The 57671-nt window shown below is 38.2% G+C and carries 69 protein-coding genes (1 of these 69 only partly in view); 9 read left to right on the top strand and 60 right to left on the bottom strand.

From position 1 onward, the window contains the following. The 3 genes from ligD (QSJ81_RS18820) to ligD (QSJ81_RS18810) form a co-directional block, all read left to right on the top strand. Nucleotide 1 carries a 1-nt sliver of a non-homologous end-joining DNA ligase gene (gene ligD, locus QSJ81_RS18820; RefSeq protein ID WP_285718871.1) on the top strand. It extends 980 nt beyond the left edge of the window, so only 1 of the gene's 981 nt is visible here; its start codon lies beyond the left edge, outside the window; the stop codon is cut by the window's left edge — 1 of its three bases falls inside, at nucleotide 1. A gap of 61 nt (nucleotides 2-62) precedes the next feature. Next, on the top strand, nucleotides 63-881 hold the full coding sequence (gene ku, locus QSJ81_RS18815) for a non-homologous end joining protein Ku (RefSeq protein WP_285718870.1): 819 nt from the start codon (nucleotides 63-65) through the stop codon (nucleotides 879-881). Continuing rightward, on the top strand, nucleotides 874-1794 hold the full coding sequence (gene ligD, locus QSJ81_RS18810; protein WP_285718869.1) for a non-homologous end-joining DNA ligase: 921 nt from the start codon (nucleotides 874-876) through the stop codon (nucleotides 1792-1794). Before ku (QSJ81_RS18815) ends, ligD (QSJ81_RS18810) begins: the two co-directional genes overlap by 8 nt. Nucleotides 1795-1842: 48 nt before the next feature. Here ligD (QSJ81_RS18810) and pckA read toward each other — a convergent pair whose 3' ends face one another. The 5 genes from pckA to QSJ81_RS18785 form a co-directional block, all read right to left on the bottom strand. After that, nucleotides 1843-3399, bottom strand: a complete 1557-nt coding sequence (gene pckA / locus QSJ81_RS18805) for a phosphoenolpyruvate carboxykinase (ATP) (protein WP_285718887.1) — start codon at nucleotides 3397-3399, stop codon at nucleotides 1843-1845. Nucleotides 3400-3619: 220 nt separating this feature from the next. Beyond that, a complete protein-coding gene (gene thrC / locus QSJ81_RS18800; protein ID WP_285718868.1) occupies nucleotides 3620-5125 on the bottom strand; it encodes a threonine synthase in 1506 nt (501 codons plus the stop codon). A gap of 55 nt (nucleotides 5126-5180) precedes the next feature. Next, the gene (locus QSJ81_RS18795) at nucleotides 5181-5834 is read right to left on the bottom strand and encodes a B3/B4 domain-containing protein (RefSeq protein ID WP_285718867.1); all 654 of its coding nucleotides are present in this window, start codon (nucleotides 5832-5834) and stop codon (nucleotides 5181-5183) included. A 34-nt stretch (nucleotides 5835-5868) separates the two neighbouring features. Beyond that, nucleotides 5869-6348 (bottom strand): Cys-tRNA(Pro) deacylase, encoded by a 480-nt coding sequence (gene ybaK / locus QSJ81_RS18790; RefSeq protein WP_285718866.1) that lies wholly within the window; start codon nucleotides 6346-6348, stop codon nucleotides 5869-5871. A gap of 212 nt (nucleotides 6349-6560) precedes the next feature. Continuing rightward, a complete protein-coding gene (locus QSJ81_RS18785; protein WP_038671439.1) occupies nucleotides 6561-6821 on the bottom strand; it encodes a CPF_0552 family protein in 261 nt (86 codons plus the stop codon). Nucleotides 6822-7098: 277 nt separating this feature from the next. On the opposite strand from QSJ81_RS18785, the gene nadE reads away from it, so the two are divergent. Then, on the top strand, nucleotides 7099-9006 hold the full coding sequence (nadE, locus tag QSJ81_RS18780; RefSeq protein WP_285718865.1) for an NAD(+) synthase: 1908 nt from the start codon (nucleotides 7099-7101) through the stop codon (nucleotides 9004-9006). 82 nt (nucleotides 9007-9088) lie between these two features. On the opposite strand, the gene QSJ81_RS18775 is transcribed toward nadE, so the two are convergent. Together QSJ81_RS18775 and QSJ81_RS18770 are read right to left on the bottom strand one after the other, a co-directional pair. Continuing rightward, a complete protein-coding gene (locus QSJ81_RS18775) occupies nucleotides 9089-9445 on the bottom strand; it encodes a hypothetical protein (RefSeq protein ID WP_285718864.1) in 357 nt (118 codons plus the stop codon). A 64-nt stretch (nucleotides 9446-9509) separates the two neighbouring features. After that, nucleotides 9510-11042, bottom strand: a complete 1533-nt coding sequence (locus tag QSJ81_RS18770) for a hypothetical protein (RefSeq protein ID WP_285718863.1) — start codon at nucleotides 11040-11042, stop codon at nucleotides 9510-9512. A gap of 212 nt (nucleotides 11043-11254) precedes the next feature. Here QSJ81_RS18770 and QSJ81_RS18765 point away from each other — a divergent pair, with 212 nt between their 5' ends. Next, nucleotides 11255-11770 (top strand): hypothetical protein, encoded by a 516-nt coding sequence (locus tag QSJ81_RS18765; protein ID WP_285718862.1) that lies wholly within the window; start codon nucleotides 11255-11257, stop codon nucleotides 11768-11770. 55 nt (nucleotides 11771-11825) lie between these two features. On the opposite strand, the gene QSJ81_RS18760 is transcribed toward QSJ81_RS18765, so the two are convergent. Continuing rightward, nucleotides 11826-12176: an ASCH domain-containing protein gene (locus QSJ81_RS18760; RefSeq protein WP_285718861.1), complete on the bottom strand. Its 351-nt coding sequence runs from the start codon at nucleotides 12174-12176 to the stop codon at nucleotides 11826-11828. A 448-nt stretch (nucleotides 12177-12624) separates the two neighbouring features. Between QSJ81_RS18760 and QSJ81_RS18755 the strand changes: the two genes are divergently transcribed. Then, on the top strand, nucleotides 12625-13419 hold the full coding sequence (locus tag QSJ81_RS18755) for a DUF2971 domain-containing protein (protein WP_285718860.1): 795 nt from the start codon (nucleotides 12625-12627) through the stop codon (nucleotides 13417-13419). An 82-nt stretch (nucleotides 13420-13501) separates the two neighbouring features. On the opposite strand, the gene QSJ81_RS18750 is transcribed toward QSJ81_RS18755, so the two are convergent. The 4 genes from QSJ81_RS18750 to QSJ81_RS25750 form a co-directional block, all read right to left on the bottom strand. Continuing rightward, entirely contained in the window at nucleotides 13502-13849 is a 348-nt protein-coding gene (locus QSJ81_RS18750) for a hypothetical protein (RefSeq protein WP_285718859.1), read from the bottom strand. A gap of 367 nt (nucleotides 13850-14216) precedes the next feature. After that, entirely contained in the window at nucleotides 14217-14414 is a 198-nt protein-coding gene (locus QSJ81_RS18745; protein WP_285718858.1) for an aspartyl-phosphate phosphatase Spo0E family protein, read from the bottom strand. 222 nt (nucleotides 14415-14636) lie between these two features. Next, nucleotides 14637-14846: a hypothetical protein gene (locus QSJ81_RS18740; protein WP_285718857.1), complete on the bottom strand. Its 210-nt coding sequence runs from the start codon at nucleotides 14844-14846 to the stop codon at nucleotides 14637-14639. Between the two features lie 359 nt (nucleotides 14847-15205). Further along, nucleotides 15206-15397 carry a helix-turn-helix domain-containing protein gene (locus QSJ81_RS25750; RefSeq protein WP_352230916.1) on the bottom strand — a complete coding sequence of 64 codons (192 nt, stop codon included), beginning with the start codon at nucleotides 15395-15397 and terminating at the stop codon, nucleotides 15206-15208. Between the two features lie 183 nt (nucleotides 15398-15580). On the opposite strand from QSJ81_RS25750, the gene QSJ81_RS18735 reads away from it, so the two are divergent. The 3 genes from QSJ81_RS18735 to ku (QSJ81_RS18725) all read left to right on the top strand — a co-directional run bounded on the left by QSJ81_RS18735 (nucleotide 15581) and on the right by ku (QSJ81_RS18725) (nucleotide 17616). Next, complete coding sequence (locus tag QSJ81_RS18735) at nucleotides 15581-15763, top strand: ribbon-helix-helix domain-containing protein (RefSeq protein WP_285718856.1); 183 nt, start codon at nucleotides 15581-15583, stop codon at nucleotides 15761-15763. Between the two features lie 161 nt (nucleotides 15764-15924). Further along, nucleotides 15925-16593: a hypothetical protein gene (locus tag QSJ81_RS18730; protein ID WP_285718855.1), complete on the top strand. Its 669-nt coding sequence runs from the start codon at nucleotides 15925-15927 to the stop codon at nucleotides 16591-16593. A gap of 201 nt (nucleotides 16594-16794) precedes the next feature. Next, on the top strand, nucleotides 16795-17616 hold the full coding sequence (ku, locus tag QSJ81_RS18725) for a non-homologous end joining protein Ku (RefSeq protein WP_285718854.1): 822 nt from the start codon (nucleotides 16795-16797) through the stop codon (nucleotides 17614-17616). Between the two features lie 31 nt (nucleotides 17617-17647). Here the strand turns inward: ku (QSJ81_RS18725) and QSJ81_RS18720 are convergent, their stop codons facing one another. From QSJ81_RS18720 to QSJ81_RS18485, 48 genes are all read right to left on the bottom strand, one after another. Next, entirely contained in the window at nucleotides 17648-17887 is a 240-nt protein-coding gene (locus tag QSJ81_RS18720) for a hypothetical protein (RefSeq protein ID WP_285718853.1), read from the bottom strand. 141 nt (nucleotides 17888-18028) lie between these two features. After that, nucleotides 18029-18733 carry a hypothetical protein gene (locus tag QSJ81_RS18715; RefSeq protein ID WP_285718852.1) on the bottom strand — a complete coding sequence of 235 codons (705 nt, stop codon included), beginning with the start codon at nucleotides 18731-18733 and terminating at the stop codon, nucleotides 18029-18031. 184 nt (nucleotides 18734-18917) lie between these two features. Further along, nucleotides 18918-19553: a hypothetical protein gene (locus QSJ81_RS18710; protein ID WP_285718851.1), complete on the bottom strand. Its 636-nt coding sequence runs from the start codon at nucleotides 19551-19553 to the stop codon at nucleotides 18918-18920. Between the two features lies 1 nt (nucleotide 19554). After that, nucleotides 19555-20142 (bottom strand): peptidoglycan recognition protein family protein, encoded by a 588-nt coding sequence (locus QSJ81_RS18705; RefSeq protein WP_285718850.1) that lies wholly within the window; start codon nucleotides 20140-20142, stop codon nucleotides 19555-19557. After that, nucleotides 20087-20488 (bottom strand): hypothetical protein, encoded by a 402-nt coding sequence (locus QSJ81_RS18700; protein WP_285718849.1) that lies wholly within the window; start codon nucleotides 20486-20488, stop codon nucleotides 20087-20089. The genes QSJ81_RS18705 and QSJ81_RS18700 overlap by 56 nt, the downstream gene beginning before the upstream one ends. Before the next feature lie 2 nt (nucleotides 20489-20490). Next, nucleotides 20491-20739, bottom strand: a complete 249-nt coding sequence (locus QSJ81_RS18695; protein ID WP_285718848.1) for a hypothetical protein — start codon at nucleotides 20737-20739, stop codon at nucleotides 20491-20493. A 118-nt stretch (nucleotides 20740-20857) separates the two neighbouring features. Further along, nucleotides 20858-21229 (bottom strand): hypothetical protein, encoded by a 372-nt coding sequence (locus QSJ81_RS18690; protein ID WP_285718847.1) that lies wholly within the window; start codon nucleotides 21227-21229, stop codon nucleotides 20858-20860. Between the two features lie 16 nt (nucleotides 21230-21245). Next, complete coding sequence (locus QSJ81_RS18685) at nucleotides 21246-23666, bottom strand: discoidin domain-containing protein (RefSeq protein ID WP_285718886.1); 2421 nt, start codon at nucleotides 23664-23666, stop codon at nucleotides 21246-21248. 20 nt (nucleotides 23667-23686) lie between these two features. Further along, entirely contained in the window at nucleotides 23687-24361 is a 675-nt protein-coding gene (locus QSJ81_RS18680) for a UCP028438 family phage-derived protein (RefSeq protein WP_285718846.1), read from the bottom strand. Further along, nucleotides 24358-25419: a baseplate J/gp47 family protein gene (locus QSJ81_RS18675; RefSeq protein ID WP_285718845.1), complete on the bottom strand. Its 1062-nt coding sequence runs from the start codon at nucleotides 25417-25419 to the stop codon at nucleotides 24358-24360. The genes QSJ81_RS18680 and QSJ81_RS18675 overlap by 4 nt, the downstream gene beginning before the upstream one ends. Beyond that, the gene (locus QSJ81_RS18670; RefSeq protein WP_285718844.1) at nucleotides 25412-25849 is read right to left on the bottom strand and encodes a GPW/gp25 family protein; all 438 of its coding nucleotides are present in this window, start codon (nucleotides 25847-25849) and stop codon (nucleotides 25412-25414) included. Before QSJ81_RS18670 ends, QSJ81_RS18675 begins: the two co-directional genes overlap by 8 nt. Then, a complete protein-coding gene (locus QSJ81_RS18665; protein ID WP_285718843.1) occupies nucleotides 25846-26166 on the bottom strand; it encodes a PAAR domain-containing protein in 321 nt (106 codons plus the stop codon). Before QSJ81_RS18665 ends, QSJ81_RS18670 begins: the two co-directional genes overlap by 4 nt. A gap of 9 nt (nucleotides 26167-26175) precedes the next feature. Next, a complete protein-coding gene (locus tag QSJ81_RS18660; RefSeq protein ID WP_285718842.1) occupies nucleotides 26176-26577 on the bottom strand; it encodes a phage baseplate assembly protein V in 402 nt (133 codons plus the stop codon). An 8-nt stretch (nucleotides 26578-26585) separates the two neighbouring features. After that, nucleotides 26586-27668 carry a phage late control D family protein gene (locus tag QSJ81_RS18655; RefSeq protein WP_285718841.1) on the bottom strand — a complete coding sequence of 361 codons (1083 nt, stop codon included), beginning with the start codon at nucleotides 27666-27668 and terminating at the stop codon, nucleotides 26586-26588. 4 nt (nucleotides 27669-27672) lie between these two features. Then, complete coding sequence (locus QSJ81_RS18650) at nucleotides 27673-28713, bottom strand: hypothetical protein (protein WP_285718840.1); 1041 nt, start codon at nucleotides 28711-28713, stop codon at nucleotides 27673-27675. Nucleotides 28714-28725: 12 nt separating this feature from the next. Then, nucleotides 28726-30834 (bottom strand): phage tail tape measure protein, encoded by a 2109-nt coding sequence (locus QSJ81_RS18645; RefSeq protein WP_285718839.1) that lies wholly within the window; start codon nucleotides 30832-30834, stop codon nucleotides 28726-28728. A gap of 127 nt (nucleotides 30835-30961) precedes the next feature. Continuing rightward, the gene (locus QSJ81_RS18640) at nucleotides 30962-31369 is read right to left on the bottom strand and encodes a hypothetical protein (protein ID WP_285718838.1); all 408 of its coding nucleotides are present in this window, start codon (nucleotides 31367-31369) and stop codon (nucleotides 30962-30964) included. Nucleotides 31370-31421: 52 nt separating this feature from the next. After that, complete coding sequence (locus QSJ81_RS18635; protein WP_285718837.1) at nucleotides 31422-31892, bottom strand: hypothetical protein; 471 nt, start codon at nucleotides 31890-31892, stop codon at nucleotides 31422-31424. Nucleotides 31893-31909: 17 nt separating this feature from the next. After that, nucleotides 31910-33328, bottom strand: a complete 1419-nt coding sequence (locus QSJ81_RS18630) for a hypothetical protein (protein ID WP_352230913.1) — start codon at nucleotides 33326-33328, stop codon at nucleotides 31910-31912. A gap of 15 nt (nucleotides 33329-33343) precedes the next feature. Next, nucleotides 33344-34066 (bottom strand): hypothetical protein, encoded by a 723-nt coding sequence (locus tag QSJ81_RS18625; RefSeq protein WP_285718836.1) that lies wholly within the window; start codon nucleotides 34064-34066, stop codon nucleotides 33344-33346. Next, nucleotides 34063-34665 carry a phage virion morphogenesis family protein gene (locus QSJ81_RS18620; RefSeq protein WP_285718835.1) on the bottom strand — a complete coding sequence of 201 codons (603 nt, stop codon included), beginning with the start codon at nucleotides 34663-34665 and terminating at the stop codon, nucleotides 34063-34065. Before QSJ81_RS18620 ends, QSJ81_RS18625 begins: the two co-directional genes overlap by 4 nt. Continuing rightward, nucleotides 34656-35093: a phage protein Gp36 family protein gene (locus QSJ81_RS18615; RefSeq protein ID WP_285718834.1), complete on the bottom strand. Its 438-nt coding sequence runs from the start codon at nucleotides 35091-35093 to the stop codon at nucleotides 34656-34658. Before QSJ81_RS18615 ends, QSJ81_RS18620 begins: the two co-directional genes overlap by 10 nt. Nucleotides 35094-35105: 12 nt before the next feature. Further along, entirely contained in the window at nucleotides 35106-35267 is a 162-nt protein-coding gene (locus tag QSJ81_RS18610) for a hypothetical protein (protein WP_285718833.1), read from the bottom strand. Between the two features lie 25 nt (nucleotides 35268-35292). Continuing rightward, nucleotides 35293-36303, bottom strand: coding sequence for a major capsid protein (locus QSJ81_RS18605; protein ID WP_285718832.1), 1011 nt, complete (start codon nucleotides 36301-36303; stop codon nucleotides 35293-35295). 27 nt (nucleotides 36304-36330) lie between these two features. Continuing rightward, entirely contained in the window at nucleotides 36331-36699 is a 369-nt protein-coding gene (locus tag QSJ81_RS18600; protein WP_285718831.1) for a head decoration protein, read from the bottom strand. Between the two features lie 57 nt (nucleotides 36700-36756). Further along, complete coding sequence (locus QSJ81_RS18595) at nucleotides 36757-37749, bottom strand: phage protease (protein WP_285718830.1); 993 nt, start codon at nucleotides 37747-37749, stop codon at nucleotides 36757-36759. A 32-nt stretch (nucleotides 37750-37781) separates the two neighbouring features. Beyond that, on the bottom strand, nucleotides 37782-37979 hold the full coding sequence (locus QSJ81_RS18590; protein WP_285718829.1) for a hypothetical protein: 198 nt from the start codon (nucleotides 37977-37979) through the stop codon (nucleotides 37782-37784). Between the two features lie 94 nt (nucleotides 37980-38073). Next, a complete protein-coding gene (locus tag QSJ81_RS18585; protein ID WP_285718828.1) occupies nucleotides 38074-38295 on the bottom strand; it encodes a hypothetical protein in 222 nt (73 codons plus the stop codon). A 5-nt stretch (nucleotides 38296-38300) separates the two neighbouring features. Then, entirely contained in the window at nucleotides 38301-39680 is a 1380-nt protein-coding gene (locus tag QSJ81_RS18580) for a minor capsid protein (RefSeq protein WP_285718827.1), read from the bottom strand. A 2-nt stretch (nucleotides 39681-39682) separates the two neighbouring features. Then, nucleotides 39683-40990: a phage portal protein family protein gene (locus QSJ81_RS18575; RefSeq protein WP_285718826.1), complete on the bottom strand. Its 1308-nt coding sequence runs from the start codon at nucleotides 40988-40990 to the stop codon at nucleotides 39683-39685. A 12-nt stretch (nucleotides 40991-41002) separates the two neighbouring features. Beyond that, complete coding sequence (locus tag QSJ81_RS18570; protein ID WP_285718825.1) at nucleotides 41003-42532, bottom strand: terminase large subunit domain-containing protein; 1530 nt, start codon at nucleotides 42530-42532, stop codon at nucleotides 41003-41005. Then, nucleotides 42525-43217: a hypothetical protein gene (locus tag QSJ81_RS18565; protein ID WP_285718824.1), complete on the bottom strand. Its 693-nt coding sequence runs from the start codon at nucleotides 43215-43217 to the stop codon at nucleotides 42525-42527. Before QSJ81_RS18565 ends, QSJ81_RS18570 begins: the two co-directional genes overlap by 8 nt. 74 nt (nucleotides 43218-43291) lie before the next feature. Continuing rightward, entirely contained in the window at nucleotides 43292-44149 is an 858-nt protein-coding gene (locus tag QSJ81_RS18560; RefSeq protein WP_285718823.1) for a tyrosine-type recombinase/integrase, read from the bottom strand. Nucleotides 44150-44586: 437 nt separating this feature from the next. Continuing rightward, entirely contained in the window at nucleotides 44587-44883 is a 297-nt protein-coding gene (locus QSJ81_RS18555; protein WP_285718822.1) for a hypothetical protein, read from the bottom strand. Between the two features lie 192 nt (nucleotides 44884-45075). Beyond that, entirely contained in the window at nucleotides 45076-45648 is a 573-nt protein-coding gene (locus tag QSJ81_RS18550) for a DUF1492 domain-containing protein (protein WP_285718821.1), read from the bottom strand. Next, on the bottom strand, nucleotides 45641-47017 hold the full coding sequence (locus QSJ81_RS18545) for an SNF2-related protein (RefSeq protein ID WP_285718820.1): 1377 nt from the start codon (nucleotides 47015-47017) through the stop codon (nucleotides 45641-45643). The genes QSJ81_RS18550 and QSJ81_RS18545 overlap by 8 nt, the downstream gene beginning before the upstream one ends. Continuing rightward, the gene (locus QSJ81_RS18540; protein ID WP_285718819.1) at nucleotides 47014-47289 is read right to left on the bottom strand and encodes a PDDEXK family nuclease; all 276 of its coding nucleotides are present in this window, start codon (nucleotides 47287-47289) and stop codon (nucleotides 47014-47016) included. Before QSJ81_RS18540 ends, QSJ81_RS18545 begins: the two co-directional genes overlap by 4 nt. A gap of 323 nt (nucleotides 47290-47612) precedes the next feature. Then, complete coding sequence (locus QSJ81_RS18535; protein WP_285718818.1) at nucleotides 47613-50036, bottom strand: virulence-associated E family protein; 2424 nt, start codon at nucleotides 50034-50036, stop codon at nucleotides 47613-47615. 21 nt (nucleotides 50037-50057) lie between these two features. After that, complete coding sequence (locus QSJ81_RS18530) at nucleotides 50058-50402, bottom strand: hypothetical protein (protein WP_285718817.1); 345 nt, start codon at nucleotides 50400-50402, stop codon at nucleotides 50058-50060. Between the two features lie 2 nt (nucleotides 50403-50404). After that, nucleotides 50405-50656: a DUF3310 domain-containing protein gene (locus tag QSJ81_RS18525; protein WP_285718816.1), complete on the bottom strand. Its 252-nt coding sequence runs from the start codon at nucleotides 50654-50656 to the stop codon at nucleotides 50405-50407. A gap of 22 nt (nucleotides 50657-50678) precedes the next feature. Then, nucleotides 50679-52289 (bottom strand): PcfJ domain-containing protein, encoded by a 1611-nt coding sequence (locus QSJ81_RS18520; protein ID WP_285718815.1) that lies wholly within the window; start codon nucleotides 52287-52289, stop codon nucleotides 50679-50681. 11 nt (nucleotides 52290-52300) lie between these two features. Next, a complete protein-coding gene (locus tag QSJ81_RS18515; RefSeq protein ID WP_285718814.1) occupies nucleotides 52301-52690 on the bottom strand; it encodes a hypothetical protein in 390 nt (129 codons plus the stop codon). Nucleotides 52691-52702: 12 nt separating this feature from the next. After that, the gene (locus QSJ81_RS18510) at nucleotides 52703-53221 is read right to left on the bottom strand and encodes a hypothetical protein (RefSeq protein ID WP_285718813.1); all 519 of its coding nucleotides are present in this window, start codon (nucleotides 53219-53221) and stop codon (nucleotides 52703-52705) included. A gap of 13 nt (nucleotides 53222-53234) precedes the next feature. Beyond that, nucleotides 53235-55193 carry a DNA polymerase gene (locus tag QSJ81_RS18505; protein ID WP_285718812.1) on the bottom strand — a complete coding sequence of 653 codons (1959 nt, stop codon included), beginning with the start codon at nucleotides 55191-55193 and terminating at the stop codon, nucleotides 53235-53237. 1 nt (nucleotide 55194) lies between these two features. Beyond that, nucleotides 55195-55428 carry a hypothetical protein gene (locus QSJ81_RS18500; RefSeq protein WP_285718811.1) on the bottom strand — a complete coding sequence of 78 codons (234 nt, stop codon included), beginning with the start codon at nucleotides 55426-55428 and terminating at the stop codon, nucleotides 55195-55197. A 2-nt stretch (nucleotides 55429-55430) separates the two neighbouring features. After that, a complete protein-coding gene (locus tag QSJ81_RS18495) occupies nucleotides 55431-55985 on the bottom strand; it encodes a DUF2815 family protein (RefSeq protein WP_285718810.1) in 555 nt (184 codons plus the stop codon). Between the two features lie 29 nt (nucleotides 55986-56014). Further along, nucleotides 56015-57199 (bottom strand): DUF2800 domain-containing protein, encoded by a 1185-nt coding sequence (locus QSJ81_RS18490; RefSeq protein ID WP_285718809.1) that lies wholly within the window; start codon nucleotides 57197-57199, stop codon nucleotides 56015-56017. Then, nucleotides 57199-57630, bottom strand: coding sequence for a hypothetical protein (locus QSJ81_RS18485; RefSeq protein WP_285718808.1), 432 nt, complete (start codon nucleotides 57628-57630; stop codon nucleotides 57199-57201). Before QSJ81_RS18485 ends, QSJ81_RS18490 begins: the two co-directional genes overlap by 1 nt. Nucleotides 57631-57671 lie beyond the last annotated feature (41 nt).

The raw sequence follows: 57671 nt of genomic DNA, 5'->3' as shown, positions 1-57671 counted from the left end.
AATTTTCAATATTAACTACTTCACTTTTAAGTAATGTAGTCTATAAAAAGGAGAATCATGATATGCCTAGACCAGTATGGAGCGGTTCGATCAGCTTTGGATTAGTCAATATACCTATCAAATTATATAATGCTGTAAAAAAGAAAACATTACATTTTCACCAGCTTCGGAAAAGTGATGGGTGCCGTATCCGGTTAAAACGAGTTTGTGCTAACGATGGCAGTGAAGTGCCAAATGAAGAAATTGTCAAAGGCTACGAGATTTCACCGGAACAGTATGTAGTTTTATCATCTGAAGAAATTGAAAACGTCTATCCGAAAAGCTCACGGCGCATTCAAATTGATGATTTTGTCCGTTTAGAAGAAATTGACCCTATTTATTTCGAGCACTCCTATTATCTGACACCTGATAAAGGAATGGAAAAGGCCTACTCTCTGTTACTATTTGCCATGAAGAAATCACAAAAAACGGCAATCGCTAATTTTGTATTACGTAATAAACAATATATTGCAGCAATACGCCCTACAGAGAATGCAATCACACTGTCAACTATGTTTTTCTCTGATGAAATAATACCGCAAAAAGAGTTAGAAGACCTACCAAGTATCGAGAATGAGCCGGATCAGCGAGAATTAACTATCGCCCTGCAATTAATTGAGTCTCTCTCCAGTAACTTTGCACCAGAAAAATACCATAATGAATACAGAGAAAAAATGTTATCGATGATTGAACGCAAAGCAGAAGGACAAGTAATCACACAGCAGCCCGCAGCCGAACAGGGTGGTAAAGTAGTTGATTTAATGGCAGCACTCGAGGCAAGCCTTGCAGCCTTAAAAAAGAAAACTCCAGCTAAAACTAGGAGGAAAAAAGCTCATGCCTAACAACACCCTAGTTCAAATTGATAATGTACAACTAACCCTCTCAAACCTAGAGAAAATCTTTTATACATCAACCAACTTTACAAAGGCACAGGTAATTGATTACTATAGTCGCATTGCCCCCTTTCTCTTGCCTCACCTGATAGGTCGTCCTTTAACGTTAAAACGGTATCCAAACGGTGCAGAAGCGAAGTTTTTCTATCAAAAACAGTGCCCTGCATTCCGCCCAAATTGGGTAGCTACAGTCCCCGTGTGGAGTGAAGGCAAGAACAAAAATATTGACTTTTGCGTAGTCCAAGACTTAGCCTCTCTTATTTGGGCTGTTAATTTGGCAGCCATTGAACTCCACACGTCCCTGTCACTGGCTGAAGACACTTTGCGTCCTACGCTACTTGTCTTCGATCTTGATCCAGGTCATCCAGCTACTATTGTACAATGCGCTGAGGTTGCCCTTATACTAAAGAAAGTCTTGGAAGATAATAATCTTCAGAGCTTCCCAAAGACATCTGGTTCTAAGGGCTTACAAATTTACGTACCCTTGAATACGGAAGCTGCCAACTATAAACAAACAAAAGATTTTGCTCATGGAATAGCTCGTCTATTAGAACAACAATATCCTTCTCTTGTTGTTTCTAAAATGAGAAAATTCTTGCGTAAAGGTAAAATTTTCATAGACTGGAGCCAAAACGATAACCATAAGACAACAGTTTGCGTATACTCTTTACGGGCAAAAAAATATCCAACTGTTTCTACTCCTATTACGTGGGAAGAAGTAGAAAAAGCCTACAAAGAACAAAATAGTACCCAGTTATCTTTCACTACCGATCAGGTTTTGGAAAGAGTTCAGAGGATCGGCGACTTATTTGCCCCCCTTCTTACACTTAAACAAGAAATACTAAATATTGGCAGTAAATAAAAAATGATCTGAATTTTAATCAGATCATTTTTCTTATTTATTGTTGACTCAAACCTTAGGACCAGCTTCTACTATTTCTGTTGGTATAGAATCTCCAAATTTTTTAATATTTTGATTAAATAACTGAGCAAGTTCCTTGGCCTTACTCTGGTATGCTTCTTTGTCTTGCCACGTATGAATTGGCTTCAAAAGTTCTGACGGTACAGCTGGACATTCCGTAGGAATATAAACATTAAAAATAGTATCCAGTTCGTATTCTACATTATCAAGTTTCCCTTCAATTGCTGCTGTAACCATAGCTCTTGTGTAAGACAATTTCATTCGACTACCTACACCATAAGGTCCGCCTGACCAACCAGTATTGATTAAAAATACATTGGTATCATGCTGATCAAGCTTTTCCCCTAATAACTTAGCATAAACTAGTGGTGATAAAGGTAAAAATGGTGCCCCAAAACAAGATGAAAAAGTAGCTTCTGGCTTAGTAATTCCTCGTTCTGTACCAGCCAATTTGCTAGTATAACCAGATAAAAAGTGATACATAGCCTGCTGTTTGTTTAACTTAGATATAGGTGGCAATACACCAAAAGCATCGGCTGTTAAAAAGACTACTGTTTTAGGATGACCACCAATTCCTGGAATCAAAGCATTCGGTATAAAATCAACAGGATAAGCAACCCTTGTATTTTCTGTTATGGAGTGATCATCGTAATGAGCTACTCTATCTTCGTCAATAACCACATTCTCCAGTACAGCACCAAAGCGTATGGCATCCCAAATTTGTGGCTCTGTTTCATGGCGTAAGCCAATGCATTTTGCATAGCAACCACCTTCAATATTAAAAATACCATGATCACTCCACGCATGTTCATCGTCACCAATGAGCTGGCGCTGTGGATCTGCTGAAAGTGTCGTCTTGCCTGTACCACTTAAGCCAAAAAACAATGCCGTGTCACCACTATGCCCCCTATTAGCTGAACAATGCATTGATAAAATTCCTTGTCGGGGCAATAAATAATTCATAACAGAAAAAATTGATTTTTTCATTTCTCCTGCATAATGTGTGCCGCCAATTAATACCATCTTCTTTTCAAAATGAATAATAATAAAGGCCTCTGAATTCGTGCCATCGATTTCAGGTACAGCTTTAAAACCTGGCATACAACAAATTTGGAAATCCGGCTGAAAATCTTTTTCATTAAGTTCCTGGCGTACTAGTAATTGATGAATAAATAAATTCTGCCAGGCAAACTCATTATAAAATCTTGCCTTTATGTGATATTGCTCATCAGCACCAGCAAAACCCTCAAATACAAATAGTTCACGATTTTCCATATATGCTAACATGCGATTATACAACTGTTCAAACTTTTGTTCCGTAAAAGGTTTATTACTTCCCCAGGAAATTTCACTATGCACTGCTGGCGAATCCACAATAAATTTGTCATTAGGAGAACGCCCCGTATATTTTCCTGTAGCTACCCGTAGTGCACCGTTTGCAGTTAATAAGCCTTCTTTTCTTGCTAAGGAAATTTCTACCAATTCCGACGAAGTTAAATTCCAATGAACCTTACTTGCACCGTTTAGTATAATACTGCTGTCCATCATGTACTCCCCCTTCATATAATAATCCATCAATCGTAACAAAGATGCTTTATCAATAACAATATATGTTTTTCCATATATTGTTATTCCTATTAGTAAAAAATTTCACATGGGAATCGTGACTGCACATAAAAAAAGTACAGTCATATTATTATATTGTGCGTTGGTGTGGAAACCTCGCCTTTAATAACATGACTGCAACATATAATCTAAAGCTTCATTAGTCTTTATTCTTATTTATTATCTTCTTTATAATATTAGGCATATCCTCTTTCTCAATAACAATATTATGATAAATAGTTGCCTTCTCCAGTGCCGCTAGCGCTGGCGGTACTGGCCAGCCACTCACTTTGGCTAATTCATGCAACATGGAGAATTCATCTTTTCCATTCATAACATTGGAGCCTGCAAGCGCAGCTAATACACTCTCGTTAAACTTAAAAGGGCTAGCTGTAGATACAATAACTTGTGGAGTCATATCTTTGGTCTGTTGACGATATCGATCTGCCACTTGCCAAGCTACGGCTGTATGAGGGTCTGCTACATAGTTATATTTACTAAATACATTTGTAATCATCTCTTCAGTACCCTTGTCATCTACCCAATCAGCCCAAAAAGTCTTCTTAATATCTTGTAGAACTTTTTCTCCAACTCGATAATGACCGTTATTGGTTAATTGCGCCATCCATTCCCCTACCTGCTGACTATTACCATCGGTCATGTGATATAACAAACGTTCCAAATTACTAGAGATTAAAATATCCATAGAGGGAGATAGGGTTTTATGAAAAGTCCGTTGTCTATTATACACACCAGTATTCAAAAATTCTGTTAGTACATTATTGTTATTCGATGCACAAATCAGTTTCCCAATTGGCAGTCCCATTAATTTTGCATAATAAGCCGCTAATAAGTTACCAAAATTTCCTGTAGGCACAACAAAATTTACGAGTTGTCCCAACTTAAGGTGACCATCCCGTAGCATATCAGCATAAGCACTAAAATAATATACAATTTGTGGTACTAATCGTCCCCAATTAATTGAATTAGCAGATGATAATTGAAAACCATTCATTGCTAACTCCTTATTATATTGAGGATCATTAAAGATGGTTTTTACACCTGTCTGGGTGTCATCAAAATTCCCCTTCACAGCTACAACAGAAACGTTAGAACCAAGCTGAGTTACCATCTGTAAACGCTGAATTGGACTGACGCCTTCTTCAGGATAAAATACAATGATTTTAATTTGTTCAACGTTGGCAAACCCCTCTAAAGCAGCCTTACCTGTATCTCCTGATGTTGCCGTTAAAATTACAATTTCAGACTTTTCGCCAGTTTTACGAAGGGCTCGTGACATGAGCTGCGGTAGGATTTGTAGCGCCATATCTTTAAAAGCACTTGTTGGGCCATGCCATAATTCAAGAACAGAAGTCTGATCTCCAATAGGAACGATCGGTGCAATCCGAGAGTCATCAAACTTATCTGTTGTGTAAGCAGCAGTAATGCAAGCCCTTAATTCTTCTTCGCTATAATCAGATAAAAACAAGCGTAATACGTGTAATGCTCTCTCTTGATAATCAAAATTCACTAAATTAGCTAGCCACTTTTCATCTACTTTAGGAATTGAATCTGGTACAAATAAGCCACCATCAGCAGCTATTCCTCTTTTTATGGCTTCCGCCGCCAATAGTTTATCATTTTCCCCACGAGTACTACTATACATGCTAAACTCCCTTTCTTAGAACAATGTTTTTTGTCTATTAGCTTGACCAGCACATTTACACTTCAAGAATTGATTTTTTTTCTACAGAGCCACCGTTATAACAAACCATCATCTCACTTGTTACAGTAAGTATCTTTTTGAGCTCTTCTTTTTCTACTTCCCCATCTGCATATATTACTACCAAAATATTACGCGTAGCTAACGTTACCGCTGTACGAGCCGCATCAGCCATTGGATTACCAAATATCCCGTTGTCATCTACCAACAGTGGCGTTACGTTGTGTGAACTATTACTCTTATCATTTTCCTCTACATCCAGCTGGCAGCTTACATTTCCCGCAATTTGATCTAAATCATACAAACCAAAGGGTAACAAAAACTTGATCGCACAGTAATTAGCAACAGCGACTGCACTGTTTACATAGTGGACGCCTTTTCGTTGTAACACCCGACGAACAACTTCTTCTGATGCTGTAGTATGCCGAACTGGATTAAACTCTACTTTTTTTAAACTCCGTACTCCCACTATTGGTGGAATATCCATCAGTTCATCTATATTATAGAATTTAGCTGCTTCAATTTGTAAATGAAAAAATTCTTGAGCCAACGATGGCGGTGTACCTTGTACCACAATATTACGAATAACAAGATAACCTAAACTACGATTAGAACTATACTGCATTTTATTTTTCTGAATATCAAACTGCATAATATGCCTCCATTGAAAATATACAAAGTTAATTTTACACCATATCACGGGCAAGATTACACAATTCGCCCTTTGTGGCGCTCACCAAATCACTGGGAGACACAAGAATCTGACAACCTCGTATGCCAGCGCTGATTGAGATATAAGGCCATTTCATCATACTAGCATCAACATAAACCGCAAACTGTTTTTTTGCGCCTAAAGGCGAAACTCCACCTCGAATATATCCTGTTATCTTCTGAACATCTTTCAATGGCACCATATCAACCTTTTTATTACCACTAACAGTAGCCACAGCTTTTAAATTAAGCTCTGCGCCACCAGGGAGGCAAGCCATAAATACTCCTGTTTTATCACCATATACAACCAATGTTTTGAAAACTTGTTCTAATGGCACTCCTATTTTTTTTGCTACATTTTCTGCACTCAGATCATTTTCATCTACTTTATATTCACGTAATTCATAGGTAATTTTTAGCCCATCTAAAATACGAGCAACATTTGTTTTCTTCAAGAAATCTCCCTCATTTGTTCATTTTGAGCAATTATATTATATTTTTACTATACTATTATGTAACAAAAATTGCATATTTCAAATAGTATATTATTCTTGTAACCTTCTTGTCAATAAACTTTCCAAAGTATACAAAATCGAAAATAACTTGGCTTACACCAAGTTATATAAATGCAAGCACCAAACTATTTTAAAACCAAACTTTTGTTCATCTAAAAGTCCAATACCATATACTTAACTTTTACATTTGGGATCGCCTTTAAATGTTGTTCCAACTCCGCTACGACAGTTTCCTCCCCCTTTAACTGTAAAAGAATCATTCCATTATTAGAACATCCCTCAGTTACATCTCCATGTAGCCCAAGCCTAACCCTAATATAGCAGCCATACTTAGTTAAGACATCTTGAACTTTCACCGCTGTTTCTACTCTATTTTCCTGAAAGATTGCCATGATACTTGAATAATTGTCCATAAGAATCCTCCTAAAAACATAATATTCATTACACTATAAATTATGAACTGTTATACAAAACTCCTGCTTTTTTCTTAGTATACCCATATATATTTTTTAAAATTTTGTCGTGGCTTAATTCTATTATCATGTACTTAAGCTAAGAAGGATCTTTTTCTCCCTTTGGGGCAGGATATCATTATATAATATAGAATTGTTATATTTTAGCTTTATACCTAGCACTCACATTTTCCCTAGATAAGTTTATCTTTAAACCTAAAAAAAGAGGTGACGTCCTTTGCTTAAGATAGCTCTTGCACAAATCGAAATTATCCCTGGCAGACCTGATATTAATACAAAAACCATGCTTACTATGATAAAACAAGCTCGCCAACAATGTGCACAAATGATTATATTCCCTGAAATGTCCATTCCAGGTTACTTTCTTGGCGACACCTGGGAACAGCTTACATTTTTAAAAGACTGTGAAGAGTATGGTCAACGAATCATTAATGCTTCCACCGACATATGTATTGTATTTGGTAATATTGCAATGGATTGGAATAAGGTAAACGATGATGGTCGTGTACGTAAATATAACGCTTGCTTTATCGCTCACCAAGGTAAGCTTTTAGGAAATGATAACTTTCCTTATCCTTACCGCATTAAAACATTACAACCAAATTATCGAGAGTTTGATGATTCACGCCACTTTTATAGCTTACGCAAATTGTCAGTCGAATTAGGCAAAAACGTAGGCCAACTTTTACAACCTGTTACATTAAATATAGCCAATAAACAGCTTAAAGTTGGTTGCTTGCTTTGTGAAGATGGTTGGTGCGATGATTATGCTGTGAAACCCATCGGTGCTATTCACCAGAATGGTCCCGTTGATTTTTTCATCAATATATCAAGCTCGCCTTATACCATTGGGAAAAACAACAAACGAAATCGTCTTTTTTCTTCCCAAGTGAAAAATGTAAATTGTCCCTTAATTTATGTGAATAATACAGGCATACAAAATAATGGAAAAACCATTTACACATTTGATGGCTGCAGCACGGTATACAATCGCAGAGGAGAAATCATTGAATATTGTCCAGCCTTTTCCACTAAACTAGCCTGTGTCGACCTGCATCTTACCACTGAACATATAGAAACAGTAACCGCAACTCCTAATGATGATAGTGATATTCATACTATCTACCAAGGAATTGCTTATGGCACAAAACACTTTCTAGATTCGATTGGTATGAGAAAAGTAGTAATTGGTGCCTCAGGAGGAATTGATTCTGCCGTAAGTGCTGCTATCTATACAAAAATCCTTGGCCCCGATAATGTATTATTAGTAAACATGCCAAGCATATATAATTCCAGAACGACAAAAGACTTATCGGCAAAATTAGCACAGAACTTAGGTTGCCAATATACCATCATTCCCATTCAAGAAGTTGTTGATTATACCGTAGAACAACTTAAAAAATCTTCTATTACAAATCTTTCCACTGGAGATAAGCAACAATTAACCATTAGCCCCTTTGTCATCGAAAACATTCAGGCCCGCGATCGATCAGCTCGTATTTTAGCTGGTGTTGCCGCAGCCTTCGGTGCTGGTTTTACTTGTAACGCTAACAAAAGTGAGATGACGGTAGGTTATTCTACTCTCTATGGAGATCAAGCTGGTTTTTTAGCGGCGTTGTCTGATCTTTGGAAACACCAAGTTTATGAGTTAGCAGAGTACCTCAATCGTCATATTTACAAAAAAGAAGTAATTCCTCAAGATATCATCGACCTTGTTCCTAGTGCTGAACTTTCTTTTGAACAGTCTGTTGATGAAGGAAAAGGTGATCCAATTATTTATCCTTATCATGATTATCTTTTTAGAGCCTTCATGGAACATTGGAACCGTAGAACTCCGGAAGATATACTATTATGGTATGAACAAGGTATCTTAGAAGAAAAAATAGGCTGCCAGACAGGACTTGTAGCTACACTCTTCCCTACTCCTGTTGAATTTATTACTGACCTGGAAAAGTGGTGGAAACTCTATACAGGTATGGCGGTTGCTAAAAGAATTCAAGCACCTCCCGTTTTAGCCGTCAGCAGACGAGCTTATGGCTTTGATCATCGGGAAGCCCAAAATAGAACCTACTTTACAATGAATTATGAATTGTTAAAAGAAAGACTATTACAAAATCGCTCATAAAAAAGGCTAGAGATTCTAAGTTATAAACTTGGAACCTCTAGCCTTTCCTTATGAGTGACTTTTATTTTTAATTAAACAAACTTTATCTTTTTACAAAATACAAAAATAATCCTACTGCAGTGATACAGAAAAGTGCAATAGGCAGAGCAACAATTAATAAGCCTAGAAAAATGATGCCCAACATGATCTTGGTAAACAACCCTGTTTGCCCCGTACCAAAATTTACATGTTTTATATAAATCCGCTGTTTTTCATGATAACCACTATAGGGATTAGAATATTCTTCTGCTGTTTTTTCACCCTCTTGTTCAATCGTAATACCACCAAAATCCTGCTTAGCCTCTGGAGTCAACACCTGAACCTTATGTTCCATATCTATGCATGTAGGGCATTGTTGCGTTTCTGATTGTAATTCGCTGCCACAAACTATACACTTCATGATAATCTCTCCTGACATAGTATAGAATTTCTTAAGCACACTTTTATTGCCTTAGCATAAACCATTACTCTACAAATAAGGATACCACAAATCCGTCCTCACTCAAATAGCGTGCATCAAACGCTTGAAGCTGTAGTACCTCATATAATTCAGTTCTTTTTTTATAAATACTTGCAGTTGAAATGCCCGCCTTAGCAGCAAGTTCCTCAATGATAATATTATTCACACCATTAATTTGTGTATAAGCAAAAAATAGGGCTGTTGCCCAAATTGTTGCTTTACGAACATTAACAGCAGTAAGCTGGCAGTAGTCATACCACATTCTTTCAAGTAATCTTTGATCGTAACTGGAAAGTCCATGCTCTAATACCAAGTCGTGCAATAAACTAATTACCATTTTATTAGGCACTCGCTTCTCTTCAATTTTGGGATAAGTACGCTCCAATTGATTCATTGATGTAACGTTTACTTTTGCAAGAGTCACTAAAATATTTATTGTATGGCGAACGACAAGTGCATGACGTTTAAAAAAGTCCTCTAAAGTTGCCGTAGGCTCTTGAATTGCAAATATTTCTTTTTGCCGAATTACTTCATCCATTATACGTTTTCTAAGATTTACGCTAATCTCCATGCTAGTTACATAATTAATCATTACTAACCCCTGAGAGAAAATATGCCCAAAAAATAATAGCTTTTTTAATGTTTTATAATCAAAGTCAGGAGTAGGTAGTTGAAATACTTCGTTCGTAAATAAATTAATACACTCTACTAAGTCTTGACTCAATATTCTCTTGATATAGAATACTGTAAAACTTGAGCCTAATAAACTTTGTAGTATTTGATACTCATCCGCGTTTAAACGTTCGCGACATGTTGTATGGAAATATTCCAATGGTTTTAAATCATTTTCTAGTAAATGATAGTCGAATAAAAAGTAATCCCAAAAACCTAACCAAAACTCTTCTTCCACTTCCTCAGAAGCATTCTCAAAAGGACCAGTATATAAATATAAGGCACGTTCAAAATCCTCTGTAAACTCCGGTTGTTGAAAGTATTTCCCTAGTTTGAGCATTAAACCTTCGACTGCTTCACCAATCACTATGCCAATAGGCACTTGATCAAATTCATCACCTTGCCTATCACCGTCGAATAATGCCAATTCATTAATTGTAGACTGAGTATTGATAAGTTTTATTACTTTTCCACCACTTATTTCCTGGGCCGCTTGTTTAATTTCATCAATACTCGCAATAAGATTTTTTGTGAGTAAGTAAGTATAAAAGTCGATAAGAACACTAAAAAAGTGACGAACAGGCTTTAATGTTGCTTTAAATCCTACAACATTTTCAGATAGCCATTTGATCATAAAGCTATATTCAGATAAGCTAATTTCATCTAGGTCTTCATTATTAAAATGAGTTAAATAAAGAATAAAGATTTTTACTTGGTACCACAAATCTTTAAGTTTATCATCGTTAATTCCTTGCCAAGCCCTTTGCCGTAAAAATCCTTCTACCCATTCCTGTTTAACAATAGGCTCCCATACAATTGCTTCATCATAAAAAACTTGTACCTGATCATATACATTTTTCTTCATCGAGTATAAATATCTCCTTTAACCCATAGCTTCCAAACCATTTTTCAACATTACAGGTTATTATAACATTTTTCCTAATGCTCAACCAGTACAAAGCAAGGGATTATCCTCTTAATTCTATGATTAGGAATATAGGATTCATTACTATTTCTATAACTAGAAAAATATGTTATAATATAAACCGTGTGAAATTAGTGAGATGAGGTGCTTTCATGTTTAAAAAAACGATTGTATTCCTTTTTATCATACTCCTACTAAATATGAGCCTGTGTTTAGCGGCATCATCTGACGATAATGCAATGATTGCAGTAGCCTTATATATTGATACATCTGGACACTACATTCCAGGTACTGACTTCTTAAATAAAGCACTTAATGAGGTTATCCGTTTTAAGATCAATGCTTTGTTTTTAGGCAGTGAAGTACAGTCTGGTAACGCAGTGCTACGAGACCTTACACGCTGCGGCATTACAAATACAGCATCAGCTACTCCTGATTTATTATCTACATATGCTAGTAATGCGCACGTAAATTATGTAATGCTCTTTACCATTCATCCCTTGGATTTCTCCCTTGACTTAAAAGCCTTCTCCTCTGCAACTAATAGTTATCTTGTGGATAAATCAATTACAAGACCAGATGGAACAGAAGCGTTATCTGCTGTTGATACTTTCTCAGCTATGATCAGTGATCAGCTTACAGAGATTTTTCAAACAATCCACTCTTAAGAAAAGAAATCCTATTCACGAAAGTGAGTAGGATTTCTTTTCTTTTTAAAATTTATCATTCATTAATGATTTCAGAAAAGTAAATTACGGTGACCATATCTTCAATATGTATAGTTCTTTCATAAATTATTTCAAAAAAACTAATTAGCTCATCGACTGTTTTTATATTAGGGTTTTGTTGGCTTAAATCCTGAGTAGTGAGTTCGGAGAATTTTTTAACAATTGCCTTGTCAATAATCGCTGGATACAATTTTCTTTTATTATTCGTTTTTTTTCCGACAGTAATCCAAACTATTGAATTCTCGGGATAGGTCTCTTTGATATCACCTAAGCGGATGGTAACGTTTTTTTGGCGATTCATCAGCAATTTTTCGTTGTGTGGTGATAAAAAATTTAGTGCGAACATAATGTATTCTCCCTTCAGCCCCCTATAGTTGATAGCAATATTATATGACATTTCATTACTTTTTTAAAGAAAAACTGATGAATGTCATATAAATTTATTCAAATAAAACACCTTCACTATGAACATTTCTCCTTTAGATTATTTTTTATTTCTTGCATTTCGAAGAATCTATTGGGAAAACTAATTGTAAGGGGGTGTTAATAATGTCTTGTTATCATTGGCGTCACAATCGGTCCGATACGATGAAAGATTTGCACCACGTGATGGGATCAAAATTAACTATGGTTTTAGTTACTGGAGCACTTGTCTATCTTGGAGCTAAAACTATCCATCACATGATGAATGATTAACACCGCTCAATTGCCCAAGCCAAAAACTTGGGCAATTAATATAGAGACAAAGAGAATCTATTTACCTTAATACAGTCTTCTTGTTGGAGATGTTTATCATGAAATTATACAAGTATACTACTTGGCGCCCTTTTGATGCAGAAGGTAATTCCCATAAATGCAATACTCGCGAAAATTTACTACGTTCTTTACTTTACTTCAACTCTGCCGAAAAATTTAACGATCCCTTTGATCTTTGTCCCTTTTTTGATATTGATTGCTCCGATGACGAGCTTAAAAGAACAACAACAGAAACTATAATGCAAGAGGAAGGCCTTTCTCTACTAAAAGCACGAAGAAAAGCATTGCAGTTAATACGACAGCAAGGTTTACATACCATAAGTGGACGTAAGTCTGCCGTCGAAAAAATTACTGCTAAAATGATGAATGTTGGAGTTTGTTGCTTTACGACAAATCACCCTACTACTATTTTAATGTGGTCTCACTACGGTGATCATCATACAGGACTTTGCCTTGAATTTGATATTCCCAATGAAATGTCCTCAAACGAAAATCTGGAGTGTTCATTTCTTCCACCAGTCCCCGTAACTTATAGTAACCATTTACCAAAGTTTAAATTAGTGAGACATACGCTTGATGACTTATTATGTTGTTTAAGAACAAAATCTATGGAGTGGAAATATGAAAATGAATATCGGGCAATGCATCGTAACTATATCGGAACCATAGCCTACTCCCCCAGCCTCCTACAATCCATTACAGCTGGTTGTAAAATGGAAGATAAGGAGTTTGATGAGCTCTCTAAAACTATTAGAGATATGAAGGTTCATCCGAACTTATTTCGTGCACAAAAAAAGGAACGAGAATTTGGTTTAACACTTATAAAATGCTAATCAGATATTCGTTTATAGTTTAATTAAAAAGTTCCCTATGCACAAAGCTTAGGGAATCTTTTAATTGGCTATATTTGACCACTCATGGATTCATCAAAACACTTTCTACATCTTTGTTAAATTTTTCACTTCTTAGATATACCTCTAATAACTTATAAGTCTCTTCTGATATGACATTCTCTTCATTCAGAAGAAAACTAATCTTTTGAGCCAGCTCCAATTCATTATTTTGTATTAGTTCTTGGTAAACTTGCCTTAATTCTTCTGTATTTCCGTCTTTTACATTACGGATATTGTTAATAATAAAGTTTTGACATTGTGGTAAATACATATATTTGTTTAGGTAACCCATTAATTCATCTTGCTCTCTTTTATCCTGCCAACTAAATACGGATGCTAAATCATTAATAATATTTCTTACACCATCCACAAACATTCCTCCCTTTATTTTTATGATCTACCATATATTGTATGATTAGTCATCTAGTTTTAATAAACCATCTAAACCAATTGTCCCTCCAATCTCTGTCAATTATTCAGAGAATTTTTAGTAGAATTTGGGCAAAAAAAAACGCCTTCTCAGACGTTTGACATTAAAAACATAGATCTTATTAAAAATAAATAACAAGGCTCTTGCTAGCTCCTTTTGTAGCAATTATTGTTACAAGAGTAGCATACATTAAATATGTACAAATCCTATGCATTCTATCACCTCAGTGATAGTGTAACATTTCTATAAATGTTAGCGATACCGGAAATATCTGGTTATGCTTTAGTAGAAACTCTAAGTATTCACCCTATCCGATTCTGAAGCTACCTTTAGTATGCTCACTCTTTATCTCGTTCATAAGATTATGATATTCATTAAGCATAACATCTAGCATTTTACTAACTAAGACTACTTGTGGATCTGTAAAACTTTTTCCTTCTGATACCTTATTTAGTCGTTGTCTTAATTCCTCCGCTTTACTAAGAACTACCTCTGCTTCAGTCATATGATTTTCATCCTTTTAATACTATTTTTCCCCAAAAAGGACTGTGCTATTCCCTGTATATATCGATTGAAAATAATTTTATGTTTTCTTAACGCAAATCCTCAGCTGAAAGGCTCTTCCCCAGCTTACCGATCGCCTTCTTTTCAATTCTAGAGACGCAAATAGCAAACCGCATAATGTTATTATCGACCTTCGCTGATATTTATAGGATGAGATGATTTATTATTTTGCGCTTTGAGAAATAGCATATCCACGTTTAAAATGTTTATCACATGCAGCAGCATATAAAATCATCGCTTGTTTAATATCTATTTTAGATAAGTTCATGCCTGTTAAAGCATTATAGACTATTATCAAGATTTGTTTATCAACCAGCGAATAATAAGTGGCTACTTCATTAATAATATTTTCTTTTGTGTCTAACGTTTTCATTATGTATCAGTTCTCCTTTTATATAAAAAATATTTAATTTGTAAAATATGTTGTTATATTTATTTCCGTCACTACTCGCCATTCTCAATGATGGTTAGCAGTTTTAACGAACACAATCGAACATGTGTTCGATTTATTATACCATACATTTATAATAAATCGATAAATAACCTAAAACTTTCCTAAAATTCTCTTATTTCGACAAAAATAAAAAGACCGCTGCATCTTGCAACGGTCTTAACTGCTATTTAACCTACTCACATAAAACACTCCTTTGTAAAACGTGATTTTTGGGTTTATATAGATTCGACCACTTTTTATTTTCCCCTGCCAGAATTGTATATAAATTTAGATAAATGTTACCAATTTACTTTTTCGGTATATAATTCTGCGACTGCCACTCCGAACGCCATTGCAAGTTTTCTTTCTTGTACTGTTGTCAGCGTTCTCTTTTGACCATTTTTTATTAGCGATAACATACTTTTATCAATTCCAGATCGTCTTGCTAATTCAGCCCACGTGATACAATGTTTTTTCCTTAATTCATCAATCCTTAACTCTACTATAAACCCTCCATTTATGGAGCCGATTTTGTTGTTGTTAAAAGTTGCATTTTATAACATTTTTCGACAATTAATAATAACATCATCTAGTAGTATTAGCAATAGCTAGCGTTAGCCGTGACTAGCTTACAGCAGCCATTCCAAATGTTATATTATTTTTGGGGTGGATTTATGGGAGAATTAAAAAATAGGACATATTTAAATACAATAGTACCTATATGGCAAGCTAAAAAAGTACGGAAATTAAGCAAAGATACGAGAATACCTATATCCCGATTAGCGGAAGAAGCGTATAATGATTTATTAAAGAAATACGGCATAGAATTAGAACTGGAAGAAGAACTTACTGACTGAAATAGCGGTAAGTTTTTCTTTTTTATTACGCATAATAAAAGTTTCCTTCATTAAATACGTTTTTTATGCTAATAGTTTTATTTGGTATTCTTTACTTTCGTGCAGGAATATAATGTTATTTGTTGTATTTTTATATTAAAAACTTAATAGGAGGTACTATTTTGGTATTTATCGGATTACTTTCGATTTTAGGAATCATAATATGTTTAATTGGAACCATTGTCATGGCGATAAAAAGGAACAAACTGTGGAAGAAATGGTTGTTAGGCTCCCTCGGCTGTTTCGTTTTACTTGTGACGGTAGCATTAATAGACAGCCCACAAAGCACTACAACAACTAAAGATCAGCCACCCCAAACAACAACATCTGTACAAGAAAACCAACAACAGCCATTGATTAGTAGTCAGCCCACTACATCTCAGGAACGAATGGAACCAAAAGAACAATTGGAAAAAATAATTAAGGATTCTACAAAAGACAAATTTAAGAAAGTTTCTACTGTTGTTAGAGCAGATGGTAAACTAGCTTCTGAAATCTACATTTCTGGCAATGAAAACCTCACTATTCCCCTAACGCGAAAAGGAATTTATAGAGACGGAGCAGATTTATTCGAAAAAATATATACTTCTGGACTCCCTATTTACGAAATTAGAGAATATATCCATCTACCTCTTACCGATAAATACGGAAATACATCTGACAGCATAGTAGTCAGAATGACACTTAAGCCAGAAACTGCAGCAAAAATCAATTGGAAAAATGTTGATAAACTAGACTTTGCTAACATAGTAGATAATTCCTGGACTCATCCAGCTTTACTCAAGGAATAAGTATGACAGTCAAAGTCATTTATTTTTAGATAATAATTATATAGTCTTTCAAGAAGCTCTCTATGCAATTATGTTAGAGAGTTTTTTCTTACACCAATTAGGTAGGCGACTCTCCTATTATTTACCCCATGATTCCACCCACTACTTATGATATAATAATCATTATTATGTAAACTATAATATAGAAAGGATGTGGGTAAAATGAAATCAATGTGGAAGGGCTTATTGTCTTTTGGCTTAGTCAATGTCCCTGTAACAATGGTTAAGGCTACTCGCTCCAAGGCTATTAGTTTTAACCAGTTGCGGAAAAGTGATTTTAGCAGAATACAGTATAAAAAGGTAGCTAGTGATGGCGCGGAAGTACCAGCAAGCGAGATTATCAAAGGTTATGAGGTATCACCGGACCGATACGTTATTATCACAGATAGTGATTTAGAGGCAATTTCCCCCAAAGCAAGCAGAATTATCGAAATCAGTGACTTTGTGAAACTTGAAGAAATTGATACGAGATTTTATGATAATAGCTATTATCTAGTGCCCGATCAAGGAGCATCCAAAGCCTACTCATTACTGCTCAAAGCTATGACAGATGCAAACGTTGTCGGTATAGCTAAATTTGTCCTAAGGAATAAGGAATATCTTGCAGCTATACGCCCTACCGATAATGTCATTTCGCTCTCAACAATGTTATTTCCGGATGAAATAGTTTCCACAAAGGAACTTGAAAATGATTTACCTGCAAATGTTGAGCTATCAGATAAAGAGCTAAAAATGGCTAAAACCTTGATTGATTCTCTAATCACCAAATTCGATCCGACTAAATACGAGAATGAGTACCAAAAACAAGTTATTAAAATGATTGAAGCCAAGGCTGGTAATGAGGAAATTATTAAAACTACTGATACTACACCTCGTTATTTAGACCTGATGGCAGCGTTGGAAGCGAGTATTGCATCTACAAAAGCAGCATCAAAGGCAAACGAGAAGAAGAAATCTCCTAGAAAATCAAAGAAAACAGCATAAAAAAACCCCCTATATGATTAGGGAGTTTTTCCTATTTCCGTTCCATAAACCATTTTCCTTGATCACAAAATAAATAAACTTGCTTATTACAGATCCTGCAGGTATACCGAGTTCCCATTCCTCCTGCTTTGAGAGATGCAGCTTGTCTAACGTCTAGAAGCCGATCAACTTCAAATACCCGCCCATCTTCCCACTTAATTGATAATGGTCTGATATTACCTTGTAAATCGTGTTTTGCTACGACTTCAACGAAAACTTTGTAATTACTCATATTTCACCTCTAAGACGAACATATGTTTGTTTTATTGTAAGGCTTTTCTAAGCGGATGGCAAGTGGTAGTTGGTGGGAAATAAGAAAATGCCGCCTCACCAGAAGGTAAGGTGGCATTAGTCATCTAATTAAATATGTATTTTATTTAGCAGATTGTTCGATGATATCATAATGAACAACATAATCACAAAAGGCTCGTCCTAAAGGAGTGAAGAGATCCCTTATTAATATTGGATTGAGAATGGCCTCAGTACGAACACTCTTTAAGTAATTTTTTTCGAATAATGACTGATGAACTTTGGTTACGATCTCAGCATATTCTAAACCAGATTTTGTAATTAATTTTATTATAAATTCAGATTGAGAACTTACTGATATTCCTTCTAAATTATATGCTGCAAATAAAACTAATATTTCTCCTGATGTCAATTCCTTTGCCATTTGCATAAATTGAAGGGGCAAAGGACTCTCCCTGCTACTCTTATCCTCGGTTGCAGTAACAATATAAATTTTTTTAAGTAGTTCAAGCCTAGAAGGATCAGGAAGATCTTGTTCTAAACTTCGTAGTAGTTCAATGAAGCACATTAAATTTTGGTCTGATTTAATATAATCATCCTTAATTTTACCAGCATCTATATAATATTTAAATTCTTTTTCTAGAGTTTCAAGAAATTTTCCCGAAAACATACCTTGAATTGCATGCCCTACCGATTGAATCATTTCACTACGCTTAGAACTAATTAATCCAGTAAAAAACTGAGCAGTTACAAGCATCTTATCTTTGTAGTATTGAGACGCTTGTTTTAGTTGTTCTTGACTTATTAAGTCAAAACCATCGCCATCCATTAAGTAACCCCCTTAGCTTAAATATTATTAATTAAGAATTCTAATAGTATTTATTGAATACCTGCATACAAATACACCTTATTTTTTGTTTTAATACAAAAAATCCCCGCCCTACCAATTAAGGTAAGACGGGGATTTTTATGTGGATAATTAATTTTATATTCTACGGCCGTCCCTGGACGTTTTAGAATATAAAAAATAGTTTATCAGTTTTTCTAGTATATGTTACTTCGTAACCTTTTTCTTTGCCTAAAAAATGGTGTTCATATGATACAGCAGCATCTTTACTAAAATTACGTCGCAATTCTACTGGTATGTATCTATCACCGCCATGCTGACCATAACCAGCAGACCACTCCCAATTACGATAGTTATTATTTTTAAACACAGCAACGTCATAAGGGGCCTGTGGCGTTTTATTTGTGTTAGGTGTAACAATTGTATTATCAGTTTTTTCGAGTACTGCAGGTGGTAGCGTAGGATCTTTTGCATTAATTCTATTTGCCACATCTTCAGTAGCTACCTGTACACTAGGCGCCTGCACTGTAAAATGAGTAATTGGCTGCACCTGGCCTGCTTGAGCCTGAGTTATAAATTTGGACAACATCTCAGCATTTTGATTACTCAGGTCTAGCTTATTTTGTAAAACATTAGCATCCTGTGCTTGCTTTTCGGTTAACACAATTGCCTGCTGCAGCTTGGCTTCAGTATCAGCATGCTTTTGCCATGCAAAATATCCTGCAGTAAACACAACTAATATCACCATAAAAATAATAAGCGAGAGGATTACTTTTCCCTTCGCTGTTAACGCATTAAACATATTAAATACCTCCCTGTTGTTGGTACCAATTCGCTTTACCCCGCAGTATATTACCGCCTTCCCCTTTGGCGCCACCAGGTATAAACCATAGATCCCACCGCTCGCAACTATAACCAGGGCCATACTTGCCATCAGGATATCCATTAGATTCATATCCAGGGTTTAGGCCGTCAAGATTATTTCCAGCCTCTGCATGTGTCATAACGCGATAAATATCTACTGTAAGATCGAGTGCCTTTGCTAGTACAGCCACCACCTGGGCCATAGCTTCAATTTGTAATTCCGTTGGAGCTTCAGGGCCGAGGTCATTTGTATTTGCTTGATAGCAACACGCCAGGGCAATTCCAATAGCACCAGTATTTCGTCTATAGGTATGTGACTTAACGGCAGATAAATCATTGGTGCTTATATAAATACCGCCATCTTGATCTATATTAATATGGTAATCATCGAAAAACTGGCCATAATGACCAGCAGACCAATGCAAGTATAATTTTACATCTCTTCCCACGCTCTGAGCCTGATCCCATAAATCACTCTTGGCCTGTAAAGCTAGTTGTTTTAGTTCCATTAAGGTTACTTGTCTCATTTTTACTTTCCTCCTCATTGTGTAAGTTTGGTGTATTAGTTGCCTTCTGCATTTTTCGGATGGCAGCTACTTCTGTATCGATGATCCAGCCGATGAGCGCACCAGGTATTAAAATTTGGCGCCAACCTAAGACATCATTTATCTGCTGGATTGCTGATCTTCGCTTATCGGAATTCTCCATATCATCAGCGAATCGATCTAACTCGAAAATGATATTCTGAATAGCCTCTTTCGTTTTGCTCTCTGGCAACTTTGCGTATAACACGAATAGCCCCATAGCTAAAAGATTAGCCGCTAGGATTACTCCAGCGGCTAATAGTGCAATTTGATATTCATTTACTGACAAATTTAACGCACCTCCATTCCATCTACTCTTTTATGTAAAGACTTTGTAGATTCCTCAACTGCGACAAGTCTTTTATCAATTCCTTTTTGTTCTTGGTCCATTCGAAAAACCATATTTTTCATTTCATTTACTGCTTCTTTTAGTGCTGTTATAGCCGTCTGTAACGGATTAACGATTAGATATTTTACCAACCACGCTGTAAAGGTAATAATCGCTATAATCTGACCAGAATTATTAAAATTTAATTCCAATACCCCACCCCCAAAATATCATAAAAAATAGAGCCCCATTGGCTCCTACTTACTACGACTACAATCTTGATTTGTACATTTACCTTCATTCTCTTTAGACCCACATACAAAACATCGTTTAGCCATCTAGCTCACCTCGCTTGGTGTCGTACTCAATCTTTAAGGCTATGTAATCGGCCTTTATACTAGCAATCAACTCAGTATTATCTGCCAATGTTGCCATACCTAAAGCCTGGGATAGTTCGGTAAATTGTGGCTGATATTTGGCATCTAGCGCGGAAATTTTTTGCTGCTTTATTTCGTCTGCGGTAGGCACATATACGGGTATTTCTGTGGGCTTACCATCTGTCCCCATATAATACTTATTAGTAGCATAAAGAGCCTGTTCTTCGTCAGATATGGGTATTGCGTCAGCTGGTATATCCTTATGTAAGCCTACTACGTAGCTGGTAATTCTTTTACCTTGGTTGTCAAATGTTGCTAAGTACATTTATTTACCCTCCTTTTTAAATCCCTATCGCTAGGGTCTCAAATACTACCGTCTGGGCTACTGTCGAGTAACATGCCGCTGTCACTGCAGTTTTTGTCGCGCTAACCCGCTGGCTGTAAACATGTAAAAACGGCAGAGTACTCACGTTACCGCAACAAAACAAAGCTGCGGAAGGAAACGCTATAGGTAAAGCCGCAGAGTACGGGCCAGAGTCCACCCCTGCCCCTACTGTAACAGATACAGGCAGCCATTGCAGAATCAAATCAACTTTTACCCCATTAGCTACTACAGGAATCTTTGCCCACCCATTTGCCTGGAGGCTAGCCGTCAACTGGCCCAACGTTACTACGTCGTCAAAATCTTCGGCTGGTAAAGCCTTTAACTTCGTTTTATTGTAGTCATACGTAATGTAGCTTACGATCTTTCCTGCGCTGTCTACTACAGCCTCGCCTAAGAATTTACGTACTACAGTAGTCCAGTTCGTACCGTCGAAGTAGCGACTAACGCCTTGGTATGGGTCGTATACTGTTAAGTCTGTACATATTTCGTGCATGGTTAACTCTGTGATACACCATAAGTAGGTTGGTCCTCCAGAAGTTTGCGCGTTTGCTAAAACCCTCCAGTATCTACTTGGCGTACTGCTGGGTAGAGTAATAGTATTTACCCCACTAGTTAATCCTGTAGCCGTATACACGTCGTTCCAGGTTGTTCCATCCGTAGACCGTTGCACTTTTACGCTAGACATAAAGTGTAGGGCGTCGGTCATAGTGTGGTCTATCACCATTTTTCTAATATGTCGCGCAACCCCAAAATCATAGATGATATTATCCCCGCTGCCCCCTGGGTTGTTGCTCTCCCAATAGGTACTCTGGTTTCCATCAAATGCATTTTGCACGGATGTCGCGCCATATACACTACTCGCGGAAAACGCGCCGCCTACACAACGATTTTCGCTATATGCGTAATCGTCTACCGCTAATACCCCCGCCGTAATTTGGCTACCGTATTGCTTGCCAGTTTTAGGCTTTTGCCTAGTAGCACCGTAGGTAACTGTTCCGTCTGCCGCCCTTGTAGCGTATATGTAGTATGTTTGAAGAGCTTCGTACATTTCGATTTCGTATATAGCCCACCCATACCCGCTAGCTAAGTTACTGTTAGCTAGTAATCGCCAATACTGGTAAGCCCCTATAGGTGGTACTGTAATATAGTTACTAGCCCCTATGGTGGTATCCAGCGATTGACTGCATGCATCATTCCAGTTAGTGCCGTTGCTGGAATATTGAACTTTTACGCTTGCGATATTATTGGCTACGTTAAGAGAGTTAATCGTTTTTATTTTTCGTATCGCTTTAGCTACGCCGAAATTGTACCCCACATAGGATGCTCCCAGCTGGTTTGCGGTTACTTGACTCCCTTGCCAGTATGTTGCAGTGTTGTTATCAAAAGCTTGACCGACTGGTAAACTCGCGTAATCACCGCCACTTATCGCTGTACCTCCGTTACACAAATCAGCCGTATACTGCAATGGTATTGTATTTGCATCGGCAGCAGCTAACGTGACAGGTGCATCGGCTAGAACATTGTAAGGTATATCATTCTGATTTACACCATTAAACCCATTCGCAAAATTTATTATTGTACCAGCTTTAATTTTTATTGGGCTTGTCGTTAAATCAGAATAAAGAGCAGCCGCGTTGCCATTGCTATCTATAGGGCCAGTAATGACAGAATTTCTTGCTGAGTTACTACCTTTCTTCGTTGCCTCAGAATAAATGGCTGCTAATGTACTTTGCACATCAGTAGTGGCTAATCCACTAATCAGAGAATTAATGATATTACCTGCACTCAACTTAGCACCATCGATGCCACCACTATGACCATGTGTTGCTAAACTTTTTAATGTCGGTCTTTCATCTAAGATATCCGTTTGTAGGATTGAAGTTGTATTTTTCCTAACTTTCACTTGAGCTAAACTAACCCATCCATCTGGAATAGTGGGTGCAGCTGGTACCGGAGCCGCTACGCCATTTACTACCATAAAATTAATTGATGCGGATACCCTGGTCATAACTGATTGTTGTGTGACTTGCCTCGATACGGTATCAACCATTACATTACGCGTTTCTGGCATATCCGCGATATCCTGATATTGGGCGCATATTCGATCAATGCGATCATAAGTAGGGTGTGCGGCGGTAATAACTAACGGGGGGTTACTATTTACAGTAATTTCGCCCTGTTCCCCTTTTTGATATATGCGCCCTGGTTTACTGTATACGCTCATATCAGGCGTTAACTGTGCCGTTACATCTAATCCCAATACAGCAACATCTTGCGAAAGAAAATCACTGATGAGTAGATTTATAGCTTTATCGATATAACCTGATTGCCTTAAAAAATCCTCGACTAGAATTTCCGAAAACGGATTAAAATTCACCTTATCCAATATGAATCACCTCACTGTAAAAATTCAACAAAAATCTGTGTACCGGCAGGCTGTACCAAGTGAACCGCGTTTGCGATATCATCCCTTGTCAAAGCTCTTTTCGTATCAACTGTAGAGGAAAAGAAAAACATTCGACTAGTAAAAACCAGCGAATCAAAATAGGACAATCCTGCACCACCATGATAATCCCCCGCTAAGCGCACACGAACATAACCGGTATAAGTCGTATCTTGACTTGTTCCCATCCTAGCGCAATACACACCAGTTCCATCTGTTGCCGCTGCTGTATCAGCTTCCTGTTTTGGAGTATAAAAAAAGCCGGCATTCCAATATGCCGTATCTCGAATTGGCTCAAAAATTTCAATCGGATCATTGCCTGTCGAAATTTTAATAACCTGCTTAATAGATTTTCGAATCCCCTTTATTCGAAACAAAGTCAAAATAATCCTTGTCCGAAAAGCCTCATCACTTTCCAATGTTTGGCGACGCAATCTTGCCAAATCCCACCCCCAGCGATCTAGCCATATGCCAGTTGCTGTCATCAGGTATATTTGATTAATTAAATACGTTATACCGGACTCAACAGCATCTACAATAGTTTGAATCGTTGCAGCCGTTATATAAAGGACCGTTCCTGGTTTGATTGCATCTTCACCAAACCACTTCAAATATTCAATAATTTTCATAGAATCACAACCTTATCAGCTGTAGTCCTTAATATTTGATCATTAGTAGCTATTACATCACTTGCTGGAGCTATGATTCGAACATTCTCTACACCATCAATACCTCTGGCCAAATAGATTAAATCAGCAAGATATAAAGGTACTCCCATCTTTAAGGAATTTACATAATTTACAATTGCTAACTGCACTAAATTTTTTACCTGGTCTAACTTTGTATCATCGTCTTTTATTGTTATTTGCAGTTGTGCACTAAAATCCAGCACCTTAGCGGTATCAACAACATACTGAACCGTAAAGGCTCTGTAATCTTCCAATATAGCACGTACCGATTGCAGTAAGGTTTGGTTAGCAATGCCTGATCCATCATCAATATAAACTGTAAACCATCCTTTTGACGGGTAATTTTCTTTTAACGTTACTGATTCTACGCCTTTCACTGTAGATGCTGCATATTTGATTGCTGGAGCAGTTCCGCGACTTAGGGAATCAAAGTAATCAGGGACGCGATTTTTATAATCATCATCAGACTCAATATCTTCACCGCCACCCATAATTTTAATCTTTGCCCACTCGATCCCTGAGATTGCTATTCCAGCTTGTTTAAGCACCGTTCCTGAAGCTAAATTATAATCAGTTCCGGTGTCTACCGCCTGGGCTGTGACTTCAACAGTAGAATCACCAATGTTTAATCTAGCATCACCCTGAGTAATAAACTGCAATTCACCGGTATCATTTTGAAAAATTGTACCAGCTGATATCAAAATACTAATCGGTGAAGGTGAATCACGACCAATGGTGATAGTTCCGTAAGCTTCCGATCCTTCTTTTCGTTCCATTCCAAAATCATTCAAACGCCGATCGATCCATTCTCCCTGGGATGAATCTAAGAAAAACAAGGAAACAAAAAACTGTAGCTTATACCATAGTTCCTCCACTATGGCAGCTACAGCTTCGAGAATTGTCCGTAAAACAGATCCAACATTAAAATCAGTAACTACTTTGCTTTCTCCAATGTAGTTAAATAAATCAGTTAGAATGTCCTGAAACTTTTTAAACACTATCCGTCACCGCCTCTGGTGCATAGTCCCATACTAAATTATCTTTACGCCCATCTATAACACTATACAGAATAGTGAATGTAACTTGCCTATCTTGTGGTACGGAATCATAAGTCACACTAATTACTTGTGACCTGGGATCATCATTGATACAATCACGTATGGTTGATACAGCCTGTTTATACCAGGTGTCGGTCATTAACTCAGAAAGAATATCCCAAATATCACAACCATACTCAGGATGCGCCCAAAGCTCACCTTTTCTAGTATTTAGCCTTTTTACTAACGCCTGGCGTACAACTTCTAAATCATCTATAACAGCCAAATCGTTAGTATCCGTAGTCCTTATATCACCTGTAGCAGCAAGCAAATTTGAATTACTTTCAAGCGCAATATCGATTCCTAATGCTTTATTTTTTATAACTATCACCCCCCAATAAAAACATTTGGAGAACCTGACGAATGACTCCCTGATTGACCGCATAACAGGCATGTGGTTGTATCTCCTATCCGTGTTGCAGGCTGACCATTGATAAATACGGTACTTGATCCACCCACACTTTGAAATGTTCCTCCATGAGGACAATTTGTAGGCCCAGTGTCATGTAATCGATGTACAGGCTTACCATTAACATAAACATTGGGACTATCTGTCTGATTTGTTCCTGAGCGCCCATGAGGGCAGCATGGTAAACCTAAATTACAAACACCTGTAGTTGAATCCCCTTGCCTAGTCACAGCTGCCATACAACCACCTCATTCGTTGATATACACATTCGCGCCGCGTAGTGTTAAATTGCCCTTGGCTTCTAAAGTAACATTACCGGCTTTATCAAACCGTAAAATTGAACCAGATTCATGCACTAGCGTCAAGGAATCCCCCTCTTGAGGAGCAGGATCGCATTCTTCACTATAAAGCCTGCAAGCTACAATACCGTTATTCAAGTCACCGTTTGGGAAAATAACTAAAACTTCATCCCCTACATGTGGTAATGCATACAAGCCCCAACCAGCACCAACATACTGACTACCAACACGAATATAATCATTTTCAATGTCAAGCAGTGGTATATACACTTTTACCCTATACCTGGTTTGATCTACGCTTGTCACAACTCCGCACTGTGGCAGTGTATCTTGTTTTGGCTCTCTTCGCATACGCTCACCTACATTTTTCTTTCTTCATAATTATATAAATCTTTCCGGTATTGTGCCGCACTATCAGGACGTTCAGAAGTTACATTTACTTCTGTAAAAAATCCGCTGGTTTTTGAAAAAGTATGATGCACTTTCTCAATATAATAGTTGCTATCAAATCTGCCACAACCTTTTACAGATACCATTTTTTCAGGTTCCATAAGTGGTGACGAAGCGACTCGGATCTGTTCTCCTGTTACTACTGTCCTAGACCATTCTTTTAATTTCTTTGCAGCAATTTGATCCGCTAATTCCTTTGTTTTAGCTTTCGGATCATAAACGACTCTTTTCTTTTCTCCATAAGCTTCAATAAGGTCTTGATTCTTGGCCTCTCCCACAATGAGTCCTTTTTTCTTTCCAGACCAATGACGTACAATAACGTAATTAATGACACCCACTAAACTATCATCAAACTGGATGGATAATACATTGGACCTTTCTTTTTGCCTATAGTTCAATTCCGCAATAATCGTATCATCATTATCTTTTCTCGGCCCAAAATACAGTACTTTATCCTTTTTTACATAGCAAACATATCCTTCGCGATCTGCCAGCTCCTGAAGGATGGCCCACTCTTTACGATCTTTGTATAGGTCTTTTTCAATTACTACTTCTGTTGGAACTACCTCATAGGCAAGATCATGCTTCTTCGCCAACAGAATCGCAATTTGCGAAGCCGTTCTTTCCGCAAAGGCAACTGAGAACTCAGTATCAATTAGCCTGGATGAATAATCGCGGCCAACCAACTGCACTGTCATTTGGTCACCAAAAAAAGGACGTACTCCATCAATCTTACCAGTAAATACGTGAGTAAGTTCCTCTTTACCCCATTGATTCGGATTCGCTACGGATCCAATCCAAAAAGAAATCTCCTGCTCTTTCCGTAAATACTCGGAGAGAAGGAGATCATTTCGTAATGTACAATCAAAACTGTCGGCAGCCAAGTATAAAGATAAATCAATATTTAGATTGATAATATCCGTCCATCTAACAGCCACTAGTTCACTTGTATTAGGATCTACAACCTCTATCCAGCATCGATGCGCCCCCATATGATCACCTCAAATTCCTTGGTAAATAATTAGATACCGCTTTAGGTAGTTGGCTGACTTGCTCATCAATCATACTTTGAATATTGGCTAGATTGGTGTTATCCGGTACCTTTACTGTTTTTATACCGGAGGGAATAATACTACTTGATAAGCGGTTAAGCTGAGCTAGTAAAATCCACTGATGAGGATTCCCTAAAACCTCCGTAGCGATCGATCGTAATGAATCACCCTGCTTTACTTGTCTTGTCTTCATCTGTGAAATGACTTCCTCTAGCCTAATCCCTAAGCTTCTTTGTTGTGCTAATACTACTAACGATTGCGCCAATGGTATCGTTGTTTGCATGGTTTTAAGAGCATCAGTTAATTCATGCCTACTTGATGGAGTTGATACGCGCCCAATCGAATGGTTAACCGTTGCCAAGGTACGATCAAAAGCACTTTTTACATTTGTAAGCTGCTGTTTCATATTTTTAATTGGGCTTGTAACCGAATTTACTACGGATAAATAAGACTTTCTTGCATTGTATAGGCTTTGCTGAATTTTTTGCGCGGTCTTTGAAACATCATTAACCGTTTTCATTGCCTTATTGATATCATCTTTCAATTTATCCAAGCCGCTTTTTGCTTTTGCCACCTTATCGGTTTTTGTTTTTTCCTGAGCATCTTTTTTATCATAATCACTTTCAAGACGTACCAACTCAATATCATAGCGAACTTTATCTTTTCGATAGTATTGAAAAGAATAGCTTTTAATCAATACCCGACAAGAAATATCTTCGAATAAAAATAAGAAACCACCTTTTTCAGTTCCATCATCAATATTCTTACCGCTATCATAATAAGCTTGTAGGGCTAATGCCTGGTCATAAGCACCATCCCCATAAAAGATACCATTCCATTTAACGGTTCTTTCATCACGCCCCATATCTTGATACCTGGGACGATCACCAGGTACATCATATTTGACCATGGTACGCATGCCAGTAAAATCAATTTTACGCTCGGGTGGAATTGCTATTTTAATGTCACCTAATACGATTTCCATTACATCACCTCACTAGAAAGAGAATCTAGGGTTATAATCATCACTTTTATACTTACCTGGTACTTCTAAATTGGCTATAAATTGATTTGCTTCATTGGTAGTAGGGACATTCACATTGACATTTTGTATAACATTGCTTGTATTACTACGTTTTCCACCAATAAACGGTTGATCACCTGTAGCAAGCTCTACCCCCTTGATTGGGCCGTAAAACTGCATTTTTTGTGATAAGCCGAGGTATTCTTTTACTCGGTCAATAAGTCTTCCTAGCCGATCAACTATATTATTGACAACATCCCCAAACCCCAAAAAGTTATTTTTCCAAGCCCAAACAGCTGCCACAATTGCAGCAGTTACACCTAAAATAATCCAGCCTACTGGTCCTAAAGCAATAAGCCATCCTGCACCTATTCTGGCCGCATTCGATAGCCATATGGGAGTAAATCCAACTACCCAACCGCTCAATTTACTCAACCAAGGAAAAGCTAATTGGGCTCCTTGCCATAACGATCCCCAAAATCCAGCTCCAGTAGCTTTAAATAATCCAAACCCGACGTTTAAATCTATAAGTTTCTTTAAAATCCAACCTACACCAGTAGATATCCCTCCAAAAACTTTCATTCCTCCGCCGAAGGTTGTTAAAAGAGTACCAAAGATAATTTGTACAACCCCGACAACGACTTTTAAAGCCCCCATAGCAAGTATAAATTTTAACATACCACTTACAACTCCCGGATGAGCAGTCGTGAATTCTCTTATGTTTTTAACCCATTCGCGCAATGTTTGTGATGCCTGTGTCAAACTCGGCAATAATAAATCCCCAGCTTCTATTTCTAAGTTATGTATTGAGGCTTTAAAAGCCTTATAGCTACCCATGTACCCTTTTGCGTATTCGTTTATTTGTTCTTCAATAGGCTTAACTTTCTGGGCATCTCCAACCATTTGAGTAATAACATCGTAATTTTTAGCCACTAAAAGCGCCGTTTTCTCCCCTTGCTCCCCGAGCACTTTATGCATATCTGCAGCAAAAAGAGCCATGCCATTCGGCAAATCTTTATACTTCTCATATGATTTAGAAAACTGCCCGAATACTTCAAGCATATTCTTCGTTGAACCATCTTTATTGAGCATTACACTTCCGCCAATACTATCAAAGGCTGTGCGCCCAGACTTCATTTTATGAGTCTCTACATCATTCAGCCAGCCAAGCCGCTCCATTGCATCCAAATGCTGATCCGGCCGCCCTTGTTTTAACCACTTATACGGATTAAGACGAGAGATCATATCTTTTAAGTCAGTTCCAGCAACGCTGCCTTCCAAACCAAACCTGGCGGCAATACCCTGTGACCACATCATATCTTTTTCATTCCATCCAGCAATTTGTGCTGTAGGCTCCAAATACTTACTGGACTCATGTAACTCCCGCATGCCGGCAGTGGTCACAGTAGCAACCTGGTTGGTAATTTCCAAAAATTCATTCCAGCGCTCTATGTTGGGATCACGCAATACACCTCCGCGCTCAGCCATTTGAGCCAGTATTTTTGCAGTTTCAGTTCCTTCCGTTCCGCGCCGGATATTTTCAAGTTCTGCAAACCTTACTAACCGGTCAGATCCTCGAAGTATGTTGCCTTCTAGCATCCCTGATTGACGCATGTTTAAAAACATATCGGCAATTTCAGTTTTATCAAACAGAATTCTTTGTTGTATAAATTCGTCTGCTTTTGCCATTAAATTATCCACGCCTTGCCCACTAATACCAGACATTCCCATTGATGCCTTTTTCATTTGAAGTTTTCCAGCTTCTTCTGCCATATGTAATACAGGGGCCATTAGTGATGCCCCTTCAACAGTATTCCGCATACCAGATTGTTGCAGTTTTTCACCTTGCTCAGTGATTCGTTTGCCGGAATCTTTAAGCTCTTTACCTATTCTCTTAGCAGCCTCAGCCACTCGGTTAATTTTATTTTCCCAACCTTCTACAGGATTCAATTGGCTACTTTGTTTGGCAACGTCCTTAAAAGATTGTCCTAGACTGCTAATCATCCGCTGAGCGCTCTGGATTCCAGGTCCCATATTATTAACGGCCTGTAGCATCATAGCAACAGAAAAAGAAACATTCACCTTCTCACCCCTTTAGGAGTCAGGAGGTAACCCCTGACTCAATCCTCTTGTTCCTGATTTTCCTTTTCTTTTTCGTTAGCCCATTCCAAAACTAAATATAAGGCATCCCTTTCAATCTCAGACAGTGTTAGCCAGCCGTGGTAGTCGATTGCGTGCCCGTATTTACTGCACTGAATGAACCTATAGAGGTCTGCCCGCTCCGCAAGTTTTTTGCGGCTTCTTTCGCCTGCTCTTTCTTATCATCATTCATACCAAACATTTCAGAATAAACAGCCTGGTAAAACGACAGATCTTCATCTTTCATAGAATCATAGGTATTTTTATAATTATCCCTAATCTCATTGCCATCAATTTCAGTAATACATTTAACAGCAACATAACCGTCAACCAGCACAGCCCCTGATCCAATATTGTCCATTCCCATTTTTAACATCTGAACAACACTTACCCGATCCATGCCTACTGGTTCACGAAACTTTATTTGCTTACCGCTTGGTAGCTCCAAAGGTCCAAAAATTTGTTTATCATTAGCCATTTATATACACTCTCCTTAAATTTAAGAGGCAGTATTAAGGCTGCCTCTTTTTTTATGCTTCTGAAATACCTTCTGCTTTAAAGCTCATATCCTTACTTACTACGCCTTTACCGGCCTTAATACCGATACTGATTTCATTGAACTTGCAATCTTCTAATTGAATCCGGCCTAACAACCCTTTAGATGGTGCGTCAACAGTAGCCGTAATTGTAAATCTAAGACTGCTTAATGTACTCTCACCGCGTCGGATCGATGACTGACCATATAACCGAGAAATAATATCCAAGCTTACCCAGCCACGCTTTAATTTTCCCGTAATTTTGATATCACCATCTAGCAGCATCGCTGTCCGGCTTCCAGTCAACCAATATTCCTCATCTTCATCCTGAATTTTAAATTCAAGTTCCTGGTACTCACCAACAAATTCAGGCCCATTTGGTCCCATCACTGAGATACTTACATCAAACCCTTGTACAGGTCTTTGCTCTGCGTGATTTTGTAAGTTAAATTCAAAGTTTAACAATATCTATTCACCTCCTATTATGCCTTTGCACTTGGCAACTCTCGTTTCATTTTCAAAATAAGAAAATCTGCTGCATAGAGTGGTTTCCAGCGAGCAACAAATGTCAAAATGCGAGCAATAATGTTCTCATCGGGATTGGTTTGACTATTGCAAAGCGTTGGTAAATATCCCATGATAAACCCAAGATTTTGCTGAGTTCGTAAATATGCATCTGCTTGCGTTGATATAGCATCCCACAGCTTTGGATCATGATTTTCTGATATAGCCCATTGCATCGAATGATACAATTCCATTTCCATTTTGTCTTGTTGTCGACGAATATTCGTCTGCCCCCATGCAGTATCAGAGGACAGCGTTACACCATTACGAATTCGAAATCCGCGATTTGGGACTAATGTAATAGGGCTAATTCTAGCCAATGTAAGTACCTTAACCTCAGCATAAGTAAAATCTCTTTCCAATTTACGAATACCAAGGATTTGCTTGTTACTTGGAGACTGACAGGGATTTAATGTAGCCAAACGTCCAGCATAATAGCCATCAGGTGCAACAAAAACATCGTCGTCTAGCTCATCCTCTGGAGTCACCCAAGGATACGTGAAAATACCACGACCGTCAGAAGTATCCAATGTTGTAGTTTGAACACAAGCAGCATCAATGCCTAAAATAGGTGCCGAGTTTAGGATCGGAATCCGTAAACCTTCCTCCACGTCACAATTTTCCGCCCAGGTAATAAGAGCATGATGAATATTCGAGCTATACTGCTGAGCGCAAAGAGCAATTCCGCACTGCACTGGTTCTAATGCTTTTAGACCGCTACGTTTACCACTTCCAGTAATTGTACCAATGTAATCAGTATCTGTTACTGTTGCCCCATCATTACCACCAGTTAAAGATTGATTTGAAACAGCTACTGGTAATCCCGTAGCACCATCAGCCTTTTTAATAGTCACAAGATTTTTTGTAATTGGTAGGCTGTCCAGTGTTACTCCTCGAAAAACGTCTGTGCTATCCCCATCCGTGACAGTTATATCAACATTACCAGTATTAGCTACGACTGTAGCTTTTAAAGTATTGCCCCATACGCCTGGACTTGTAGCAGTAACTATTATGCTAGGCTCAGGGGTAGATTCTCCATCCTTCAATGTTAATGTTGATGCAGCAGCTCCCGCACCTACGATCCTGACAATTCGTAAATCATTAGCGCCTTGAGCAAAGCACCCTTTTACCGACTTTGGTCCTGTCAATCCAGCTGCATCATTGCCAAATACTTTTACATACTTAGTTTCATCACCAATTGTAGTTGGCGTATTCACCGGTCCCTTTTGAAATGTGCCAACTATACCAATTCCAGCAAGACTCAGCTGCTGTGTTGGCCTTGTCCCAACATCAGATTCATCAATCTGCATGCCAGGCACTATAAATTCCATTGCCAAATTAACCACTCCTTTCTAAGAAATTTCTACATTTTCACCATTTATATCAAAAATGATTTTTCCTACTTTTACATTTTCATTGTCAGCAGAGAATCGCCAAGTTACTGGAATAGCCGTGCCTGCTGCTGGTCCTTTACCTGACTTCCACTGAATACCGTTTTCTTCCGTTATATAATCTACCCCTTGCACATAACCAGGAATATCAACAATAGAAACAACTGGAGAAATCGGCAACGATGTTAAGCTACCAGGGCCAGTCATTACAATTGGCATCGTCATTTCACGATAAGGTGATTCACGAGTTGCATAGAATTTTACCTCAAAAGAAATAACGGCGATGTGCAAGTCTCTATGCTCATCCGCCGTTACATATTCAATCTTAGGGACAAAACTCGTATCTGCTACTCCATCAAGCGAGTGATTCGACACTAAACACAACCTGATATTATTAGCAAATTGACGGATACAACGCTCACCATACTCCAATCGATGTTCTTCAGTACGTCTGCTATTTGCCGAAAGTTCACGATTATCCAATGAAGCATAAATTTTTAATTTAACAATTCCTTCATCTAAACTTCTGGTATATTCATTGTAATCTTCATCATCACAACCTACGCTTACAGTTCGCTTTTGTCCAGGTACTAAACCGTTAATTTTATGCCAATTTACAACATTGGCCAAACTCGGTTCTTTTTTAAGTAGCTCAGAAGTTTTATCAATAATAGTATCGATCAAGGTTTCACCTCCTTACTAAGTTCATTAATGGTGATACTGGCCAATAAAGGTATCTCACTAGTAGGGACAATGAGATAAGGACGCGCAGGAATCGTGACGCTTTTTAGGCGTAATATCCGATTCCCGCAGGGTACCATTAATGCATTGGCTTTTTTAGGTCGAATCACACCACCCAATTGATGAATACGGGCGTATGGAATTCCTCCGCCTGGACCAACTAGCACCCGATCATTCTGAGCATCAAATGTGATTGACTTTTTTAAGTCACCGGAACGCGAAAGTATCTTATTACTCATAGCCTTCAACGACTCACGGCGCATAATGGATGCTTTCCCTTGAGACTTTGCATTTTGGTAACGCTTAGTATTTTTAGCATTTCCCTGGGCACCCATGGCCAAATTAGCTTGACTGATAGGGCTTCTAGGTTTCCACTTTGTTGGTCTGCCTTCCGCTTCAAAATTACGATCAACAATACCAACCATGGCGGTACCTAATTTACGCATAACTGGTTGTAATTTCGTACCTCGTTCATGCATCAGCTGTAAAGCGTTTTTAACCTTCTCTAATTCCTTGGTTTCAATTTTGATTTCTACGGCCATCTGCTTAATACTCTATCCATTTCGCTTTGGTAAGGAGTAGTAGACATTACAGCTGGACGTGCAAGCTCCGAAGGCTCTACTGGTGAAGGAGGCGCATACTCTACGCCTTCCATCCCATCCAGCAAAGAATTATCAAGGATATCTTGCAAATCGGCTTCAGCACGTTTAATCAAAACTTCCGCCAAATATGGCTCGTTTTTTTCCGGCCTATCCGAATAGTCTTTTTCAATTGCAAAGCCAGCTGCAAAGTTTGTTGCAATACTTTCAATAATAGACGGTACTGGATCAGCAAAAGGAACTTTATACTTTCTTCTTAGCTTAATATCAATTTTTGCTTGTGCATCCTTAATATGTTGTTCGGCATTGAAATCAAACTCATTTTCAAGCTTAGATTTACCTTTTACTAATTCTTCAGTTGTATAAGGCATAAAAAAACCTCCTTATGCTTTAGGAGTTTCGGTTTCAGGTTCTTTTGGTACTTCAACAGTAAATTCTTTTGCACCCTCTTTTAACTCTTCAGCTAGTTTGGGGAAATTACCATTTACCAGCATGGCCAACGTATTAAGCGCCAATGCTATTGCAGCTTTTTGTTTATCATCCATTGTGGAATCCTCCAATCCTTTTTAATTAAAATACTTTTGCAGACACAATCCATTCAGGATGGAACAAACGAGGTAATCCGTAAATACCAGTAGTTATATCGATGTAAGGATTTTTCTTCTTTTGACTTTCATCCTCAACGATAGCAAACTTGCCAGGTGAAGGTTTATCAATTCCACCATTATGCAGCGAAATAGTGGATACAAAGTCCATCATTTTTTCACCGGTATACTCACCGATCATAGTTACACGCCCATCTGGAATAAATGGCTGGAAGGTTTTTGTTTCATCCAAATAACCACCATCATAAATCTCAAAATCAAGGTTAGGAATCAACATTTTTAGTACATCAGGCATTTGCTGAACACCAAGATTTTTGACATACTGGGTATTCTTTAGCAAGTTTTGAATCGCGGTGCTGCGAGTAAGATACTTTGCTGTAATTTGATTGAAAAATACCTTTGAAGGTTTTGCTCCTGAGCCACGGTAAAGAGCAACCCAATCATTGAAATTGTCAACAGGGGTACAAGTTGCAGCACTCCATTTATAAGTAGCATCAGCTGATAAATCAATCTTATTAGCTGATGGCAAATTATAAGGAACTGTATAATTCACATTATTATCATTCACTATGATCTGACCATTGATAAGAGGCTGCCAAGCCAACCATTCGAGACGTGTCTCAAGTCTAGTATCAAGATGCAAGGCTCTTTGTACTACTAAATCGCGCCCAGCACGTTGATTATAACTACCAGCTTGTCTTGCATATAGCAATTCTTTTTCATTCAAACGAAGCGTTTCTTTCCAGTAGGCTGTCCCGAATCTTTGTGTAGACATTACAGGAACATTAGTCGTTGCAGGATCCGATCCTATATTATGCGCTCTGGTCATTCCAAAGCTAGGGGCTAAAACATCATATTGAATATCTAAAGCATATTCAGGGGTAACAGGGCAAAAAGATCTAGCCCGAAAAGTAGAAAGGTCAACAACCCTATTTCTTACTACGTGGCTAATCTCTTGTGTTGTTGGAAATTGCATTATTTAATCACTCCTCATACTAATTTATTAACAACCAGGTACTACTAAGATTCCAGGAATCGGCTCTCTGGCCCCAAGTGCCGTAATGGCTCCGGCATCCAATCCAGTAAGTTTTGCCTTTTGGAAAATTCCACAAAGATAAACACTCACAATTTGTGTTCCTGTACTAATGTCGGCATCATCTGCAAGGATTACCTTGGCTGCTTGAGATCCATCACTATTACCTGTAGCATACGCAGTATAAGTGTTACTTGCAGTAATCATCCCTAGTACTGTACCGGCTTGTAAAATGCCTGTTTGCGGTGCTAATGTAACAGGCAATAGTATTTCATCTGTTATAACCGCCCTAATTTCTGTGCGAGCATACTGCACAATTTGAGAACTACCCATTTGCATAGAAAACCCTCCATTCTTTTTACTAAAATAAATAGATCATCTTACTAGAAGATGATCTTAGATGATATATTTACCTGTCTTTTCATCCAAACGACCGCCAGCTGCAATAATATCTTCATCAGCAGCCAACTTGATTTTTTCAGCTTCGGTAGGATCTCCACCTTGCTGCCCTTTCTGTCCTAGCTGAATACGGTTTTCCTTAGGCATGGCCAAAAGCATTGCTTTCATCGAATCAGCCTGGGTCATTTCTTTTCCATCAGCTAGTTTAATTGTGGAGCTACCTGCTTCACTTACTGCAAGTTGTTTCCATTGTTCAACCATTACAGGCGGAATACCCTCGGCAACCATATCTTTTACTTGGGACTCAACAACAGCTAATTTTCTTTCGGATTCAGAGTTATCAGCTGCAGCAGAAAGTTTTATATTAATTGCTTGAGCCTCTTCTAATTTAACTTTCATTTCAGCAAGAGCCTTTGTGGTATCCTCATTTGTTTTTTGTTGTCCAGTTACAAATCCTGTAACTGTTTCAGATAGTTTTTTTAACATTTCCAAAATGTCCATTTTCTCTTTTCCCCCTTTGTCTTCACTTAATAATTGATAATCCATTATAAATAAATCTGGTTGCTCAGCAAGTACAATCGCTTCTGGCAACTTAGTCAGGAATGGTTCATTCGTTAATGCTATTGCTAGTAATACAGGACCAACTTTTTTACCGCTTTCCCTATCGGTATAATTCTCGTTATACTCAGCACTAGCAAATTTGTACCGTTTATCCTTAACCAGTTTTTCATCTTCTGGCGTAGCAGGCTCAGTAAACGCATAAATTACGTCGCCTTCCTGTTTTAATTCTTTAACCCACCCTTTAGCCTCAGCTCCACCAAAAGTTTCACCAGAGCCTTTATCATGGCCAATACGAATAAATACCTCGCGGCCTAGTACATTTTTCTTGAAATTATCCATCATTTCCGATAAAAATGTTTGAGTTGCTTTAATATCACCATAGGCAGGGTGCTTCCATGTTCCTAATCTAAAAAACGGAATCTTTAACATCTTTTTTCACCTCCTTTCACATTATCGTTAATTTAGTCCTTTGGTAGTTTATTACATGCCTCATTTATAATGCTTTTCAGCTTTAGCAGGGTTTCTTTTTCTTGCGAGCTAAAACATATCTCTCTATCATAGATATCAGCCTGAATAAGAATGGTTAATAAATTTTTAATATCCTTGTTTGTCAAATCTTCCAAGGTTAAACTGTGCTTAGTTGTCAATTTTCCTATCATAAATCGTCCATCCTTTCTTTAAAACATCTACTAAAAATAGACAATAAGAAAACCGCCTCCATAAAAGAGCCGGTTAATAGTTACTATTTAATTACTAAGCTTTATACGTAATCCCATTATCACCAGGGTACTGCTTAGAGTGATCATTTTTACCGTTCCAAATCTCTAACGGTATTCCATTAGGAAACGCATGACAATTATGTTTTTCCTCAGAAAGTATATGAGAGCATAACAAACATGGAAAACCTCCAGCAGGATAAACGGCATACCCCTTACTATCCTTGCCATCTAAAACATATTTTTCTGTTGCATCCATTACCTTCACCACTTTTCAAATTTATACTCGAATCCGAATCGTTTTGCCAGTCCTTTGTTGATTCTATCAGAATGGGCAATCCAAGCTTTCTTCTGGTCCATTTCACCATCCCGTATCTTATCGCGGTAATAATTCATATATGCATCCCGTTCTTCTTTATACGCTTTTAGGTACTCATCCTTAGTAAAAGGAATCCAGCGTCCTGGCGCTTTGGCTATGAATACCCCATCGACCGTAACCGCACGAATTTCCTTTAACGATGTGATACGCATACATAAAATATCTTCAGCTGAAAACGAAGAATTGTTTGGATGATTATGAGTAAGTATATTACCCCTCATTTTTGCAGCTTCCTGATTCGTGAAATTAACACTAGATTCGTCGCCGCCTTTAGAAAATACAACACGTCCCTGCCCATCAAATAAAATAGCAGTTTCTGTTTTCTTGCCGGCTATTCTTTTTTCTTCAGCATTAATATTGTCATAAGGATTCTTCTTAGAGCTTGGCTTTTCCTTTATTTTACTACTTTGTGGCTCTTTTGCAATAGAATTATTATTTCCATCCATTCGCCATCCTTTTGGCAATGGTGACACCTTGCTCCAATCTGTTGTCTGCTGTGTTATTTTATTTGGTTCATACTTACTATATACAGGTGATAATACCGACCTACAACGCCCATGCAATGGCGGCGTATTACTGGCCAATTGTGGGCTATCCATTCGCATTACTAAACCATGCCTACTCTTACATTGAGCGCTTGTACGCATATCTAAAACAGCACTAAACTGCACATAATCGACCTCATTAGCGGCATAAGACGCTAAACGACCACGATTATAAGCATAGGTTGTCTCAGTCGTACAAATCAACTGACCGCGCTTATACGTCACATTAAGTGCATCAGCTATCGCTGCATTAGCAGCAATTGCAGTTAAGCCTTGATTCATGTGGTTTAACAATATACTTTTAATATCAGATAATATATCTGCCTCTATATCGCCGGCAAGTATTAATTCTTTTGCATCGAGCGCCGCAATTGCCTCAGTGGGATGTATCCAGAAATTTGCTGAGTCATAACCAACAGCCAACTTAATAACCTCTGATTCTACACTCGGAACCCATACGGCTAATTTCTTTTTATCAAATTTCTTGATTAATTGCTGACATAAAATATCGCCATGAGCGCGGCCCATAGCGAACATATCTCGAATATATGGAGTTAATATCTTGCCTAACCTTCCAGGAGCCCAAAACTGCAAAGAGCTTATCTGCTGGTAGCCGTGAACGGGTGGCAAATACATTACCTGCTGCAAATATTGTTTAAATTGACGTATGAAATCGGCTTCCATTCCATCAATCCGTTTTAATAGTGTGATTTCCTGCATGATTACTCACCTTCTAGCGGATCGCCAATATCATCCTGCGCCCTGGTGTAGCGATTGAATTCCGCTTTCGCCTTATCCATCATATCGTCAACCGGTTTTTTTATATCTCTTGGTGGTGCGCCTGCTGCTTCACGTACATAATCAAAATCTTCTTGTATTTGAGGGTCAAGATATCCTGTATTAGTAAGCTGCGTAAAACCATCGAATAATAGCTTCTTATCTTCTTCAGCAATTTTTTTCTCAGCAAAGTTACCTAGGTCCTTTTGTTCACCAAAATTATAAGCAAGCATAGGACGGACAACCTGCTCGATGAGGGCCTCTTTAAAACCTCGGTAAATACCTGAAGTCATCATGTTATAAATTGCAAAATGGGATTGGCCAAGAGCGTAACTACCACTTTTCTGCCCTTCATCAAAAACTAAACTAGGAACTAATAGCCCTCGTAGCATCATTTTATTATAATAACTAGCGGCTGCCATAAATGCTTCACCGACGCCAGCGCCACCGCTAGTGAGTGCCTTTATATCGGTAGTAGCTTCACCCTTTAGTGCACTTTTAAGCACGACTCCAGTTCCATTTTGTATATTGGCCAACATTCTTAAAACATAGGCCATCTGACTAATTTCATTCTCAGTATTTTCCGGATCCTTAATAACTTCATCAGGAACGACGGCGCCTAGTAAGGGAGTGCCAAAACGATCTAATGCTCTGGCCCACATTTTGAGTACAGGGTCTTTTAATAACCAATTCTTACGGATCGGCTTACACATTGACCTTCCGTAATGATTGCCGAACTTCTTGCCAATGTTGAACAGGATAACTTTTTCTTTTGGAATATCTACTGGAGATCCGGCAAACCATCTCCACTGTTTTATTCCTTCATAATCACCAGTTTCCTGATTGACGCGAACTAATACTGTTCGGGGGTGATAGGTTGTTAATTTATCCAACATAATTCGACTTCCACTAGGCTTCCAACAAATTTCAGTTCCCGAAAATCCTGCCCATAATGCCGAAAGAATATCCTCGCCAGCTGTGTATAAATTGCCTTGCATTGATTCAAAGTTATCATTAACAAACTTACTTATCTTTGGATCACTATGTTCATACTCTCCGAGCTTCAATAGCACCGACATAGTTAAAAACTGAATACCTACAGCAATAGTCTCATCCGTATCGATCATACGCTCGTATTCTTTTACATCGACATCATCCATATTTCGAATACAATCGTCAAATAAAAAGAATGTCGAATCTAACTGACTACCAATTTGTCCAGCCTCAGGCTGATATGTTTTTGGTTTATCCATATGTTCACCCCCTTACCATCCTATATCCGCAACTGGTGTTCTACCGGCTATCGCTCCTATTGGGCCGCCGATATTTCCTCTTTTCCCACGATCTAAAGCATGATTAGCAAGAGCCAGTCCCCAAAATTTATCACCATGATGCTGATCGTTTCTTTCAACAGAATAACGGAATGCACCGGTGCTGGTTACTTCTCTTTTGATGGCCACTATTTGACTAATCAAATCCCTCTCATTAGGAATCAATATTCCTGAACGGCCTTTCTCAAATTCATTATGAAGTGATACGGCCATAGATTCTTTAATTGAGTTCGTGAATGTAATGGCCTCAACCTTACTCCCGTGTTCACGCTGTAAGTTTTCAGGCATTTCCATGCCAAGCCCTGTGGAATCCATACATAAACGAATAGGCTTTGCTATTTTTAAATGTCGTGATAGTTCTTTTTCTTGTAAGTGAAATGCGACATTTTTATAAGATTCTTGATATCGCATTATTTTTGTAGTTTCCGTTTCATCTAGACTTATTAACTCCGACGTATCTTTTCTACGGCCAACATCAAAACCACTACCAAGCCTACCAGTCGTTTTATCAAATAATTCTTGAAAGCTTTTCGCCATCAGACGATCCTGCTCTGACAGCATCCCCTCTTCAGCTTCATCGTTCATTACGCATTTATAAACCATCTCTAACGGGAAGTAGGAAGAACTATCATCAATAAATGCACATTCAAATTCTTGTTGGAATGATTCCAGATCCATTGCATTAAATAATTCGTGTAACTGCTCAGTGCCAAAGATCTCAACCCTTTGGAGTGTATGCATATGTTTGGCATGCTCACGGGCCTCAGGAACGTTCTTACACAATAAAGAAAAGTCCCACCAGTAAATGGTGCGACGCTTATAATTCTTGTATTTTCGGATTTCATTCCATATCTCAAAGAACTTACCAAACTTACCGAGTGGTGTAGATATGATAGTCAATGATCCATACTTAACACGCGTAAAAATAGGTACGACTGAAGTATAAACCGTAGCAGCAAAGGTACCAAAGAAAGCAAACTCATCCAGGATAACATCTAGTACACCATTGGAGCCCTTACCACGAACAGGCCCTTTGCCCTGGGCTATAATTCGAGTCCCTGTACTTTTTCTACCAGATCTATCAACAAACTCCAAAGAAGTGGCGTTATCTGTGAGCTTCTTCTTTTTATAGGCATCAGGTAAACTATCATAAATTTGATTCGCATAACGAATTTTTTCCTTTGCATCATCTGATTTATACGAAGATATAATGCACGTATAATCATCAAGATTCTGTGAACGTGCCAAAGCGCGAGCTGCTGAAACAAATGAAAAGCCTAACTGCCTACCTTTTAACCATATTTGGAATCTATCTAGCGACTCCAAGAATTCCCTTTGGTAATCGTCAAATACTATTTGCGGCTCAGTTAGCATCTCAATATAACCTGATTCCGTGGCAAGTACGTCCTCTAATGTTTTAGTAGTGATTGGCTTTTGAGTAATGATAGTTGGTCCCTTACTCATCGATCTCATTCACCTGCCCATAACGAGCCGCGAAACGATCCTGAACAACATTAAATGTAACACCAACATTGATATTATTAACTTGTGGACCTGCGTCTTTGCTTGCTTTAGGAGTCATTAAGAAATCATTTAAATTGATTCCCAGGGTCTTGCAAATATTAGCAGCCTGTTGTAATGCGGGGTGCGCCATCTTTTCTTTATAAGTACCGTATTTACCCTCTTTTGTACTCTCAACAATAGCACCATCAATGATCGCCTTCTCAATTAGCCTATAAACTTGAACAGCTAAAGCACCCGCTACGGCTCCTGCATCATCTTTTATCTTATCCATATTACCCTGTCTAAAGGCAACCTGCCATTTCTTAATTTGCCTTAGCTCTGGCTTGCATAAATCACCATCAAATACTCGCCCTTTTACATAGTCACGGCAGCGATCACGATTTGGACAGTCGCTAGTACAGGGCCGGACTGGAATCTCGCTCGTAAGATATGTTTTACGCTTATTGATGGCGGCTTCACGTTTAGCCTCAACTATTTCCTGCTGCTGTTTGGCAATTAACGCATTATACGCCTCTTCTGATGGTACAGTCACCAGTTGTGTGTGTTCATCAGCCGGTGAAGGCGACATGGCTTTAACTTCAGCTAGAAAATCATCGTCAAATTCATCTGTTATATTATAAAACATTTGTTATCACCTGCCCTTCAATTAAAAAGAAAAGAGCCTTTCGGCTCTTATGCTTTGTACAACTATTGACTTCTTTATACATATTCAATTTTATCTACGGCATCCTGCAAATCATTCATGCTTGGTCTAGTATATATTGCTGTTGTATTTAGGCTAGAATGCCCCAATAATAAGGCAACTTTGTCTAAACTCACACCAACCCCTAATAGATCGTGCGCAAAGGTATGTCTTAATACGTGAGGTGTTAGTCGATCAATTTTGGCTTTTTCTCCGAACTTATTACATATTAATTGAACGGCGCGTGATGTTAAACTAGGAGCACGTTGCCCTTCAAAAAGATATTCACCAAGAGATCTATTATTAAAAATATATTCAACTAAGAAATTACGCAATTCCTTACGCAAAGGTATTTGGCGAAACTTATTCCCTTTACCAGCGCGTACCGTTATCATCCCTTTTCGATCTCCAATAACTACATCATCGACAGTTAAGGAAATCAATTCAGATACACGTACACCTGTATCCAGCAATGTAAGTATAATAGCGCCATCTCGTTTATTCTTGCTATTTTCAATAGCGCGTAATAATCTATGCTTTTCATTTTTACTTAGCCCCCTAGGAGCTGTTTTCGCAATGCCGATCTGCTCTACCTTTTTTACTGGATTATGAGACATTTTTCTATCATCATACATCCATTGACAAAAGGAATTTATAGATGACAGTGCAATATTTATTGAATTTGGCTTTAAACCTTTATTTTGCAAATACTTTCTATATTTTACTGCGTCTATGGATGTAATTTCTAATGGGTTATCTGATTCAGTTGTTTCCTTTAGCCAAAACAAAAAGCTGTTTAATTGTGCCTTACGCGTCGCTATAGTTCTATCACTTTTACCCGTTGCTTTTAGTATAGAAAGATATTCGTTCAACATATTTATACCTCCTACATAATATACGAACAGTTTTATTGTGTATAACAACTGTTTAAACTGCTATTATATGTAGTTAGTATAACATAACTATTCGCATATTGCATAGTATACGAACAGTTTTATTTTATTGCAAAATGGTCATGATGGCAGTCTCAGAACGGCGCGAGCGTGTATGTTTTTCATCATTTCAACACTCCACTACGTTTACTTTTGTATCCTTTATTAGTCCCCTTACAATTGCAATTTATTTGCTTCATTAGCTCTTGGGTATAACTTTTACCCGCCCTTCTACCAGTAACACAAAAGCGGTCTGTACTATGGTATATCTCAGAAGCTGTACAACCGTTGGGATTATAATACTGGCATTCGGTATCATCGCAATATGTCATACTACACACCTCTCTTGTTTTTATGTTAAAGAAAAAGAGCCCGAAGGCTCAATTATAAAAAGCTTTATATACCTGTGCGGCTGTCATTACTGCCATTATGATAGTTAGCCACCCCATTAACTTTGTCCATTTCTCAATGCCTCGGTTGTTCTCTTCAGCCATTTTGTAATAAAAGAACTCGTTAAATCCTGGTATTGCTTCCCAAGTCTTTAGTTTATGTACACTTACGATTTTTATTAAATCTTCTTTTCTGACATTATTAATCCCCTGAGTTAAAACAAAATCCAAGAATTTTCCCTCTGTTAAGGTAATTTTTTCATTTGTTAATTCATCAATTCTGGTCATATAATTTACCTCCTATGCTTTTCTACAAACTTCGCCAGAAGGCAATATTATCCTTTATTAGAAAAACCACCCGCAATTAGCAGGTGGTTTTTTTAAATGTCCAGTGCTGGTCCGCATATTAAGAGGCGTCACTGGCTCTGTTATAAATTTTTCACAATATCATTATCTCACATTAAAAGTCGCATGTCAGTTTCATCTTTGTCGCATGACCGAAAGCCCATCGATACCGAATATTAAACCACTTAGCCTTTTACTAATTTCGTTAATGTCACGAAAGTAAGTACTTCTATCTATATTTTCTTGCTCACATATATCAGTCATTTTAAGATCGTCTATGTATTTTGACCTCATAACTCTATACCGTCTTCCGTCCTCTAACTTATTTGATGACTCACAATAAGATCTATACATCCCCATCATTACATCAATATGAGCCATTATAACATATGTTCTTGTCGTACTTCTTTTAATTGACTCAATGTAAGAACCTTCACTGCTGTCTAAAGAATCTAAAATATCAATAGCATTTTCCGTAGGCTTTATATCGTCTAATTTACTAATTGAATTTTCGCAATGATCCTTTAAAACATTATAGTTTTCTAATAATAGTTTAGTATTGTAAAGTCGTTTGCTTTGACGAGATTTGATTTCTTTGTTTTTTTCTTGCTCGATGTGTTTTATTGCTGCAGCTGTCCCTGCTTCTACCGCCAGTTTAATTATTTCAGCTTTATCCATTAAAGGTTCCATAACATTGCTCTTATTCATGTAAGCCCCTCCTTATTCTTTCTATTTTAGCTTTCACAGCCTCTAACAAAGCATTTTGTCCTACTGCCTTATTTTCAATAGATCTCATTACGTCCTCATCCATGGTGCTTTCTGTGACAAGGTGATTGATGATAACCCCGTTCTTTTGTCCTTGTCGGTCTAGTCTTGCATTCGCCTGCTGGTATAATTCTAAACTCCATGGAATCCCAAACCATATGATCACATTGCCCCCGGCTTGTAAATTAAGTCCATGCCCCGTTGATGCTGGATGAGCTACCATCACAGATACTTTTCCGATATTCCAATCTTTAATATCTTGTGCTGTTTTTAGTTCCCTCACTTGATACTTTTTAAGATAAGATTGGATTCTAGTTAAATCGTGCTTGTAGCTGTAAAAGACTAATACCGGATTACCGTTTGCTGATTCGATAAGATCTGATAAAGCTTCCAGTTTACCTTGATGTATTTCAAATGCTTGTCCATTTTCATCATAAACGGCACCATTTGCCATCTGTAAAAGCTTATTAGATAATACAGCTGCTGTATTGGCTACTATATCACTATCAGTTAGAGGTAACAGCAAATCCTTTTCTAACTGCTTATATTTTAACTTAGCCTCATCAGGCAATTTAACCTTAATCACATTATTGATTCTCTCTGGCATTGTCAACCAATCTTTGGCCAACATACTTACGCAGATATCAGAGATTTTCGCATAAATGGCTTCTTCGGCTCCAGGCTTCAGTCTCCAACTATAAACAATATGACCATTTCTTTTATCTGGCTCAAAATATCTCTCCTTGTAACCAGTGAAGGTTTTTCCTAATCGTTCTCCTTGATCTAACAGATACACTTGCGCCCAAAGGTCTAAGTATCCATTAGGACTCGGTGTACCAGTTAAACCTAAAACCCGTTTGATTAAGGCTCTTACTTTTTTAAGCTTTTTAAATCGTTGTGATGCTGGAGATTTAAAATTTGATAATTCATCGATAACCACCATATCAAAAGGCCACTTCTTACCGTACAGCTCAACAAGCCATTTTACATTTTCCCTATTGATGGTAAAGATATTAACCTTTTGACGCAGTGCTGCTAATCGATCTTTCTCTTCGCCTAACACTTTTGCAATTCTTAAGCCTTTTAGATGCTCCCACTTTTCAATTTCATCTGTCCAGGTGCTTTCTGCTACTCGTAAAGGCGCTATGATTAAAACCTTACTTACTTCAAACAGGTTGAAAAGTAATTCGTCAAGTGCGGTCAAGGCGCTTGCTGTTTTGCCCATGCCCATATCTAGGAATAATCCACACTCGGGAAGTTCAAGTATTTTTTTTATCGCGTACTCTTGGTACTGATGTGGTTTAAATATCATCCAAATACCTCCTTTACGAGATCATTTACTTTTTGCTTGGTATCAATGCATCTCACATCATGCCCTAAGGCTTTTAATTCATTCGCTCTTTTTACTTGCAAAGGTTCTAATTTTTTACCGGTGTCTTTCATCTCGATAAATTTGATTCCTCCGGAGGGAAAAAGTAGAATCCGATCTGGCACTCCTGCCATCCCCGGTGAAACGAATTTAAGAAATTTCCCGCCATGCTTTTCAACTTTATCTCTAAGATATTTCTCGATAGCTTTTTCCAATTTATTTCACCTGCTTATTTTTAAGTGGGTACAGAAACAGTGGTTACAGTTTTTTTTGAAAACTTTTTTAAATTAAGAGATTTAAGAATTTAAGAGAATCCCCTATACGTATATATGTACGCGCGCTCTTTATTCTCTTAATTATATTAAATCAATAGTAAAAACTGTAACCACTGTAACCAACACCCTTTAAATCCTTTTGTTATATGGTGTGAAGGTGGTTACAATTGCCCTAAACTGGTCTGTAACCACTGTAACCACTGTAACCACCTACCACATTATTCTATAAAAAACTGTAACCACTCAAAATAATCTGTAACCACTTAAATTCTTATAAAAGCTCTTTGTCTTCCATATAAATTTCCAAATCGCAATGTTCCATTTGCTGATACATGAGGCCTCCATCCTTTAGTTTTTTTCAAAATATCATTAATTTCTCGACTCGCCATATTTGTTAATTGTTTGGTGCTTCCCTCATAGAGTTCAACCCATATCTCCATAACACAAACACGCTGCCTTTGTTCAGTACCTTCCATCGCTTCACCAAAATCACGATTATGGATGAAATTACGCCTTGCGGCTATATCCATTTGCTCCCAAGTATCAGGCAGTAGCCTATCTAAATACTCTCTAACAACTCCCGCCATAGGGCTTTCTTCAACGTGTTTATCTTGTACCTCTAATGCTTGTTGCTCCATTTCAGTACCCAGATATAGAGTCTCACCGCTCTGCCAAGCATCCACGGCTTCCGCCCATATCTGGTTAATTTCGTGCTTGGTCATGTCCTTCCATAGGTTTTTTGTACGTTCTGCCCCGCCCACTTCTACTGGCCAAAATCTTCTATTACCTGTCTTATCTCTCAAAAATAAGGTATCGTTGGTAGTCCCGAAGAACACGCATTGACGTGGAAATACAGATATTTGGCGACCGTAGGCCACCCTATAAGCATCTTCTTGCTTACTAATAAAATGCTTTACGGCTTCAGCCTCAGCCTTTCTAGTCGCTGACAATTCCGCTAGTTCTATTAACCAAGCCCCTTGTAATTGTTCAAAGGCTTCTTTACCTATTACAGTATTAATGGAATCAGAATGCCACTTCTGCCCTAGTAATTTTAATATATAGCTCTTCCCAACCCCTTGCGGTCCAACCATAACTAGTACATTATCAAACTTGATTCCTGGCACTGAGGCTCTAGCTACAGCAGCAACTAACATCTTTCTAGTTACAGCCCTCGTATAAGGCGAATCTATAGCCCCTAAGTAATCAATTAGTAGTGAGTCAATACGTTCTATCCCATCCCACTCTAAACCCGTTAAATACTCTCGCACGGGATGATACGCATTTTTTAATAATACTTCACTAAGTGCGTCAATAATGATTCCCTGACCTTTGATAGTGTAGACTTTACTTAGATAATTTCTAAGACCGGAATCGTCCGCATCACTCCAAAAACTACCCCGATCAAGCTTACGCCAAGGTAAATCATCTTTAATAACGATTCTATGAGCAAAATCATCGAGGGCAATCTTGCCGGCTACATTTGGATCATGGCTTAAGATCAAAATTACATTATGAGCAGTTGATATATATTGGCCAGTTTTATTTACTTCTAATTTTTCTAACCAGTTATTATCTGTGACAACGTCGAAATCTGCGTTTGCTTCTGCCAGCCGTTCTTCGCCTAAAGTTCGCTTTACACTACTATCTTTAGTAGAATATTCGATCATAGCTAAATAGGAAGGTAAACGTGATACTGGAGTACCAGGCTCTGCGGCTTCGTCTAACTCACCAAACTTATGCAGCCTGTATAAATCAAAAGCATTCACTAACTTACCGCTGATTGGATCTGTACCATGATGGCTAAAGGCGAATTTATCTTCGTATAGAATTAAACCACCTGAAGCAGTACCTTCTTTATATGTATAACGCCCTTCTGTAGCGCAGGGCTCGTATACATCACTTAGAAATTGTTCTAATACGTCAACCACTGAGTAGGTACGGCAAAAGGCTCCGATTACACCAGGCTTTAGTAATGGGTCTCCTTGTTTATCAGCTAATCGTTTCCGATCTTTTTCAGCCTTCGCAGGTTCCGGCCATAATGCTTGATCTCGCCAATCATCATACCTAGCAAGTACTTCGTCAGCATCCATCCAAGGACCATCTTGAAATTCAAAAAGGAATTCTCCGTCTGTAGGAGTAGAAGGCCAGTACATGAGTCGATGAGGTTCATAGGTTGTTGAGTCAAATAAATCAATACTAATGTCTGCTGCAATACGTCTTGCAATCGCTTGATATTCATCCGGATTCACAGGACGATTTAAAGGGAACACTAATCGCAATCTACATTTACCAGCAACAGGTTCATGCTTGTGGGTACTATACACTAAAGCGGATGCATCACCAACAATCAGTGTTGCTGTAGGCCAAAAATCAGGACCTGCAAAATCGGCATCCAGTGTTACAATTTGGCGCCAAGCAACATTTACAGCTGTTCGGCGCCCTCCTTTTAATGTTCCCCCAACAAACCCGCCCACATCTTTAATCTCATCTTGCTGGCTTTTAGGTAGTTTTTTATATTCCTCAACAGTTTCCCGGGTTCGCGTTGTATCTCTAAGCTTGTCTACTAAATCAGACCATTGCATTTCGCGGTTTTTCCATTCAGTGGCTTTGCGACTACGTCCTACTGCAATGGCTATCTTTCCATCATATTTTAAGTTCGGAGGGGTTGACTTCGATTGTATATTCATAGCAACATTAACCACCTCTTTTTAAGACAATAAATCATCTTCCTCATCTATTTTTATATCCGGTTCACCTTTCACGTCACTTGGAAAATCAGTAGCGCTCATACCGTCAAATTTTTGATTAATAGCATAGTTTAAATCATCTATTTTAGCTACCACCCCTTGTAAATCTTCGGGTACCTTAATTGCTTTTTCTACTAACCCCCTAGCAGTTGATGATAACGTTGGATAATAACCATCGTTCACCCATACTTCTTTCCCTATATTTTCTACATTATCAGTCTTTTGCACGACCTTACGCTGCTGCAGTATCCAATTGCGATCATCAGATGTGATACGCCAGTCTTGGTCAATTATAATTGTAGCCATTACTATTTACCCCCAGGAATAATTCTTTTCCCGTCTAAAGCATCGCACAACCAAATAACATATTGCTTCGCTTTACCTGCATCCTCTCGGGTGCTATTTTTTCTCCCCATACGGATTAAATATTTTAGCGCATTACCTCGGAGAAAACCAATAAACTGTTCGGGACTTAGGTTTTCTTGTTGGATTTCAATTTGTTGTAGCGTACCAGCTATATAATGCTTTGCTTCTTCAGTGGATCCCGTTTGCTTATTCATATTGCCAATCCCCTCCTCCTCTTTAACCAACTGCAGCAATAGCTATGTCCTCTGTAGTTACATGCACATCAGATGTATTTATTTCGATATTTGCATTATTTGCCCAGGCGACCACTTCAGAATTTAACTTTTCATCTCGCGATACGCGTTGATTATTAATCAATTTAGCCTGTACTAAGGCATTACCCTCAACTTCCAAACATGCCGCCAACTTGCCTTTATCATCAGCGACTAATACAATCCACTTCTTATGATTCTTCATAGCGGTACCGTAACTAGCTACACAGTTATGAAGTTCTGCCCCCGCTTCTAATAGTTCTATTGACTCTTTAGGAAGAAAGAATTTCAACTTATCCTTCTGCATTGATAAACGATTAATGATATGATTGGGTACATCAAGAGCAACATTTGTGTGAATCTGTCTGCGATGACATTTCGCCATCCAATCGTGTAAATCTCGAGGCCTTACTCGTTCCGTCTGTATCGCTTGCCTACTTTCATCATTCAGCTGATCATATAAGCGAATACAATCCCTTATATTAACTTCATCAGCGGATTCTACTAAGGCCACCAATCCACTTTCACCATAAATATTTAACATATCACCAAGAAATTCAAATAGATCTCTGTTATAGAATGTACCTTGCGCTGCATCCAATAATGGTTTAATTCCTGCATGGAATCGAAGTGCATAATCATAATTTTTAACAAGATCAAAGGATGCTACCAATCGCCCACATTCAAAGAAATTCTGCCTTATCTCACGTCTGACTACCGCCGTATTCGGTAAGCTTGTAGCAGTAATAACCGCTGTTATGAAATCCGTACCTTTCCTAGCTAGTTCCCTGGCATCCTGCATGAAAGAGTAATTAGAGATCCTATGTTTTTCCCATAAAGTATTTATATCTGCTATACGATCCCGATACACTGCTGGTAGATTTGGAGCGTCCGGAAAAGTAACACGAAAGGCTATATTTTGTAGAGGTACTAAAAACATTCCTCGTAACGTTCCGGAACTAACAAAGAGTGATTTGACTTTATATCTTTTTTCCATTCTTCTCTGCACTGCTTCACGTAGTTCCTTTAAGAGCCCAACTAATTCTGACTTTTGGTTATTTATTGCTAAACTGTCAGCAGTGAAAAATCGTAAGACACTTTCCTTAAACACATTCAGTTCAAAAGGATTACTGATATCTATTACCTCACCAGAGCCTTTTCCGTAACGACTACTGAAAGTAGCAGTCTGCTTGGCAATATCGAAACGGAAAGTCTCTCTACCATTTTTCCTACCCCTGACTCCAAACACATCATCAAAATATACTGACTCATAATGTACTTCTAAGATAACTAGATCTTTAAATGTTTTTAAACTAAGCCTTACTTTATAAGGGCATTCCTCATGCCTTTTTATGTTTGCCACATGTTTACTATGCTGCTTCCCGCAATGTGGACAATAGAAGTGATTACCACGCCAAGAGCCATTCATCCCTGGAGATAACCCCCAAGCACTAGCAAAAGCCTGATCACATTCTTCACAAAAGTACTGTGTATGGTTAAGCTGGTTTTGCACCCAGCCGATGTGTTCTGCATAAGCAGTAAACATTTGAGGGATTACAACCTCTGAAATTATCAATTTACACCCTCCTAATCTAGAAGATCATCAAAATTTTCTTCTACAGGTTCTGGCTCAACCTTCGCTTTTCTTGTCCGAGATCTCTTTGCAGGCTCTTTGACCACTCCAGTAGAAGGGGTTTTTTGAGCACCTTCTACTGGATGAATTGAAGTCTCCTCTTCATTATCCGCTTCATTAATTACAGCCTCTGCTTTATCGATTGCTTGATAGTGTTGAGAAATAGCCATTGCAGTTTCACACACTTTTTTCAAACGGTCTACATGATCCTTAAATAGAGCAATATCTTCTTTCGAGATTGTATGTGTAGGATCTTGTTTACTATCAAGATCAAGTAATTCTTCTAGATCTTTTATGGCGCCAAGCTGTTGACGCATCAAATTGTTAACACCATTGAAATTCATGTTTAACCCCTCCTATTTAAGCATTAAAGACGCTAGGTAATTAGATTCTATCTCCCTTGTCGGAACTATCATATGAACACCTGCAGCTACTAATGGGCTATCAACATCCGCTTGATACAAATCGACAAGACCATTGAGCATATCAACATATGAACTTCTTACACCAACATATTGCCCTTCAGCCTCGTAAAGTTTTAGGCCGCCTAAAGAAAGATCCGTATGTTCAATGATCTCTAAATCGGATCTATTGACCAGTCTAAAATAGCTATTAACTTCTAAGTCATTAACGGGCTCGTCTTCAACTAATCCTTCTTTACTCATAAAGAACCATACGCCAATTCTTTTAGCTTCCAATTTGCATTGAATTTTCCAAAACTGTTCACTGGTTAAATTCAGAATAAAATTACGAGTGATTAACAAATTGTTTTCACTATCTTTGGAATACAAAGCAAACCAGCTTTGATCCTTAACTGCTCTAAACACCTTATTAACATTCACTAACTTTCTGATATCTTGTTCTATATTTTTCATTTTGTTCTCTCCTCTAATCTTTCTTATAATAACTCGTCTCGTATCCATCGCCCCGGAGTAGTAAACCAGGAGCCCACTTGATCGGTTCTGCCATAATTTCCGTTAGTTGTTTAAGCGAACCAAAGCCATTAGGAACATCAACTATTAATTCATCATGTACATGCATAGCTGTCTTATAACCCTCTGCAGCCACCCTTAACATTGATTCTCTAAGGCAGTCACGAGCAATGGCTTGTACAATATTCTCTACTAACTTACCTCCGTAAGTGTTCAGCTTTCCCCACTGTTTCGTCTCTTGGTTCATACCCTCATACGTAATACTCATTTTGCCGAACCGTTCTTCTACTTCCATTCTTGGCCTAGCATAAGCAAGGCGACGACCAGACGGTAAGCGAATAAATAAGATCCCGGATTCTACCGAAAAAACCATTCCGTATTTGAAGCGTACAGCCATTTTATCTTCTATTGCTTTTATTACTCCCGCTTCAACATCAAACCAAAGTTTGACGATTGCACGATTAGCATTACGCCACATCTTAACAAGTGCCGGTAGTTCTTCTACTGTTAAGCCCATACTTAAGGCCCCCATTTTTTCGAGTGCTTTAGGTCCACCTTGATAACCTAACGCTAGTTCAGATACTTTGCCTTTTTGCCTTAATGGTGAATGTTTGTCGATGCTTTCAATTGGCACTTTAAACATTTGACTAGCAGATGCCTCGTAGATTTTTCCATGGCTGGCGAATACATCAAGCCGCCATTTCTCTCCAGCTAACCAAGCTATTACTCTTGCTTCAATTGCGCTAAAATCGGATACGATAAATCGACTATTCTCAGTAGGAACAAACGCGGTTCGGATCAACTGTGATAAAACATCCGGCACACTGCCAAATAATAATTCAAGATTTTCATAATCACCCGACCTTAATAAATTCCTAGCAAGATCAAGATCATCTAATTTATTTTGAGGAAGGTTCTGCACCTGTACTAAACGCCCTGCCCATCTACCCGTTCGATTCGCTCCATAGAATTGAAGCAATCCGCGTATTCGACTATCTTTACATACCGCACGTTCCATAGCTAAATACTTTTTAACAGAGGTCTTAGACATTTCCTGCCTTAGTTCCAATACTCGTTTAACTTTAAGCGATTCCGTTTCTTTAAGTAACTCTTTCGTAGAGTCTTTTGTGAGCGACCCAACTTCTATACCCTCTGCTTCACCAATCCATTTCTTTAATTGTGCAGCACTGTTAGGATTCGATAGCCCTGTTAGCTCTACAGCTTCTGTGAGCAATTTTGCTTGGTATAGTTCATCACACTCAATGGCGTTTTTGACTAACACCTGGTCTACTTGTACGCCCATATCGTTAATTTTCTGATCTAAATACCATATTTTATGTTCTTCAGGTGGTGGAGGAAAACGGAGCAACTTACCTCGTATTGTTCTTTCCACCTCAACATCTTGTTTGCAATACTCTTTAAAGAGTTCCCACTTCTCCGGTGCATGTTCTGGCTGATTCCGTGTTCTACTGCCATTGGCTTTAGTAGGGGCACAAGGGCAACAAAAGTATTTGATTAAGGCTTTACCAGTAGTTAGCTTCTGCTTGTCCTCAGGTAGCTTTAGAGCTTTACCAACCATAGCCAAATTAGTTGGTAATCCTAGAGTTAAAGCGTGAACTGCTGTACACTGCCATTGCTCTACCAGTACTGCTTTATTAGTGAATTTAGATAAACATAATCTTTCAAAGTTAGCATTAAACGCAGCCTTTAATATTTTCGGATCAAATAAAGCGTCTATAACATTTTGAGGAACGGCTTCAAAGTCTGTAAGATCAATCACTGTTACGGGATCATCATTAAAAGCATAAGCGAATAGTAATATTTCAAAGTCATCTGACTCAACATATTTGTATGCACCTTGAGTAGTAATGTCGATGCTGCTATAAGTCTCTAAGTCAATACTGAGTACATCCATATCACTCTAACAACTCCCTCAGTTCTTGCCTTTGCTTATGACCTTCTACATCAATCTTTTGCACAATCCAAGCCTTAGCATTTTTAGATACCGGTATAAATCCTGCTACGGTTCCGATGGAGTAGCCGGAGCCTGTTTCACAAACAACAGGCTCCCCTACACTTAAGTCCAAATCAGTGAAGTAATCATATAGTTTGGCATAATTACCCCGGAAAGCAATTTGTACTATTTTCATAATTAATCAAGCATTCCATCAGTTTCAATTGCTTCGAAATCATCTTCAGCCTTAGGAGCAACTCCGCCTAAAGATTCACCGTCAGCGATTTTTTGAATGTTATTAAGTCCGCAGCCAATACCTTTGCTACCTGAGTTGTTGTATGGAAAGAAGTTAACACTTACACGAGCATAGCAACCACTGTAAACTTCTGATTGATCAAGAATTGGATTAACATTTGCATCTACGATACCAGGTTTATTGTTGCTGTTAGCATTCATAAAATAGCATCCTGCATAAGCTTCATCATCTGGACGTTCCACATCACCGTCACGAAGAGGAGTTTTAAGCATTGGAGGAACTTTACCGCCCCACTTAGCTGCACCTGTTGCTTTTACTGCTGCAATGCAAGCATTGTATTTCGCAACAGTAGCCTTATCTGATTTTGGAATGATGATTGACACTGAGTATTTTTCTACACCTTGTTCGTTAGCTTTAGGAGCCCAGATATTTGCATAGGATAGACGCGCTTTACCAGTTACCAATTTTGTAGAAGTTGTTGTATTTTGATTAGCCATTATATTTAATCCCCTTTAAATTTTTTTTTTTAATCTAATAGACTTGCATCAACTGGACCAAAATCTGATTCAGCTGCTGCTGTAGATGATATTTCATCCCGTTTGTCCGACTCTGGAACAAGAGTAGGTTTTCCAGTAGGTTTTACTACAAGATCACTGAGTAAGATACCAAATTGCTTTTTACTGATCGACTTTTCAAGAGCTGTAATACCGAGCAATTTTTGAGGTTCGTAGATTTTATCATCTTTATAACCAGCATTTTTCAAAGTTTCAGCAACTTTGAGATCATCCGTGTATTTTCGATTACTACGACCTTCAACCAATTTCCAACCGGGCCATTTCTTACCGTGTTTTTCTGCATGTTCTAAAGCATAATCTTGTACATCTTTAGCCCATTTTTGAAGTTCTTCTGCTTTACCAAGAATCTCGCCAACTTCTTCATCAGTAAGTAATGGGTCTTTGCGAAACTCATATTTCAATAGCTCTAGATTTTCATCGGCTCTAGCTTTACAAGTTGCCTTGGCTCTGCAAAATCTGCAATGATCACCTGCAACAAAATCACCTTCACCTTTGATTGCCATATCAGCCCTTGGCTTAACGTAATGGTCACCCCAGGCTAATAGTTCATAGATTGGCATTTCATAGGTGGAAACGCTGTCTAGACGTGGCTGGCAAATAGTCATTCGTGCAGTATGTATGTCATATAAGTGTTCAAATTTAGCTATAGCACCTAATGCGTAAAGCATCATCTGCGTATTTTCTTCTGCTGACACCGGCACACCCTTGCCATACTTTAGATCAACTATTTCAATGCAACCATCACCGATAATCACAACGTCACCAGTACCGAATCCCTGTGGTACCCATCTACTAAAATCCAATTTTTCTTCAATAAGAACAATTGCATCTTCAGTTTTTTGTTGCGCTTCAGCGACTTTACTAAATACAAGATCGGCATATTCCTGAGTCGCCTGCTCTAGCTCTTCACAATAAAAATTATTTTTCTTGATAACTTCATATTGCTTTTTATATTCAGGTTCTTGAATCAATACTAGATCGCGCCTGATCTTCACTTCACCGACCGAGTGAGCGAATGATCCTTCATCCGCATATACACTCGTAGAGTTTGGAAACTGTTGTTCCAGTTCTGCACTTGGCGTACAACTTAACCAACGCTTTGATCCTGAAGCACTCAGTTTTGCATGTGCCGCCATTAACCTATTTCCTCTGCAAATGCCATAAGTTCCACATAGTTTTCTTCTGGAACTTCGGTTAATTTCTTAGCACCAAACTTACCGAACAACTCTTTTATTTGAGGAGCGTGACCAGCAGCAGACAGAGCTGCAAGTTTTGCACGAACCTCAACAAGGGTATATGTCTTAGCAGTTTCCTCTTGGTTTTTAACTTGTTCATCTTTTTCAGTAACAGTTTGTACGACTTCAGTGGTTGCCTCAACGGTAGAAGCGGTTTCAGTTATCTGTGCAGTTTCAGCGGTTTTTGATGTTCTTGATTTACGAGTTGCAGGTTGTGCTTGCTCTACAGCTCCTACGGATTGGCTTCCCATATTTAAGATTGCACTAGCTAAATTGTCGATTGCCACGCATATTTCAGTTGCCTTAATATTTAAATTGATATTCATATCCATAATTTTTTTATCTCCCTTTATTTTAAATTTGTGAATTTGTG

It is taken from the genome of Pelosinus sp. IPA-1 (assembly GCF_030269905.1).
Classification (GTDB): Bacteria; Bacillota; Negativicutes; order DSM-13327; family DSM-13327; genus Pelosinus.
Note: the sequence above shows the minus strand (reverse complement) of the source record. Positions and strands in the feature narration are given on the sequence as shown.

Bases quoted from the DNA above. Each gene is read 5' to 3' on its own strand.
- ku (WP_285718870.1), top strand. From the start codon at position 63: ATGCCTAGACCAGTATGGAGCGGTTCGATCAGCTTTGGATTAGTCAAT.
- ligD (WP_285718869.1), top strand. From the start codon at position 874: ATGCCTAACAACACCCTAGTTCAAATTGATAATGTACAACTAACCCTC.
- pckA (WP_285718887.1), bottom strand. From the start codon at position 3,399: ATGGACAGCAGTATTATACTAAACGGTGCAAGTAAGGTTCATTGGAAT.
- thrC (WP_285718868.1), bottom strand. From the start codon at position 5,125: ATGTATAGTAGTACTCGTGGGGAAAATGATAAACTATTGGCGGCGGAA.
- QSJ81_RS18795 (WP_285718867.1), bottom strand. From the start codon at position 5,834: ATGCAGTTTGATATTCAGAAAAATAAAATGCAGTATAGTTCTAATCGT.
- QSJ81_RS18785 (WP_038671439.1), bottom strand. From the start codon at position 6,821: ATGGACAATTATTCAAGTATCATGGCAATCTTTCAGGAAAATAGAGTA.
- QSJ81_RS18775 (WP_285718864.1), bottom strand. From the start codon at position 9,445: ATGAAGTGTATAGTTTGTGGCAGCGAATTACAATCAGAAACGCAACAA.
- QSJ81_RS18770 (WP_285718863.1), bottom strand. From the start codon at position 11,042: ATGAAGAAAAATGTATATGATCAGGTACAAGTTTTTTATGATGAAGCA.
- QSJ81_RS18765 (WP_285718862.1), top strand. From the start codon at position 11,255: ATGTTTAAAAAAACGATTGTATTCCTTTTTATCATACTCCTACTAAAT.
- QSJ81_RS18760 (WP_285718861.1), bottom strand. From the start codon at position 12,176: ATGTTCGCACTAAATTTTTTATCACCACACAACGAAAAATTGCTGATG.
- QSJ81_RS18755 (WP_285718860.1), top strand. From the start codon at position 12,625: ATGAAATTATACAAGTATACTACTTGGCGCCCTTTTGATGCAGAAGGT.
- QSJ81_RS18745 (WP_285718858.1), bottom strand. From the start codon at position 14,414: ATGACTGAAGCAGAGGTAGTTCTTAGTAAAGCGGAGGAATTAAGACAA.
- QSJ81_RS18740 (WP_285718857.1), bottom strand. From the start codon at position 14,846: ATGAAAACGTTAGACACAAAAGAAAATATTATTAATGAAGTAGCCACT.
- QSJ81_RS18735 (WP_285718856.1), top strand. From the start codon at position 15,581: ATGGGAGAATTAAAAAATAGGACATATTTAAATACAATAGTACCTATA.
- ku (WP_285718854.1), top strand. From the start codon at position 16,795: ATGAAATCAATGTGGAAGGGCTTATTGTCTTTTGGCTTAGTCAATGTC.
- QSJ81_RS18720 (WP_285718853.1), bottom strand. From the start codon at position 17,887: ATGAGTAATTACAAAGTTTTCGTTGAAGTCGTAGCAAAACACGATTTA.
- QSJ81_RS18715 (WP_285718852.1), bottom strand. From the start codon at position 18,733: ATGGATGGCGATGGTTTTGACTTAATAAGTCAAGAACAACTAAAACAA.
- QSJ81_RS18710 (WP_285718851.1), bottom strand. From the start codon at position 19,553: ATGTTTAATGCGTTAACAGCGAAGGGAAAAGTAATCCTCTCGCTTATT.
- QSJ81_RS18705 (WP_285718850.1), bottom strand. From the start codon at position 20,142: ATGAGACAAGTAACCTTAATGGAACTAAAACAACTAGCTTTACAGGCC.
- QSJ81_RS18690 (WP_285718847.1), bottom strand. From the start codon at position 21,229: ATGTACTTAGCAACATTTGACAACCAAGGTAAAAGAATTACCAGCTAC.
- QSJ81_RS18680 (WP_285718846.1), bottom strand. From the start codon at position 24,361: ATGAAAATTATTGAATATTTGAAGTGGTTTGGTGAAGATGCAATCAAA.
- QSJ81_RS18665 (WP_285718843.1), bottom strand. From the start codon at position 26,166: ATGGCAGCTGTGACTAGGCAAGGGGATTCAACTACAGGTGTTTGTAAT.
- QSJ81_RS18660 (WP_285718842.1), bottom strand. From the start codon at position 26,577: ATGCGAAGAGAGCCAAAACAAGATACACTGCCACAGTGCGGAGTTGTG.
- QSJ81_RS18655 (WP_285718841.1), bottom strand. From the start codon at position 27,668: ATGGGGGCGCATCGATGCTGGATAGAGGTTGTAGATCCTAATACAAGT.
- QSJ81_RS18650 (WP_285718840.1), bottom strand. From the start codon at position 28,713: ATGGAAATCGTATTAGGTGACATTAAAATAGCAATTCCACCCGAGCGT.
- QSJ81_RS18640 (WP_285718838.1), bottom strand. From the start codon at position 31,369: ATGGCTAATGATAAACAAATTTTTGGACCTTTGGAGCTACCAAGCGGT.
- QSJ81_RS18620 (WP_285718835.1), bottom strand. From the start codon at position 34,665: ATGGCCGTAGAAATCAAAATTGAAACCAAGGAATTAGAGAAGGTTAAA.
- QSJ81_RS18615 (WP_285718834.1), bottom strand. From the start codon at position 35,093: ATGCCTTATACAACTGAAGAATTAGTAAAAGGTAAATCTAAGCTTGAA.
- QSJ81_RS18610 (WP_285718833.1), bottom strand. From the start codon at position 35,267: ATGGATGATAAACAAAAAGCTGCAATAGCATTGGCGCTTAATACGTTG.
- QSJ81_RS18605 (WP_285718832.1), bottom strand. From the start codon at position 36,303: ATGCAATTTCCAACAACACAAGAGATTAGCCACGTAGTAAGAAATAGG.
- QSJ81_RS18600 (WP_285718831.1), bottom strand. From the start codon at position 36,699: ATGCAAATGGGTAGTTCTCAAATTGTGCAGTATGCTCGCACAGAAATT.
- QSJ81_RS18595 (WP_285718830.1), bottom strand. From the start codon at position 37,749: ATGTTAAAGATTCCGTTTTTTAGATTAGGAACATGGAAGCACCCTGCC.
- QSJ81_RS18590 (WP_285718829.1), bottom strand. From the start codon at position 37,979: ATGATAGGAAAATTGACAACTAAGCACAGTTTAACCTTGGAAGATTTG.
- QSJ81_RS18585 (WP_285718828.1), bottom strand. From the start codon at position 38,295: ATGGATGCAACAGAAAAATATGTTTTAGATGGCAAGGATAGTAAGGGG.
- QSJ81_RS18580 (WP_285718827.1), bottom strand. From the start codon at position 39,680: ATGCAGGAAATCACACTATTAAAACGGATTGATGGAATGGAAGCCGAT.
- QSJ81_RS18575 (WP_285718826.1), bottom strand. From the start codon at position 40,990: ATGGATAAACCAAAAACATATCAGCCTGAGGCTGGACAAATTGGTAGT.
- QSJ81_RS18570 (WP_285718825.1), bottom strand. From the start codon at position 42,532: ATGAGTAAGGGACCAACTATCATTACTCAAAAGCCAATCACTACTAAA.
- QSJ81_RS18565 (WP_285718824.1), bottom strand. From the start codon at position 43,217: ATGTTTTATAATATAACAGATGAATTTGACGATGATTTTCTAGCTGAA.
- QSJ81_RS18560 (WP_285718823.1), bottom strand. From the start codon at position 44,149: ATGTTGAACGAATATCTTTCTATACTAAAAGCAACGGGTAAAAGTGAT.
- QSJ81_RS18555 (WP_285718822.1), bottom strand. From the start codon at position 44,883: ATGACCAGAATTGATGAATTAACAAATGAAAAAATTACCTTAACAGAG.
- QSJ81_RS18550 (WP_285718821.1), bottom strand. From the start codon at position 45,648: ATGAATAAGAGCAATGTTATGGAACCTTTAATGGATAAAGCTGAAATA.
- QSJ81_RS18545 (WP_285718820.1), bottom strand. From the start codon at position 47,017: ATGATATTTAAACCACATCAGTACCAAGAGTACGCGATAAAAAAAATA.
- QSJ81_RS18535 (WP_285718818.1), bottom strand. From the start codon at position 50,036: ATGAATATACAATCGAAGTCAACCCCTCCGAACTTAAAATATGATGGA.
- QSJ81_RS18530 (WP_285718817.1), bottom strand. From the start codon at position 50,402: ATGGCTACAATTATAATTGACCAAGACTGGCGTATCACATCTGATGAT.
- QSJ81_RS18525 (WP_285718816.1), bottom strand. From the start codon at position 50,656: ATGAATAAGCAAACGGGATCCACTGAAGAAGCAAAGCATTATATAGCT.
- QSJ81_RS18515 (WP_285718814.1), bottom strand. From the start codon at position 52,690: ATGAATTTCAATGGTGTTAACAATTTGATGCGTCAACAGCTTGGCGCC.
- QSJ81_RS18510 (WP_285718813.1), bottom strand. From the start codon at position 53,221: ATGAAAAATATAGAACAAGATATCAGAAAGTTAGTGAATGTTAATAAG.
- QSJ81_RS18505 (WP_285718812.1), bottom strand. From the start codon at position 55,193: ATGGATGTACTCAGTATTGACTTAGAGACTTATAGCAGCATCGACATT.
- QSJ81_RS18500 (WP_285718811.1), bottom strand. From the start codon at position 55,428: ATGAAAATAGTACAAATTGCTTTCCGGGGTAATTATGCCAAACTATAT.
- QSJ81_RS18495 (WP_285718810.1), bottom strand. From the start codon at position 55,985: ATGGCTAATCAAAATACAACAACTTCTACAAAATTGGTAACTGGTAAA.
- QSJ81_RS18490 (WP_285718809.1), bottom strand. From the start codon at position 57,199: ATGGCGGCACATGCAAAACTGAGTGCTTCAGGATCAAAGCGTTGGTTA.
- QSJ81_RS18485 (WP_285718808.1), bottom strand. From the start codon at position 57,630: ATGGATATGAATATCAATTTAAATATTAAGGCAACTGAAATATGCGTG.